The sequence below is a fragment of the Deefgea piscis genome (assembly GCF_013284055.1).
Classification (GTDB): Bacteria; Pseudomonadota; Gammaproteobacteria; order Burkholderiales; family Chitinibacteraceae; genus Deefgea; species Deefgea piscis.
In genome coordinates this window covers 111,844-169,514 of record NZ_CP054143.1, presented here as the reverse complement: position 1 = coordinate 169,514, position 57,671 = coordinate 111,844, and the positions used below count along the sequence as shown (strand labels likewise).

Below are 57,671 nucleotides of genomic sequence, written 5' to 3'. Positions count from 1 at the left end.
CGACGACGGTGAGCTTTTATCGGTAAATCGGACTTTATAGCCGACGATGCTGCCGGTTTCGCTATTGAGCTCTTGTGCGATACGGCTGGCCACCGAGCGTGCCGCCAAGCGACGTGGTTGAGTGTGCCCAATCAGCCCACGGACACCACGGCCCAGCTCAAGGCAGATTTTCGGCAATTGCGTGGTTTTACCCGAGCCGGTTTCGCCGCAAATAATCACGACTTGATGCTTGGCAATCGCCGCTTTAATCTCGTCTCGCCGCTGATTAACGGGCAGGCTGTCGTCGTATTCAGGCTTGGGCAGGCGTTCTCGGCGCAGCTGGGCTTTGGCGAGTGATCTCTCGATTCCGGCTTGCAGCTCTGCAAGTTGCGGCGCGAAATCTTGCTGCTTTTTCTGCCGATCACTGCATTGCTGGAGTTGGCGAGAAAGCGTGGGGTAGTCATTGGATAGACAGTCAGCGATGTGTGCGCGTAGGGCGCGAAAATCCAGATTCATTGCAGCGAGGCTTAAAAGGCACTAAAGCTGCAATTTTAGCATGTTGCTCGCTGATTCTAGGGTCTGTTGACGTTTAGTTTGCCTGCCGCGTTTGCGCGGATTTTGGCCTGAGGCAAGGCACGAAGCGCGCAGCGTAGCCATTCTACGTTAGCGCTTGGTAACGCAGCATCAGGCCAAAAGCCGCCAAACCCTGCGGGCTGGGCGCTTTTCGCGGCGATTCTGTGTTGTAGCAAGCTCACATAGAATGACTATGCATCGCTTACTACGCCTTGATTCGCCGCGAAAAGCACTCCAGCGCGGCGGGAAACCAAACGTCAACAGACCCTAGGTAGAAGGCTTAATGCAGCGTAATTAAGTGGGTATTTTGATTGCCCCGATCCACTTTATACAGCTCGCAATGGATGGCTTCGCCTTGTGGGGTTTTAAGATGCGTGAGATTGGCGTATTTATTTTCACCCATCGCCAGCTGGCTAATGCATTCACCAATGATTTTGTCGGCGCTCAGGCCAAGCCGTGTGCAGGCGGCCACATTGGCAAATTGAATGATTTCGTTTTCAACCAATAAGAAAGGCTGTGGCAACACATCGGCCATGGCACGAACCAGATGGCTGGTGCCGACTTGGGCTTGTTCGGATTCTTTGAGGTGCGTGATGTCGATGGCAATGGTCAAAATATAAATTTGCCCTTCACGCTCTAGCGGGATTTTGGTGAGGTCAAACCAGTGTGTTCGGCCATTGTGCAGTGTGCAATGGTCTTCGAGCCGCACGGTATTGCCATACTGCAATACGTCATCATCGCCAGCGGTTAGGATTGAGGTATCTTCATCTAGGCCCATATGGGATTGGACTAGTAGCTCATGCCCCAGTAATGATTGGGTTGCTTGGTTGACCAATAAAAAGCGGCGGTGTTTGTCTCGAACAAAAATTAGACTCGGGTTGGCATCTAAAATTTGCTGGGTAAAGCGTTGTTGTTGAAACAGCGCTGCTTCAATGGCTTTGGTGCTAGAAATGTCGCGAATAATCACTACGCAGCTGCGCGAAGTGAGCGGAGCTAAGCGCGCTTCAAAAGTGATTTCGGTGTTGTCTAACTGATATTCAAAACGTTGTGCGGTCTGGGTATTTTGAATTTTAATCAGACTTTCTAAAAATTGGCGTGAAACACGCGCAGGAAACAAGATAGCGAGCTTGCTTTGCGCTACGCCGTCAGGATGATTGTCATTGAGAGCTTGGTTTTGCGCGGTGACACGGCGACTGGCATAGTCGATGGTCCAAATTAAATCGGGTAAAGCAGCGAGTGTATCAGTGGCTTGAGCAGGAGGAACTATCGTGCTGTTTTGACTAATGAGTGGGGTTTTTTCTGCTTTAGGCTTGGAAATAATAAGAGCAGTGATGAGTGTTGCCAAAATTAACACTAGGTTAATGCCAATCAACACTTGATTTGAGGTGGTCTGGCTTTGTGCCGCAAAAGTCATGATCAAAATAAACAGACTCATGCTTATGGCGATATAAATGAGCAAACGAACTGGCCCAATTTGACTGCGTGCTTTGAGTTTTGACGTAGACGGATTTGGGGTCATAAGCAATGAGTGCATGCCATTTGAATGGATAGAATGGCTGCAATCTTAACGTGATTGCTATGTCTTGAATATGAAATTTTAAGTAAATACTAGGAGAAACAACAGGATGCTGCGATGGGATTTGGCGGAGTGGACGGGACTCGAACCCGCGACCCCCGGCGTGACAGGCCGGTATTCTAACCAACTGAACTACCACTCCGCAGTGGTAAATATAAACTGCTCTGCATTATCAATAATTCAAATTAATGCAGTAATGCGAATTAAACTGTTTAACAGGAATATGACTCACTGTTGAAAACAACTTAATTGAAATTGGTGGGTCGTGACGGGGTCGAACCGCCGACATCCTGCTTGTAAGGCAGGCGCTCTACCAACTGAGCTAACGACCCATTTTGAAACTAGTGGCGGAGTGGACGGGACTCGAACCCGCGACCCCCGGCGTGACAGGCCGGTATTCTAACCAACTGAACTACCACTCCGCAGTGGTATAACTTTTAATAAAACTGGTGGGTCGTGACGGGGTCGAACCGCCGACATCCTGCTTGTAAGGCAGGCGCTCTACCAACTGAGCTAACGACCCATTTTGAAACTAGTGGCGGAGTGGACGGGACTCGAACCCGCGACCCCCGGCGTGACAGGCCGGTATTCTAACCAACTGAACTACCACTCCGCAGTGGTATAACTTTACTAAAACTGGTGGGTCGTGACGGGGTCGAACCGCCGACATCCTGCTTGTAAGGCAGGCGCTCTACCAACTGAGCTAACGACCCTATGTGCTACTTATTACATTTTTGTTGGCGGAGTGGACGGGACTCGAACCCGCGACCCCCGGCGTGACAGGCCGGTATTCTAACCAACTGAACTACCACTCCAACAAACTTTTGCTACCTGCTTAAAGTGTCAACATTAAGCATTCTTTCCAACGCACTTATTAAAAAGTGGTGGGTCGTGACGGGGTCGAACCGCCGACATCCTGCTTGTAAGGCAGGCGCTCTACCAACTGAGCTAACGACCCCTCGTTCGAGAGAGGCCGAATTAAATCATTTTCAGATTCGGTCGTCAACCACTTTTGTAATTAAAAATCGTTGGCTAAGTGCGATTTTATGCTTGTTTTGTTAGAAAGTGTTTATGAATCAGTTGATTAAATCGGGTTAAAAAAATTTAAAAAAGTATCAAAAAAATGGTTTTAAACCAAAAAAATGATATTGGCATTGATGGCTGTTTGTTTGAATTGTAATGATGCTCGGTGTTTGTCTTGATTTATTGGCGGTTTGCTTGGCTTGGGGGAGGGGTGTCGACTTTTTGTCTTGGTCTGATATTCGGTGCTTTGCATTTAATGGAGTGGGCTTTAAGCTGCAATAGTGACTTTAGTTGCCGTTTGACGATAAGAGCGTAAATATGAAAATTGGCCTGCGTGAACAAGATCAGCGCGTTGCTTTGCGGATGCAAGTGTGCTGCAAAGTTAAAATTCGTCCTTTGGGTTTGGGTTTGCCTTTTTATGGCGACTGTATTGATTTGAGTGTGACTGGAATGACAATACAAACAATGTATGTGCCGCGCCTAGATGAAGAATTTGATATTTTCATTATGCCGGTACAGGCTTTCGATTTACGCAATGAGCCATTTTCTGCTCGAGTTCGCGTTAAACGTAGTCATCGCGTTGCCGCGTTGCAGTTATATGAATTGGGTTTGGAGATTGTTCAGGTATACCAATAAGCTTTATTTTACTTAACCTTACTGCTGCATTTGGCTTGATTGGTGATTCAATTGCAGCAGTTTTACCCCGTCTCGTAGTACACTAGCGGCCTGTCAAGCGTGCTACTTACGCTTTGTTGCCCTTGTTTTTCTCGAATCTCAAATGAAACTGATTGCTTTAAAGATTGATGTCGATAATTTATCGGCCATGGAACGAGGCTTGCCTCGATTGCAGCAAATTTTAACTGAGCATGCGTGTGGTGCGACTTTTTTTTGGTCTTTAGGGATAGAAAAAAACGGTCGTTTTTTACTCCCAGGCAGTCGCTTAAGACGGGTTTCAGGCTCAAGTTTGCTGGCGTTGAAGCACCGCTTTGGTGTTAAGGCGCTATGTCGGGGCGCTTTATGGCCAGCCCCATCACTCATGAAAGCTGCAGCGTTGGCACGGCAAGACTTAGATTCGTTTGAGCATGCTTTACGACCACTACGCAATGATGCTTGGCAAAACGATATTAGATCACTCCCTGCGGTGATGACTGCTGAGCATTTAAAGCAGGCCTATGCACAGTTTACTCAAGGCATGAAGGGAGAGCCTGTCGCTTTTTCGGCGAAGGGCTGGCAGGCAAATAAGGCGGTGTATCGCCTTGAACAGATGATGGGCTGGCGCTTTGCTAGCGATACCCGTGGAAGTCATCCATTTTGGCCGGTTGTAAATGCTGAAACATCGCGCTGCTTACAGCTTCCGGTTACTTTGCCAATGCTCGAAGAGTTACCAAGCCATGAACGGGTTGAGTTGATTTTGGCACAAACGCAAAATGAAAGTCCTTGGGGGCATGTATATAACGCAGCGGCAGATTTTGATGGCATTCAGGCGGCGGATGATTTTATTCGTTTGCTAAAGGGCTGGATTGAGCAAGGTTATCAAGTGGTGGCGCTGGGTGATTTATACCAACAGCTTGATCAAGCATTGATTCCGTATCATGAAGTGGATTACCAGCCCTGTATTGGTCGCTATGGTGTATTGGCGACACAGGGCGCGAGATACCCAAAATAAATAATGCCGCAAGGCGGCATTATTTGGCTTAAAAGTCGGGTTTCGTTTAGCCGTCGGCGGTGATTTTTAATGCTAATTCACGCAATGCTTCATCGACTTTATTGTTTTCAATTTGGCAGGTGCCGGCATTTTCATGGCCGCCGCCACCGTGTTCAAGCATCAGCTCGCCAATATTGGTTTGTGAGGAGCGGTTGATAATGGACTTGCCAGTGGCAAAAACGGTGTTTTGTTTTTGTAGACCCCACATCACATGAATTGAAACATTGCATTGTGGATAAAGCGCATAGATCATAAAACGATTGGTGGCGTAGATGGTTTCTTCGTCACGCAAATCAAGCACGACTAAATTGTCATAAATTCGGCTACAGCGTTGAATTTGCTCTTTGGCGAGCGGGGCGTGCTCCATATACAGCTCAACGCGTTCGACAACATCTGGCAATGTAAGAATGTCTGAAATGCCATGGTGACGGCAGTACTTGATCAAATCCATCATTAATTGGTAATTGGATATCCGAAAGCTTCGAAATCGCCCTAAGCCTGTGCGCGCATCCATCAAATAATTAAGCAGCACCCAATTTTTGGGGTTTAAAATTTCATCACGGCTAAATTCAGCTGAATCGGCTTTATCCACCGCTTGCATCATTTCGTCGCTGATGTCAGCAAATCGAGTTTTACCACCGTAGTAATCAAACACGACTCGCGCAGCTGATGGTGCTTTGGCATCAATAATATGATTGTTAAGCTGGGCATCATTGCGCAGTGTTTCTGAAAAATGATGGTCAAAAGCTAAATGAGCCGCAGCAACATAGGGCAAATTGGTCGTGATGTCCCGATTGGTGATCGGGACTTTGCCATCTTGCATGTCTTTAGGATGAACAAACAAAATATCGTCAATCATCTCAAGTTCATTGAGTAGTACAGCACAAACCAGACCATCAAAGTCACTGCGGGTTACTAAACGAAATTTTTCATCAGCCATGAGTAAGCTCCTGCGTTGGTGCATTTACTTTAGTTTGTTTTTTCTTTGTTTGCAGCTTTCACGACACTCATCGCAGTAGCAACCATACCTGCGACATCAGCAGCGTTGCTAGGCAGAAGCATCGTATTGCTGGTTTTGGCGATATTGCCAAATGCAGATACGTACTGTTCGGCCACTTTTAAGTTAATGGCTTCTAGGCCGCCGGGGGACTCGATGGCTTTGGCTACGACCGAAACGGCTTCTGCTGTTGCATGCGCAACCAAACGTAGCGCTTCTGCTTCACCTGAGGCGCGATTGATTTGTGCTTGGCGCTCGCCTTCTGATTGATTGATATTGGCTTGCATATCACCTTGTGATTTTTGAATTGCAGCTTCTCTTTGCCCTGTTGCTAAGTTAATTTGTTCTTGCTTAACACCTTCTGATTGGGCGATGCGGGCGCGTTTTTCACGCTCTGCAGTAATCTGCTGTTGCATCGAATGCAAAATAGCCTGTGGCGGAGTCAGGTCTTTGATTTCGTAACGTAGTACTTTAACTCCCCAGCTGGTGGCTGCTTCGTCCAAAGCTGCGACAACGGTGCGATTAATATCGTCCCGTTCTTCAAAGGTTTTATCCATTTCAAGCTTGCCGATCACCGAGCGCAGAGTCGTTTGCGCCAGCTGGCTAATTGCCATTACAAAGTCTGACGTGCCGTAGGAGGCCATTTTTGGGTCAACGACTTGAAAGTATAAAATGCCATCTACTTGGAGTTGTGTATTGTCACGAGTAATACAAACTTGGCTGGGAATATCTAGCGGGATTTCTTTGAGGGAATGTTTGTAGGCGACACGATCTACAAACGGGATGACAAAATTTAAACCCGGGGCAAGTACTGCATGAAATCGGCCTAATCGCTCGATGATGAGTGCAGTTTGTTGTGGCACGATTTTGAATGTTTTGGCGATAAAAATAATAACGGCAATGAGCAAAATTAACGTGAATTGAAATGGCATGACGTTTCCCTTGGCTGATTAAAGTGGCTTCTTATTGGATATTTCGAGTGTTGCACCGTGTTGTGCTGTGATGTACCAATGCGCATCATCGCCGCGTTGGCAATCTTGAGCGAGAACGGCATCCCATTGGCTGCCTCGGTAGCGAACACGGGCATGATTTTCATCTTGCCAAGTTTCAATGCTGACGCGTTGGCCAATTTCCTCGTGGATGTCGCTAACTTCATTTTGTAAGTGAGTTAGTTTCCAGTGGCGAATAAAAAAGGCGCTCACCAATGCAAAGAGTGCGCTCATGCCTATTTGCAATGGCAGAGGCAATTGGAAGGCGGCCGCCGCGGCACCAGCAAGAAAACCAATGGCGATGGCGATCATATAAAAGGTACTTGAGAATATTTCTAGAGTACAGAGTACTACAGCTAGTGTAAGCCATATGCTGGTCGAGCTCATGAACAGTGCCAGATAGGTATGGTTGAGCCTACAGAGTAACGGAGCTTGGAGTAAGGTGCAAAAAAAGCGCACGTAAACGTGCGCTTTTGTGTAATACGTGAATAAGCTTAGGCGCTCAGTAGTTCGCGGCCGCCGAGGTAGGGGCGAAGCACCGTAGGTACGGTAATTGATCCATCTGCATTTTGGTAGTTCTCAAGTACGGCGACTAAAGTGCGGCCGACTGCTAGACCAGAACCATTTAAGGTATGGACTAGTTCGTTTTTGCCTTGCTCATTTTTAAAGCGTGTTTGCATCCGGCGCGCTTGAAATGCGCCCATGTTGGAGCAGCTTGAGATTTCTCTAAAGGTGTTTTGTGCGGGTAGCCAAACTTCTAGATCGTATGTTTTCTGGCTGCTAAAGCCCATATCGCCAGTGCAAAGCAATACTTTTCTGTATGGCAGTTCGAGTAGTTGCAGGATTTTTTCTGCATGACCTACGAGTTCTTCAAGGGCGTCATCAGAATGATCCGGGTGAACAATTTGTACCATTTCTACTTTGTCAAATTGGTGCTGGCGAATCAAGCCGCGTACGTCACGACCGTAAGAGCCGGCTTCTGAGCGAAAGCAAGGCGAGTGGGCGGTCAGTTTAATTGGCAGTTGCTCTGATTTGAGCATATCGCCAGCGACCGTATTGGTTAAGGTGATTTCAGAGGTTGAAATGAGGTATTGGTCGACATTGCCATCCTCATCACCACCGCGAGTGACTTTGAACATGTCTTCGGCAAATTTTGGGAGCTGACCAGTGCCAAAAAGCGCTGAATCGTTAACGATGTATGGGGTGTACATCTCTTCATAGCCATGCTCATTGCTGTGGGTATTTAGCATGAATTGCGCGAGCGCGCGATGCAGCTTAGCGACTGAGCCACGTAGTAAACTAAAGCGACTACCAGATAATTTAGCGCCGGTTTCAAAATCGAGGCCCAATGGGGCGCCTAAATCAACATGGTCTTTAATTTCGAAATTAAATGCGCGCGGCGTTCCCCAGCGGCTAACTTCAACGTTATCGGTTTCGTCTTTACCGGCGGGAACTGATTCATCGGGCAAGTTTGGGATCAATTGCAGTAAAGTATTAAGTTGTTCGGCGAGTTGGGCGAATGCTGACTCCGCGGCTTTTAGCTCGTCACCCAGGCTGGCGACTTCTGCCATGATGATACTGACGTCTTCACCTTTGGCTTTGGCTGCACCAATTTGCTTAGATGAGGCATTGCGTTTGGCTTGCAAATCTTGCATTTGAGTTTGCAAGACTTTTCGCTCATCTTCTAGTTTTTGGAATGTGCTCGCATCAAGCACGAACTTTCGTTCAGCTAAACGAGCGGTTACTGCGGCGAGGTCGGTACGTAAAAGTTGGATGTCGAGCATTTTGTTCATCACTGAAATAGGGTTAGCTGATTTTACACCAAGGCATGCTTGGCTCGAAGCCTATTGCGTGATTTTGCTATATTTACAGTGCTTGGCGGTGTGTGCGATGCCGGAATGAATTGTTTGTTATGCAATAAAAAAACGGCATCAGCTTATTGCCGATACCGCTTTTTTTATTGCATGACGATTCAACGAGGAGGGGATTAGCCTCGGCGGCTTGATTCAAATAGAAACCAAGTACGCCGTTCCGCTTGGTCAATCCATTCTTCAAGCATACTCGCGGTTGCAGTGTCGTTGTATTCATCACAAACGCTATGTGCTTCTCGCATGCGAGCGACCAGATTTTTGCTGTCGTCACAGAGTTCGGCCAGCATATCCAGTGGCTGTACATATTCAGCATCGTTATCTAGGACGCGCTGAGTACGTGCAATATGCCCAATCGAGGTGAGTGTGCGTCCACCAACTTTTCGTACGCGCTCAGCAATTGGATCCGTCATTGCATAGAGTTCGTCACCTTGCTCGTCGAGCATCAGATGACAATCACGAAAGTGTGGTCCACTCACATGCCAATGAAAATTTTTAGTTTTTAAATAAAGGGCAAAAACATCGGCCAAGATTAAGTTCATGGCCGCAGTGATGTCGCGTGTGGCATCTGCGCCAAGGTCGGTCGGTGTTGCTAATGGCGCTACTAGTGCGCGTTCACCATTGCGTTCAGCTGTGCTCATAATATTTACCTTTCACTTTCATTTTTAGAAAAGTACTGACGCAAAATTGACTATTGAGCCAGTACAAAGGATATAAAACGGCAAAACAATTAACAGTGCAATACTTACACTTTAGGTAATTTACAGCAGTAAAACAGTAGTTACTAGGCAACAATTAACAAGACCTAGGACTTGATTTTTAAAACTTGCGCTTGTTTTTGTGTTCAAAATTTAATGCGCTACTTTATTGTTTCTTGTCTATTTCTAAAATGTTATGTGCTGAGAAATATAGTCATGAATAGGCATTAAGCAAGTTTGAAAAGAGTGAATGGGTAAGTCTATGTATTGGATGGTTTTTTTACTGCCCCATTTTTTTCTAACCAGATTGCATCAAGCTCAGCAAGGTGTGCCATCTTGGTACTTATTTTTTGTTCTAGGCCCCGCGGGCTAGGCTGATAAAACTGTGTTTTTTCAAGGCCATCAGGTAGATAGGTTTCGCCTGCTGCATAGGCTTCATCCTCGTCATGTGCGTAGCGATATTCGTGGCCATGTCCAAGTTTTGCCATTAATGGGGTCGGTGCGTTTCGTAAATGCAAAGGCACTTCGCGAGACTTATCTTGTTTGACGAGTGATTTTGCTGCTTTGAAGGCGAGATAACCCGCGTTGGATTTTGGCGCAACAGCCAAATAGATGACCGCCTGAGCCAGGGCTAATTCACCCTCAGGCGAGCCTAATCTTTCATATGTTGTGGCAGCATCGTTGGCAATTTGCATCGCACGAGGGTCGGCAAGTCCGATGTCTTCCCAAGCCATGCGAACAATCCGGCGCGCTAAATATCGCGCATCCGCACCGCCATCGAGCATTCGACATAGCCAATAGAGTGCGCCGTCAGGGTTTGAACCCCTTACCGATTTATGTAAGGCTGAAATCTGATCATAAAAATGATCGCCATTTTTGTCGAAACGCCGGCTGCCGATGCTAAGCACGTCACTTAAAAATGCTGCGCTTATATCCGTTCTGTTGCTGGTGTGTGCTGCTTGGCTGGCTTGTTCAAATAAATTAAGTAAGCGTCGTCCATCGCCATCAGCAAGGTCAACTAGAACGGGAAATGCATCTGCGCTGATCGTGAGTGCAGGCGTAACGTGTGATTGGGCTCTTTCTATGAGTTGCGTGAGTTCATGCGTATTGAGCGGATTTAAAACGTAGACTTGGGCGCGAGAAAGTAATGCTGCATTGACTTCAAATGAGGGGTTTTCAGTTGTTGCACCAATAAAAGTAATCAGTCCTGACTCAACAAAGGGCAAGAATGCATCTTGCTGCGATTTATTAAAGCGGTGAACTTCGTCAACAAACAATATAGTTTGACGATTGATTTTCTGGTTTCGTTCTGCTTCGTCCATTGCCAAGCGGATGTCTTTTACACCTGAAAAAACAGCCGATAGTGCAATGAGTTCGCAATCGAAGGCATCAGCCAGTAAACGAGCTAAGGTGGTTTTTCCGACTCCAGGGGGGCCCCAAAAAATCATTGAGTGCGCTTTTCCTCCTGCGAGCGCAAGCGCAAGGGGTTTGCCTGGTGCAAGTAAATGTTGTTGCCCAACAATTGCGTCAATTGACTTGGGTCGCAATACTTCAGCAAGGGGTTGTATCGGTTTGCGGGTAAAAAGATCACTCACGAATGATATCGCTCCCGTTGGGTGGGATGAAATTAAACTGTTTGCTGTCGATGGCTTGGTTTCGAATGATTTGCTTGAGCTGTATTTTAGTCGTTTGACCAAAATGATCATCTAATTCTAAAAGATTGAGATTGCTGTCGCTAAAGCCAATCCGAATTCGAGCAAAACTACTGTCATTTTGCTTCGGGATTAATTCAATCCAATCTAGCCCCGCACGGCTAGGTAAGTTTTTGATATTGAAATTGGTTTCAAGTTTGTTGTCGCCTGCCAAAATTGCTGCAGGGCTTGCCTCAAGGGCTTTACTTACTGGTTTTATGGTGACTTGTGCCAAGTCGGCATCGTAGAGCCAAACTTGTTTACCATCGCTGATGATTTCTTGTGGGTAGGGCTTTTCATAGGTCCAGCGAAACTTACCTGGACGAAGTAAGCTAAGTTGCCCATTTGAAGTTTGGGTTTTATTGTTTTTAGAGATTACTTCTTGAGTAAAGCGAGCGTTTAGTGACATTGTACCGCTGAGGTATTGTTGTATTTTAGATACGTTATCAGCAAAAGCAGGCTTTGATGTAAGAAGTAGAGTGATTGTTCCTACAAAAACGAGCTGAAGTAGTTTGTTCATTATCGAGTCGCTTATCCGTTTGAAAAATAAAAAAGCCCCGCCGAGGCGGGGCTTAGTATTACTGAATGCTAATTACTTAACAACAACTTGAGTGCCGGTAATTTCAACAACTACGCGACGATCTGGTGCCAAGCACTCGATCAATTTAGCGCGATTTTTTTGTTGGCAAGTGTCGCCAGTTACTGGGTCAGCTTTACCTTTACCGATTGCAGTTACTTTGTCTGCAGGAGCGCCTTTGCTCAACAGGTAGTCACGTACAGTGTTGGCACGTTTTTCAGATAGAACCATGTTGTATTTGTCTGAGCCGATGCGGTCAGTGTAACCAACTACAGTCGCAGTGCCATCTTTAGGATCCATTGCTTGAACTTCAGTAAACAGCGCATCCAATGCATCTTTACCAGCTGGTTTCAACGTAGATTTGTTGAAATCAAACAAGTAATCAGCTTTCAATTCGAATGTTTTAGTTGTTTTAACTGGAGCTGGAACAACTGGAGCAACAACAGCTTTAGGTGCAACTGGAGCTACGTAACCTTGGCAACCTTTAACACTCTTAGCTGCTTCAGCAGTCCAAGAGCCAGTTTGTACACAAGTACCATCAGAAATCTTTACGGCGCCTTCTGGATTTGCTTCAGAAACGTTGGTGCTGTTAGTTACGTAGATTTCAGTAGCAGCTTGAGCGCCAGCGGCAGCAAATGCAGCAACGATAGCGAATGATGTCAGAGTTTGCTTGATTGTCAGCATGTGGATTCCCCGTTTATAAAATCAAAAATGAATATAACTTACTATTGGCTATAGTAAACCATAATACTGTACCAGTACCTATTCTACTGTCTTAGGTAATTTTGACGCAAATAAAAAGCTTGCGGCGCCGCAATCTTAAGGATTTTGTAATATTGCACAGTGCAATACTGCATCATTTACGCAAAAATTGGATCACAGGCATCCACGTGGTAAACTTGATCCTAACTATAGAATAGTTAAACGTGACTAGTCAGTGTTTATTTGTAACGAAGTTTCCAAAAGACAGTTAAAATTTCGCCACACTGAATTCAGATTTAGTGTTGGCTTTGATAGTCCCTACGTTTTTCACTAACCGGCCTTATCAATGCACGAACAATTCAGCTTTGCCAAAGAAACGATCCCCGTCAGCCTCGAAGAGGAAATGCGTCATTCCTATCTCGATTACGCCATGAGCGTTATCGTAGGACGAGCGCTGCCTGATGTACGCGATGGTTTAAAACCCGTTCACCGTCGTATTTTATTTGCGATGCACGAAAGCAGTAATGTGTGGAATCGCCCTTACGTTAAATGTGCTCGCGTGATTGGTGATGTGTTGGGTAAATATCACCCACACGGCGATTCTGCTGCCTATGAAGCATTGGTGCGGATGGCGCAAGGCTTCTCCTTGCGATACACCTTGATTGATGGTCAGGGTAACTTCGGTTCGATTGATGGAGACCGCGCGGCGGCCTATCGTTATACCGAGTGTCGTTTGCAAAAAATATCGAGTGAACTTTTGGCCGATATCGATAAAGAAACTGTCGATTTCACGCCAAATTATGATGAAAAAGAACTTGAACCAACGGTTCTTCCTACGCGCATTCCTAATTTATTAGTGAATGGCTCGTCAGGGATTGCGGTGGGGATGGCGACCAATATTCCGCCGCACAATATCAATGAAGTGATCGATGCCAGTCTGGCCTTACTCGACAATAGTGAGCTTACAATTGATGAGTTAATTGATTACATTCCAGCGCCAGACTTCCCAACCGCCGGTATTATTTACGGCATTCATGGCGTTCGTGAAGGCTATCGCACTGGTCGTGGCCGCGTCGTGATGCGCGCTCGGACCCATTTTGAAGAGTGTGGTAAAAATGGTGATCGACAAGCCATTATCGTCGATGAGCTGCCGTACCAAGTGAATAAAGCCCGTTTACTCGAGCGTATCGCCGAATTGGTTCGCGAAAAAACCATCGAAGGGATTTCTGACCTGCGTGACGAGTCAGACAAATCGGGTATGCGAGTCGCGATTGAGCTCAAACGCGGTGAAATGGCCGATGTGGTGCTCAATAACCTCTACAAGCATACTCAACTGCAAGATAGCTTTGGTATCAATATGGTGGCGCTGGTTGATGGTCAACCGCGCTTGTTGAACTTAAAGCAAGTTTTGGAGTGCTTCTTAAAGCATCGCCGAGAAGTAGTGACTCGCCGTACCGTGTTTGAACTGCGTAAAGCGCGTGATCGCGGTCATGTGCTTGAAGGTTTAGCAGTGGCTTTGTCAAATGTTGACGAAATCATCGCGATGATTAAAGCCGCGCCGACGCCAGCGGAAGCCAAAACCGGCTTGATGAGCCGCGTTTGGAAATCGGGCTTAGTCGGTGAAATGCTGGCACGTGCTGATGCCAATGCATCACGCCCAGAAGGCCTACTCGATTGCTTTGGTTTGTCTGATGACGGTTACCGCCTTTCTGATGTGCAAGCGCAAGCGATTTTGGAGCTGCGTTTACAGCGTTTAACTGGGCTTGAGCAAGACAAAATCATTTCTGAATACAAAGAAGTGGTTGAAAAAATCCTTGATTTACTCGACATCTTGGCGCGCTCAGAACGGGTGACTGAAATCATTCGCAATGAAATGCTGGAAGTCAAAACCAATTATGGCGATGCCCGTCGCTCTGAAATTATCGCGCATGGCGAAGATATCTGTCTTGAAGACTTAATTACCCCGCAAGACATGGTGGTGACGTTGACGCATGGCGGCTATATGAAAGCCACTGCGGTCGATGAATATCGCTCACAAAAACGCGGTGGTCGTGGCAAGCAAGCGGCAGCAACGAAAGACGATGATTTTATTGACAGTCTATTTGTTGCCAATACGCATGATTATATCTTGTGCTTTAGCTCACGCGGTCGAGTGTATTGGCTCAAGGTCTATGAATTACCACAAGGCGGTCGTACTAGTCGTGGCAAGCCGATTGTGAACTTGTTGCCGCTGGAAGAAGGCGAAAAAATCAACGCCATCTTGCCGGTAAAAGAATTCGCAGAAGATCAATATATCTTTATGGCAACGGCTGATGGTACGGTGAAGAAAACCTCTTTGGCTGACTTCTCTCGTCCGAAACGTAATGGCATTATTGCCATCAACCTGGATGAAGGTAACTACTTGGTTGGTGTTGCGCTTACGCACGGTGAAGATCAAGTGATGTTGTTCTCTGATGCCGGTAAATCAGTCCGCTTTGCCGAAGGTGATGTTCGTGCCATGGGTCGAACTGCCGCCGGTGTGCGCGGGATGCGATTGGCTGAAGGACAAAAAGTTATTTCACTGTTGGTTGCCAATTCAGACGAGCAAATGGTGTTGACGGCCAGTGATGGTGGTTACGGTAAACGCACTCCGGTGGGCGACTTCCGCCATACCAGCCGAGGTACGCAAGGCGTGATTGCGATGGACTTGACCGACAAAACCGGTTTGAAACTGGTTGCCGCAAGTCTGGTTGAAGAATCTGACGACGTGATGTTGATTACCACCGGTGGCGTGTTGATTCGAACGAAGGTCAATCAAATTCGTGAAACGGGCCGCTCGGCACAAGGCGTTCGTTTGATTAATTTGGATGAAGGTGAGCATTTATCTGGCTTAGAAAAAGTCGCCGAAGTGGATGAGCCAGAAGGTGAAGAATCTGAGTTGATTGAAGAAGGTGCTGACGCAATTGAAGGCATCGCAGCAGATGCCGCAGTGGCACCAACCGATGTAGTCGATATTGATCCAGCAACCCCTAGCGAATAAAGGCCAGCGATGAACGGACTGTGGTTACCTGTTGCAGTACCTGAGTTTTTTGACCAAGTTGCGCCATGGTTTATGGCGTTACCGCATTGCAAAACATTAGGCTTGGAATTGGTTACCGCAGGACGCGGTAAAGTAACGCTGAAATTGCCATTTAAAGACACGCTGATCGGCAACCCCGAAACGCGAGTTTTGCATGGTGGTGTGGTCACTTCTTTGATTGATACCGCCAGTGGCATCTCGCTGTATACCTTGCTCGATCAACCCGAGGCCGCAGCAACGCTCGATTTACGTATCGATTACCTGCGGCCAGCTAAGCCTGATTTACCACTGTATTGCACTGCAGAATGCTATCGCCTGACTGAGTCGATTGCATTCATGCGCGCAACGGCGTATCAGGCCGATCCTGATAAGCCGATTGCGCATTCTGTATCTACTTTTGCGCGTATGGCAATCACCAAGGAGTCTGCATAATGGCTGAGGGTATTGCTTGCTTCGCTAGTCTAAATAAAGCCTTGGACCAAATACCCTATGCCAAATTGCTAGGGATTCAAGCCATTGAAAAAAATGGACAGCCTGAATTTTATCTTCCCTTTGTTGAACACAATATTGGCAATGTGCTATTGCCTGCCATTCATGGTGGTGTCATTGGTGGTTTTTTAGAAAACGCCGCGGTACTCCATTTAATGTGGGCGCAAGAAAGCGATGGCATTCCCCGTGTTATTGACTTTTCGATTGATTATTTGCGCTCGGCCAAAGCGTTGGATTTACACGCGCGTTGCGAGATTGTTCGCCAAGGTAAACGGGTTGCCAATGTATTAATGACGGCATGGCAAGAAGATGAGTCCAAACCCGTCGCTACGGCGCGTGCGCATTTCTTGTTGAGCTAATCGGCTAACACTCACCACGAGTCTTTTCAAAAATCAGCGCAAAATATCTTGGTGTGCTTATTTGGGCTGGCAGCAGAATACAAAACCGCGATGGTACGTAAATGAAGTGACTTGGTTTTGCATCGCTTTGGCTGGCCTTAATCATTTCGTTATTCATGTTTTAAGAGAATGCCCATGACTCAAGTGTTTAATTTTTCCTCAGGTCCTGCGGTTTTACCGCATGAAGTGCTACTGCAAGTCCAAGCCGAAATGCTCGATTGGCATGGCTCGGGCATGAGCGTGATGGAAATGAGCCATCGCGGGCCTGAATTTGGGCAAATTTTGGCCGAAGCTGAGGCTGATTTGCGAACGCTGATGGCGATTCCTGACAACTACAAAGTGTTGTTTTTGCAAGGCGGGGCGCATTTGCAATTTGCCATGTTGCCGCTCAATTTTGCCCCTGTCGGCAGTACGGTCGATTTTGTAAATACTGGGCATTGGTCGAAAGTGGCGATTAAAGAAGTGAGCCGCTACGCCAACGTGAATATTGTCGCCAGCAGTGAAGATAAAAACTTTAGCTATGTGCCAGATGAATCGACTTGGCAACGCACGCCAGACGCCGCATTTTTGCATTACTGCAGCAATGAAACCATCGGTGGCGTGGAGTTCAACCACATTCCGCAAGCCAATGGCGTCCCGCTGATTTGTGATATGTCGAGCAATATTTTGTCGCGGCCGGTGGATGTGAGCCAGTTCGGTATGATTTATGCTGGCGCGCAAAAAAACATGGGTCCATCGGGTGTGGCAGTGAGTATTGTTCGGAGCGACTTACTGGGTAAGGCGCGCAGCGATACACCGACGATGCTTAATTATAAATCGTATGCCGATAACGGCTCGATGTACAACACGCCACCGTCGTTTGGGATTTACGTGGCGGGCTTGGTCTACAAGCACGTGTTGCAGCAGGGTGGTGTGGCGGCGATGGAAGCAAAAAACATCGAAAAAGCCAATGTGATTTACGCTGCGATTGATGCCTCCAATGGCTTCTACCATTGCCCAACGGCATTGGCTGATCGCTCGCGAATGAATATTCCGTTTACTTTGGCCGACCAACAACTTGATCAAGCCTTCCTCGCAGGGGCCGAAGCGCGGCATTTATTGCAGCTGAAAGGGCATCGCTCGGTGGGCGGTATGCGTGCTTCGATTTATAACGCCATGCCATTGGCCGGTTGCCAAGCGTTGGCCGATTATATGAATGAATTTGCAAAGATGAAGGGTTAATTGTGATGGCAGGTCCAGGTTCTGGCGGTAATGTACTTGCCGCACTCGCTAGTTTTTTTATTCCCGGCTTAGGTCAACTTTTACAAGGTCGACTACTAAAAGCCGCGCTGATGTTTGTAGCAGCGGCGATACTTTGGTTTATTTTGCTCGGTTGGATTATTCATTTATGGTCGATTATCGACGCCGCACGCTTTAAACCTGAATAAAACGCCAGCTAAAGCGCGGTGCGCTGAAGGCTTTAAATCACTCTTACTGAGCTTTAGACATGTCAGATCATTTGTTAAAACAACACCGTGATGCAATTGATGCGATTGATCAGCAAATTCTTGCTTTGATTAATCAACGTGCCCAGCACGCCCGCACGATAGGCGAAATTAAAGGCAGCGGCGTGGTGTATCGCCCTGAGCGCGAAGCACAAGTGCTGACGCGCATTAAAGAAACCAATCCGGGGCCGTTGTCGGGTGAAACCTGTGCGCGCTTATTCCGTGAAATTATGTCGGCGTGTTTGGCACTTGAGCGTCCATTGACCATCGCCTTTTTGGGGCCAGAGGGTACATTTACTCAAGCGGCGGCGATTAAGCATTTTGGCCATGCGGCATCCACCTTGGCATGCGCTTCAATTGATGAAGCATTTCGCGTGGTTGAAGCGCGCGGCGCGGATTATGTGGTGGCGCCAGTGGAAAACTCCACCGAAGGTGCCGTCGGCCGTACGCTGGATTTAATGGTGACTACGCCACTGCAAATTTGCGGTGAAGTGGTGCTACGGATTCATCATCATTTCTTGCGGCAAACGCCTGATATGCTGGGGATTAAGCGGGTGTATTCGCACGCACAAAGCTTGGCGCAATGCCATGAGTGGCTTAATAAACATCTGGGCGATGAGGTTGAGCGTATTTCGGTGGCCAGCAATGCCGAAGGTGCCCGTTTAGCCAGTCTTGACCCAAGCAGCGCCGCAATTGCCGGTGATTCAGCGGCAGAGAAATTTTCCCTGAATAAACTCGCGGTCAATATTGAAGACGAGCCAAATAACACCACCCGATTCTTGGTGCTGGGTTATCAGCAAGCCGCGCGCTCGGGTAAAGACAAAACATCGTTGGTGATTTCAGCGCCGAATCGCCCTGGTGCTTTGCATACCTTGGTGGAGCCACTAGCCAGAAATGGTGTATCGATGAGTAAGTTTGAATCACGACCAAGTCGCACTGGGCTGTGGGAATATGTGTTTTTTGCCGATGTGGATGGCTTTATCGATGATGTGCCATTGCAAGCGGCGTTAAAAGATTTGCAAGACGTAGCGGCATTTGTGAAAGTCTTGGGCTCGTATCCTCAAGCTGTCATTTAATAGTGCTAGCGTGATCGCGTCGTTAATTTAAAAAGTACAGGCAAAGCAATGAAATCAGTCGTGGTATTTTGTGGTGCACGCTTTGGCACGAAAGAAGTCTATCGTCACCAAGCGCAACATCTGGGTCGCGGCTTGGCCGAACGTGGCTTAACCTTAGTGTATGGCGGCGGTCATGTTGGCTTAATGGGCGCTGTCGCTGAGGCGTGTTTAGATGCCGGTGGTCAGGTGATTGGCGTGATTCCGCAGTTTATGGTTGAACGAGAACTGGGGTATGGCGCGTGTAGCCAATTAGAAGTTGTCGATTCGATGCATACCCGCAAGGCGCGGATGGCGGAGTTGGCTGATGGCTTTATTGCCATGCCGGGCGGATTTGGTACGTTTGATGAGTTATTTGAGATTTTAACTTGGGGGCAAATCGGTCTGCACGAAAAACCTGTTGGTCTACTCAACACCGCGAATTATTTTGCGCCATTGCAAGCGATGGTGGCGCAGGCGGTGGAAGAGGGCTTTGTGAGCGGCAGCGATGCGGCTCAATTGCTGTGCGCCAATGATCCCATCGAGCTGATCGAGTTATTGCAAAGCAAACCTTCTCGTCGCGCAGGTGAATGGTGGAAAACTTAACTCTTGCTTTACCCAGTGATGCCAAGCGGGCTGCGGCACTGATTTATCAATCAGACGCGCCATTTTATGATTATTGGTTTGCTTTGCCGCCTGAATTGGTGGTGCTTAATTTAGCGCAGCTTTGGCAGGCCGAAACCGGCAGTTACAGCTATCGCAATGCGCAAGTGTTGCGCAATAGCGACGATGAACTGATCGCTTTGGTGTTTCATTATTCCGCCGGCTTTGGCGCGCAATTGCAAGTCAGTGATGCATTTGAAATCGGCGCTTTAGCTCTCGATTTGCAGATTTTGCAGGATCGCCAATCGCAGCTGGATTTTTTATTCCCGCACGTGCCTAAAAATGCTTGGTATTTGCGCACCATCGCAGTTCATCCTGATTATCGTCGCCAGCATTTAGGCGAACGGATGTTGGCGCAGGTTTGTCTCGCTGCGCGCCAAGCCGGTTATTTTAGCCTGCATGTTGATGTTGATAGCGCCAATACGGCGGCGGTGCGTTTTTATCAGCGCTATGGCTTTGAAGTATTGGTTGAATCGACAGTACAGCGCTTGGCGATGTTTAAGCTGCCAGCGAGCTTTCGAATGACAAAAAAATTAAACCTCGGCCATGAACTTGCCACGGCTGATAGCTTGAACGACTAAGGATAACGATGTTGACGCTTGCCCCCGAATATATCCGCGCGATTGCGCCGTATCAACCCGGTAAACCTGTCGCTGAACTAGCGCGTGAAATGGGGCTTGATCCAGCAACAATCGTTAAATTGGCTTCGAACGAAAACCCACTGGGCATGGGCCCCAAAGCCCGTGCGGCAGTTGAAAAAGAAATTGCTGACTTAGCGCGCTATCCCGATGGTAATGGTTTTGAGTTGAAAGCCAAAATTGCCGAGAAATACCAAGTCGCCAGCGAGCAAATTGTATTGGGCAATGGCTCAAACGACGTGCTGGAATTGATTGCACATGCCTTTTTACAAGCGGGCGATACTGCGGTGTATGCCGAATACGCATTTGCCGTTTATCCCTTGGCCACGCAGGCCATGGGGGCAACGGGGATCTGTGTAAAAGCGCTCGATTACGGCCATGATTTAGACGCCATGCGCGCGGCCATTTTGCCCAGCACGAAAATCGTTTGGATTGCCAATCCAAATAATCCGACTGGTACCTTGGCGCGCCCGGGCGATTTGATCGAGTTTTTAGAGTTATGCCCAAGCCATGTGCTGGTGGTGCTCGACGAAGCGTATACCGAATTTTTACCTGCCGCCAAACGCAGCGATTCGATTGCATGGTTAAAAAGATTTCCGAATTTAATCGTCGTCAGAACCTTCTCTAAAGCCTTTGGCTTAGCGGGTTTGCGCGTGGGTTTTGCGCTAGCCAGCCCTGAAATCATCGATATGCTCAATCGCGTTCGCCAAGCGTTTAACGTCAATAGTTTGGCGCAAGCGGCAGCGACTGCGGCGCTGGACGACGAGGAATTTTTGCAAGCGTCAGTGCGCGTGAATAACCAAGGCATGCAGCAAATCACCGATGCATTTCGCCAGCTTGGTATTAGCTTTATTGAGTCGGCGGGTAACTTTGTGACTTTCCACTGTGGCGACGCGCGTATGCTGAATCAATTTATGCTCGAGCGTGGGGTGATTGTGCGGCCATTGGCGGGTTACGGTATGCCCAATAGTTTGCGAGTGTCGATTGGTTTGCCGGCGGAAAATGCACGCTTTATTGAGGTATTGCAGCAAGCAATGAATGATTGATGGGGTATTTCTAGCTAGCGCATAATTTATATTTCCTAGCTGGCAATACCTATGATTCGTATATAAAACACAGTCAGTCCATGAACTGGCGCGGCGCTGCTGCAACGGGTTTGACGATCTGCAATCAAACTGCCGACCGAACATCGCCTCGGTTATAATGGCGGCAAAATAAATTACCTCGGGAGAGCACCATGTTCGGCAAAGATAATTGCTACGTTTCTGAATACACCCATTTTATTGAAGATGTTTTGGCAAAAAACCCAGAACTCAAACAAGGCCAAATCGACGGCCGCGCTTTATTGTGGGATAAAGAGCCCATCAATTTGGATGAACGCAGCCGAATTGATGCATCGACAGTGAATAAATAAATCGTTCGATCGCAATAACAAAACCGCCTAATTTAGGCGGTTTTTTGTTGGGTAATACAGGCTTAGCAGCTTGGTCATAGCCTATTTTCGACCCGAAGCAGATGCTCAATGATATAGGTAGGTACGATTAGCGTAGCGTAATCGTACGCATGCCATTCCTCCGATTACGCTGCGCTAATCGGAGCTACGGTGCTGCAGGCACTCCTAGACTTTAATTAATCGATAGTAGCTTGGTCAAATTCTGAAAATGAGGCTAAGGATTTGAGTATATCCATGCAAATAAGTGGGGTGCGGAGAATTGCTTCAGTCGTTTTTATTTCACCAATCACAGGAACAGTAATCGACGCCTCATAAAGCAGATTAGCGGACATCATAGTTAAAACTTCTTTGAGTGAGTCAAAGGCATGATGAGCGCGGGGTGCTGCATTTAAAATTGCTACGGGTTTATTCACAAACGCTGGCGTATTGACCATCCAATCAAGTAAATTTTTCATTACACCACTAATTCCGTGGGCATACTCAGGACTTGCAATCAATACACCATCCGCTGCAATAATTTGATCGCGTAATTGCGCCAGTAATGGAAATTCATCGATATTGATATCGGGGTTAAATGGCGGAATGAAAGCCATTTGCTCAAAAAGCGATACTTGAATATGTATAGGTGCCATCGCTTTGACTGCTCGTAGCAATGCTGAATTACAGGAAGCAGCACGAAGACTGCCAGAAATGGCGACGAGTTTAATGTTTTTATTCATAAAATAGCCTCATTAGAAACATCGTTAGGAATTATGTAGAAGATATTCACAGTGGGGGCTTCCGCTTCTGGCCGATTACAGGCTATCCCTTGTTCAGTAATGAATGTCATCAAGCAACGCTAAATAAGAAATAGCCACAGGCTTTATTTTTTAAACGCGCCCAATGTTTTTCCAATGATGGTCACGACCAGTAATGTCACTGCCCCAGCGATGACGCCGGCAATGGCGTTTAAAAATGATGGTGCTAATGCAGCCAGTACGCCGCCAATGGCGGGGAGGGTGCTGGTGCTGTGGGCTGCGGCTTCGATGAGGTGGTGAATGACGGGAATGCCATGAGTGATGATGCCACCGCCGACCATAAACATCGCCAAGGTGCCGACCACGGCTAATACGCGCATTAAAACTGGTGCGCCAGCGAGTAATACGCGGCCGACGCTGCGGCTAATGGCGTTGGCGTTGGGTTTTTGGCTCAGATAAAGCCCAGCGTCGTCCATTTTCACAATGGCGGCGACCAAACCATACACGCCGACGGTCATGATAATGGCGATGCCGGTGAGTACCGCGACTTTGCTGCTAAAGCTAACGGCGGCCACGGTACCAAGGGTGATGACGATGATTTCTGCTGAAAGCACAAAGTCAGTGCGAATTGCACCTTGGATTTTTTCTTGTTCATACGCCACCAGATCAATTGCTGGGTTATTCACTGCGTCGCTCAATGCTTGGTGATCGGCAACGTCTTCAGCGTGTGAGTGCAAAAAAGGATGGGCGATTTTTTCAAAGCCTTCAAAGCACAAATACAATCCACCCAACATTAATAGCGGCATAATCAAGGGGATATTCAGGCCATTGGCGCGCAATTGGTCTTCGACAAAGCTAATTAACAGCGCGGCTGGCACCAAAATCAGTTTGTTTTTAAATGAGCCTTTGGCCACCGCCCAAACAACGGGCAGTTCGCGCTCGGCGCGCACACCAGAGACTTGCTCGGCATTCAGCGCCAGATCGTCGCCCAATACGCCGGCGGTTTTTTTTGCGGCCACTTTGGTCATCAGTGCCACATCATCGAGCACTGCGGCGATATCATCGAGTAATACTAAAAGGCTAGTTCCGGCCATGGTTTAATCCTGCTGTAATTTGAGCGTTAATATACCCGAAGTTGGCGTAATTCTCGATTGACTGATTTGGTTTGAAGCAAAAAAAAGCCAGCGCGAACGCTGGCGATGGAATGCGCGGCTTGCTTAACAGCAGAATAGGCCTTTGGCGCTAAATTGAGCGCGGACGCGCTCGACCATTTCTTGGCTTGGTGGGCGAGTGTCGGTCAGTTCGTATTTCATTCCCAGATCAAGCCATTTGTTTTCGCCCATTTTATGAAAGGGCAAAATTTCCACACGTTCGATCAAACCAGGGGCTTGGCGTTCGAGTTCGCTGAGGTAATTGGCTAGCCCTGCGACATCTTGCTCGTCGTCGCTAATGCCAGGTACCAAGACGTAGCGAATCCACATTTTCTTTTTAAGACGAATCATGCGTTCGGCAAATTCAAGCGTTGGCTGCAGCGGCTTGCCAGTGAGCGCTTCGTATTTGATCGGATCAAATTGTTTAATGTCGAGCAGCACTAAGTCGATATTGTCGAAGTATTCATCCGGTAAGTGCGCTGCCAAAAAGCCTTGGGTATCGAGTGCGGTGTGCACTTTAAGCTCGTGTTTGACTCGGCGGAAAATCTCGCCGACAAAATGGGCTTGCATTAAAGGCTCGCCGCCAGAAATAGTCAGGCCGCCGGCAATGCGTAAAAAGCTGGCGTATTTGCCGATTTCGGCAACGATGGCGTCCACAGTGTATTGCTTACCGTTGTGCAATTTCCACGTGTCGGGATTGTGGCAGTACAAGCAGCGAAATTGGCAGCCGCTAACAAACAGTGCAAAGCGCATGCCAGGGCCATCAACGGCCGCGCCGGTTTCAATAGAGTGGATGTAGCCAAATTGATTGCCATCGGCATCAAAGGCGGCAGGAACGATTTCGCCTGCAGGTTTATCGAGTGCCATGATGATTTCCAGTGATTTTTTTTAGTTTTAAGGTTTTATCGATTACATGTAAAAACGGACCGCAGGCGATGCCTTGCGATCCGTGTTTGCGCTAGATTTCAATCAGCATTTATCGTGGAAAGTGCGATTGATTACGTCTAGCTGTTGTTCGCGAGTCAGTTTAACAAAGTTCACCGCATAACCCGATACGCGCACGGTCAATTGTGGGTATTTGTCGGGGTTGGCCATTGCATCTTCAAGTGTTTCTTTGTTTAAAACATTCATGTTCAAATGAAATAATTGAGCCATTGTTGCCGTCCTCTTAGGTATGTGCTTGTAGTCATGATTTGCTGCAGCTTGTATGGCAATACCCCAGTAGGATATTGCCATCATTCATCACTACAAGAATGTGAATTAAAAGTAGCGTGCCTTGTGAATTTGATCCTAAGTTTTACTAAAATCAGCATCACGAGGCGGCGCTACGCATTCTTAGCACTTCGCATGGAAAGTCCGGTTGATCACGTCCATTTGCTGTTCGCGAGTCAATTTAACAAAGTTCACCGCATAGCCTGAAACACGAATCGTCAATTGCGGGTAGTTTTCTGGATGTTCAACCGCATCAAGCAAGGTATCTTTATCCAAAACATTCATGTTCAAGTGGAACAATTGGTCCATTTTTTCATCAATCGCATCGGTCGTCATGCAAGTTGAGCATTCTTCGCCGTGTGGGCCAAACAAGCCGTCAATCGATGCTGCCAAGGTTTTAACGCGGTCTGCTGCGTTGTGGCCTAAAGCGTCTGGTGTCATTGATGCAGTCCAAGACACACCGTCCAGTGCTGATTCGTATGGAATTTTCGATACAGAGAAACCTGCAGCGATAAAGCCATTGGTATCACGACCATTCATCGGGTTTGCACCTGGTGAGAATGGCGCACCTGAACGACGACCGTCAGGGGTATTACCGGTTTTTTTGCCGTAAACCACGTTCGAAGTGATGGTCAATACCGATTGAGTTGGCATTGAGTCACGGTAGAACACAGGTTGCGCTTTGATTTTTTCCATAAACGCAGTCGACAACCAAACCGCGATATCATCAGCGCGATCATCGTTGTTACCGTAGGCTGGGTATTCGCCTTCGATTACATAATCCACAGCTAAACCCGCTTCGTTACGTTTGATATGCACTTTAGCGTGTTTTACTGCTGACAATGAGTCTGCTGCCACGGATAGACCGGCGATACCGCAAGCCATAGTGCGCAAGATGTCACGATCGTGCAGTGCCATTTCAATACGCTCGTAAGCATATTTATCGTGCATGTAATGGATTGAGTTGAGCGCAGTCACATAAGTTTTTGCCAACCAGTCGAGCATGATGTCGTACTTGCTCATCAACTCGTCGTATTCAAGTACGTCGCCAGTGATTGGCGTGAAGCCTTTGGCAACCACTTTACCGGTTTTTTCGTCCACGCCACCGTTGATCGCGTAGAGCATTGCTTTAGCCAAGTTCACACGAGCGCCAAAGAATTGCATTTGCTTACCAACGCGCATCGCTGAAACGCAGCAGGCAATCGCGTAATCGTCGCCCCATTTTGGTTTCATCAAATCGTCGTTTTCGTATTGGATCGCCGAGGTGTCGATCGATACTTTGGCGCAGAATTCTTTAAAGCCTTGTGGGAAAGCCGTTGACCACAATACAGTCAAGTTAGGCTCTGGCGCTGGGCCAAGGTTGTACAGTGTGTTCAATACACGGAAGCTGGTTTTGCTGACCAAAGTACGGCCATCTTCACCAGTACCACCGATCGATTCAGTCACCCAAGTTGGGTCGCCTGAGAATAGATCATCGTATTCTGGGGTGCGCAAGAAACGCACGATACGCAATTTCATCACCAGATGGTCGATCAATTCTTGCGCTTGCGCTTCAGTCAATGTGCCTTCAGCAAGATCGCGCTCGAAGTAAACGTCAAGGAAGGTCGAGATACGACCAATCGACATTGCTGCGCCATTTTGCTCTTTTACTGCAGCCAAGTAGCCGAAGTACAACCATTGCACGGCTTCTTGAGCGGTGTTGGCTGGCTGAGCGATATCAAAGCCGTATTTTTTGGCCATGATTTTGAGTTCGTTCAGTGCTTTGATTTGTTCGGATAATTCTTCACGCAAGCGAACAACGCTTTCAGTGAATGGTACGTTGTCGAGTTCGGTTTTTTCGCGTTTTTTGTCAGCGATCAAGAAATCAACACCGTATAAAGCCACACGGCGATAGTCACCAATAATACGACCACGGCCATAGGCATCTGGCAAACCAGTAATCACGCCCGAGCTACGGCAAGCCATGATTTCTGGCGTGTAAACGTCAAATACCGCGTTGTTGTGGTCTTTACGGTATTTGGTAAAGATCTCTTTGATTTCAGGGTTCATTTCAAAATGGTAAGCCTTGAGGCCGTTTTCAACCATTTTCAAGCCACCATTTGGCATGATGGCGCGGCGTAGCGGCGCATCAGTTTGCAAACCAACGATGGTTTCCAAATCTTTATTGATGTAGCCAGCGCCGTGGGCGGTGATGGTTGAACCAAATTGTGCAGAAACTTCGAGCACACCGCGTTTGCGCTCTTCTTTGAGCAAGACTGACAGTTCAGTCCACAATTGAGTCGTGCGTTCAGTCGGGCCGGCTAGGAAAGAATCATCACCCACATATGGTGTGTAGTTCGCTTGGATAAATTCACGAACCAATACTTTATTCTGCCATTCGCCAGCGCTAAAACCGCGCCAAGCTGTCAATTGCAAGTTGTCTTGAGGTGCATTCATTTGGGTGAGACTCCTTAGTGGCGATGTCTGTTGGACCATCTTTAAGCCGAATTTTCAGTTGCTAACTGAAAAGAATGTCGCTGTTGCCAGATAGGGCAAACAGCAGCAAGTTTTTATTAAGGCATCGTAACAATAATGCAATTTCAAAAATTGATTTAGATCAGTTTTGAAAATATGTTATTGAATATTTTCAACTACATAAGACAATGGCTTTATTGTTGCGACGCAGTAAAGTTTGCATTGCAAACCTCACTTTCATGACAATATCTTATGCCTTTGAGACGCCGAATGGAATGTAAAAATTGGCAAAATGGACTGATGGAGGATGTAAAAATTTGACATAGGTCAAATCTCAAAGATAAACAATGCGCGGAAATTTTTGGAAAAAATGCTCAGAAATTTTATGGGTGGTATGTCTCGCTAGCGCATTATTGATATGTGCTAGCGAGGTATACCTAGAAGCGTGGTTCAGCCGATTGTGGACCAAGCCAGTTACGCAAATCGCTCAGCAATTCATCACGTAAAATCACTCGCCACGCATGGCCTAGTAGCATCTGGCATTGCGCGTCGTTATTTTGGTAATCAATTTCAACCGCGCAGCCGTGATCGGCCGCGTGGGGTTGCAAAATTTGCTTGAGCCTGTCGGCGTCGCCTTGCTGCCCCAAGTTAATTTTGAGTGCCCGCGCAAAGTGGCTGCGCGCTTCGGCTAAGTCAAATACCCGATCGGCGATAATGCGTTGCCCACCGGAAAAGCGATCTTCCGAGACCTTTGCTTCGATGACTAATAAAGTGTCTTCTTTGAGCTTGGTGCGATTGGCTTCAAACGATTCGGAATACAGCGTGAGTTCAACTTTGGCATGACCATCATCGAGCTGTAAAAAACACATCCGGCCACGATCACCATTTTTAATTCGCATGCCCGCCACAATCCCGGCAATAAATTGCGGCTCGCGCTGGTTATTGAGTCGATCAAGTCGGGTGCGAATCAAGCCTTTAATCGGTCTGGCATGGGCATCAAACGGGTGGCCAGAAAGATAAAATCCGAGTGCGGATTTTTCTTCGGCCAGTTTGATTTTGTCATCCCATAGCGGCGCATCTAGGTGTTCGATTTGCGGTGCGGCAGCGGGCTCTAGCATGTCGAACAAGCTAATTTGATTGGCATTGGCGATTTCAGCTTCGGCCACGGCCATGGCTTGCTCGACATTGGCCATAATGCGCGCGCGATTAGGCTCAAGCGCATCAAAAGCGCCACCACGAATTAAGGCTTCGAGCACGCGTTTATTGACTTCTTTTTTGTCGGTTCGGCTACATAAATCGTAAATGTCTTTAAACGGTCCGTTGGCCGTGCGCTCGGCGACAATCATATTCACTGCGCTTTCGCCAACGCCTTTAATCGCCCCTAAGGCATAACGAATTTGTTTTTTACCCACCGGAACAAAGCGATAAAAACTTTCGTTAATATCGGGCGGTAAGATTTCGAGTTTGTTTTTTTTGTTTAAACAATCATCGTAAAACACTTTGAGCTGGTCAGTATTGTCCAACTCGGACGACATCGTTGCCGCCATAAAGGCCGCAGTATGGTGCGCTTTGAGCCAGGCGGTGTGGTACGACACCACCGCGTACGCTGCGGTATGCGATTTATTAAAGCCGTACTCGGCAAACTTGGTCATCAAGTCAAACAAGGTTTCGGCGAGTTTGGGATCGTACCCTTGCTTGGCGGCACCTTCGGCAATGGTTTCCCGGTGTTTGGCCATTTCTTCAGGCTTTTTCTTACCCATCGCCCGGCGCAGCATATCGGCGCCACCGAGCGTGTAGCCACCGATAATCTGCGAAATCTGCATCACCTGCTCTTGATACACGATAACGCCGTAAGTCGGCTCCAAACATTTTTCGAGGTCGGGATGGAAGTAATCGGGCGCTTCAAGACCTTTTTTACGATTAATAAAGGTGTCGACCATCCCTGAGCCGAGTGGCCCCGGACGATATAGCGCCAATACCGCAATAATGTCCTCAAAACGATCGGGCGCGAGCTTTTCGAGCAAGCGCTTCATACCGTCCGATTCGACCTGAAACACGCCGGTGGTATTGGCATCGCGGAACACCTGATACGCGGCTTGATCGTTAAAGCCCAGACTCATTAAGTCCAGATATTCGCCAGTTTGGTTTTTGATGTATTGCAGCGCGAGTTCGATAATCGTTAGATTTCGCAAACCCAAAAAGTCAAACTTCACCAAGCCAACGGCTTCAACGTCGTCTTTATCCAGCATCGACACCGGCGAGGCATCATCGCCTGATGCTTGGTACACCGGGCAGAAATCAGTGATTTTATTTGGTGCAATCAATACCCCACCGGCATGCATACCGATATTGCGCGTGAGGCCTTCGAGTTTTTTGGCCAGCTCCCATAGCTCTTTGAGTTCTTCTTCGCGCTCAACGCGCTCGGCCAGCTCAGGCACCATTTCTAGCGCATCGTCCAGACTATATTGTTTACCGGGCGCAGCAGGGATGAGTTTGGATACGCCATCACAAAACATATACGGCAAATCGAGCACGCGGCCGACGTCGCGCACCACCGCTTTGGCGGCCATGGTACCAAAAGTCGCAATCTGGCTCACGGCATCCGCGCCGTATTTTTCACGCACGTATTCAATCACGCGCCAGCGGTTTTCTTGGCAGAAGTCGATATCAAAGTCGGGCATTGAAACGCGTTCTGGATTCAAAAAGCGCTCAAACAGCAGTGCATACGCAGTGGGATCAATGTCGGTAATACCCAGGCTGTACGCCACCAACGAGCCGGCACCCGAACCACGACCCGGCCCCACTGGGCAGCCGTTGACTTTGCCCCAGGCGATAAAGTCGGCAACGATCAAAAAGTAACCGGGAAAGCCCATATTAATAATGGTGTCGGTTTCGATTTTGAGTCGTTCGTAATAGCGAGGACGTTCCGCTTCGCGCAGTGCCTCATCGGGGTATAGCTGTGCAAGGCGCATTTCTAAGCCGCGCTTAGCCTCATACACCAAGAAATCATCCAGCGTCATGCCTTCGGGCGTAGGGAAGGGCGGTAAGACGTTTTTACCCAGCACAATCTCAATATTGCAGCGCTGTGCAATTGTCACGGTATTGGCGAGCGCTTCGGGCACATCGGCAAACAATTCTTGCATTTGCGCCGTGGTTTTGAAATATTGCTCTTCGGTGAAATCCTTCGGGCGACGTTTGTCATTCATGACAAAGCCTGCCGAAATACAGGTGCGCGCTTCGTGCGCTTTAAAGTCGTCCGGATCCATAAATTGGATTGGGTGCGTTGCGACTACCGGCAGATTGAGCTCACCCGCCAAATCGAGCTGGCGCTGCAAGCTGGTTTCGCATGCTGCGGTGCCGGTGCGTTGAATCTCGAGGTAAAAACTATCGGGAAATTGCGCCGCCCACCACTGGGCTGCCGCGCTGGCAAGCTCTGGATTATTCGCCAAAAACTGCTGACCAACTTCGCCGAGCTCAGCGCCCGACAGCGCAATCAAACCGCTATTATCACCGGCGGTAAACCATTCTTTTTTCAGTTCGCCCCGGCCGCGATATTGATTGTCGCGAAACGCCATCGTGATCAGCTCGCACAGACGGCCATAACCGGCGCGATTTTTACAAATCAGCAGCGTGCGAAATGGTTTGTCGCGGTTATCTGGATTTTCGATCCATGCATCCAAGCCGATAATCGGTTTAATCCCGGCATTGCGGCAAGCTTTGTAATGCTTAACCAGACCAAACAGATTCATTAAATCCGACATGCCAAGCGCCGGCATTTTGTCGGCTTTGGCGCGTTTAACGGCGTCATCCAGACGGACGATGCCGTCAGAAACTGAAAACTCGGAATGGAGGCGAAGATGGATATAGGCAGGTGCGTTCATTGGCGCATTTTATCATTTCTTGCGCTGATTCAGGCTGCTACCCTTCATTAAGCGTGAATAAGGCCGATAAAATAACCGTTATGGCAAAAAAGGGGTGTTGTAATGAGTGACAGTATGGTGAATGCGGCCAGTAGTGCCAGCGCCAACAATCCTGTTCCATTGGTGATGCTGCGTAAAAGTTTGGATCTACAGGCGCAAAGTACACTCAGCTTGCTGCAAGCCATTCCGCAGCCGGCCAGCGTAAATCCGGCGCATTTAGGGCAAAATGTAGACGTAAAGGCTTAACGATTGCTTGGGGTATGTCTGCCTAAGTGAATTAAATAATAGGCTCTGTGTCTATACATAAAAAAAGCCATTCCGAGATTCGGAATGGCTTTTTGTTTGCCGGGGAAGGCGCTGTGCGACTTAACTAAAGTGCATCATGCCGTCTTTGGCGTCGACATGTATGGTGTCTTTGGCGGCAAAGTCACCATTGAGTAGTCGTTTGGCCAACACGTTTTCCAGCTCACTTTGGATGGCGCGTTTTAATGGCCTTGCGCCATACACCGGATCAAAGCCCGCTTCGGCGATCAAATCAAGCGCAGCATCTGAAACCGACAAGCTGATTTCCATTTGTGCCAAACGCTGGCGCAACTTATCGAGCTGAATGCGCGCGATGTGGCGAATTTGTGTTTGGGCCAAGCCATGGAACACCACCACTTCGTCGATTCGGTTAATAAACTCAGGGCGGAAATGCGTTTTAACTTCCGCCATCACCGCCAATTTAATCACCTGATAATCAGAATCGGCCAAACGCTGGATATGCTCGCTACCGAGGTTGGACGTCATAATCACCACGGTATTTCTAAAGTCCACTGTGCGACCTTGGCCATCGGTTAAGCGGCCATCATCCAATACTTGCAGCAAAATATTAAATACGTCTGGATGCGCTTTTTCGACCTCATCAAGCAAAATCACACTATACGGTTTACGCCGTACCAGCTCGGTGAGGTAGCCGCCTTCCTCGTAGCCGACATAGCCCGGTGGCGCCCCAATTAAGCGCGCTACCGAATGTTTTTCCATAAATTCGCTCATATCGATGCGAATCATATGGTCTTCGGAATCAAATAAATAGTTCGCCAGCGTTTTGCACAGCTCGGTTTTACCCACGCCAGTCGGCCCCAAAAATAGGAATGAGCCATAAGGGCGATTTGGGTCGCCAAGACCGGCGCGTGAACGACGGATCGCGTCAGAAACTAAGCGCACCGCTTCGTCTTGACCGACCACGCGTTGGTGCAAAACTTCTTCCATATGCAGTAGTTTTTCGCGTTCGCCTTGTAGCATTTTGCTCACCGGAATACCCGTGGCGCGGCTCACCACTTCGGCGATCTCTTCGGCGCCAACTTGCGTGCGTAATAGCCGAGTTTTATTTGGCGTTTCGCTAGCATTTTCGCTGGTTTCGGCCGCTTTGAGCTTGGCTTCGAGCTGCGGTAATTCGCCGTATTGCAATTCTGAAGCTTTGTCCCATTCACCGGCACGGCGAGCGGTTTCCATTGCCGTTTTAACGTGCTCGATTTCTTCGCGAATCGCTTGAGTGCCCAGCACGCTGGCTTTTTCGGCTTTCCAGATTTCATCTAGATCCGAGTAGTCTTTGCCCAATTGAGCAATTTCTTCCTCGATTAAGGCCAAGCGTTTTTTACTGGCTTCGTCTTTTTCGCGTTTCACTGCTTCACGCTCGATTTTGAGCTGAATAATCCGCCGATCGAGTTTGTCCATCACTTCGGGCTTAGAGTCGATCTCCATCTTGATTTTGGCCGCCGCTTCGTCGATCAAGTCGATGGCTTTATCTGGCAAGAAGCGATCGGTGATGTAGCGGTGCGATAATTCAGCCGCCGCCACAATCGCCGGATCGGTGATTTCAACGCCATGATGGATTTCGTACTTTTCTTGCAAGCCGCGCAAAATCGCAATGGTGGCTTCAACACTCGGCTCACCCACCAGTACTTTTTGGAAACGCCGCTCCAGTGCTGCGTCTTTTTCGATGTATTTGCGGTATTCATCGAGCGTAGTCGCGCCAAGGCAATGCAATTCGCCACGCGCGAGGGCAGGCTTGAGCATATTGCCAGCATCCATTGCGCCTTCGGCTTTACCGGCGCCAACCAGTGTATGCAATTCATCAATAAAGACGATGACTTGACCGGCTTCTTTTTCCAGTTCGCCAAGGACTGCTTTGAGGCGTTCTTCAAATTCACCGCGGTATTTAGCGCCAGCCAAGAGCGATGCTAGATCTAAGGCCAATACCCGCTTACCTTTGAGCGACTCGGGTACTTCGCCATTGATAATGCGCTGCGCCAAGCCTTCAACAATCGCGGTTTTACCCACGCCCGGTTCACCAATCAGGACTGGATTGTTTTTGGTGCGGCGTTGCAATACTTGGATGGCGCGGCGGATTTCATCGTCGCGGCCAATCACAGGATCAAGCTTGCCTTGCCGAGCGCGTTCAGTTAAATCAAGGCAGTATTTATTCAATGCTTCACGTTGTTGATCGGCTTCTGGATTATCCACGCCGTTGCCGCCGCGCACGGCATCCACCGCCGCTTGAATCGCAGCTTTATTGCCGCCATGGTCTTTGAGTAGGCGCGCGGCTTCGCCTTTGTCGTCGCACAGCGCGAGCAAAAATAAATCGCTAGAAATAAATTGATCACCGCGTTGCATCGCCGCTTTATCGGTTTGATTTAATAAGCGAGTCAGGTCTTTGCCAACGGTGAGATCGCTATCTCCGCCGGAAATTTTGGCGATGCGCGCGAGTGAGCCATCGAGCGCGCTGTGGAGTGGTTGCACATTGACACCCGCGCGCGCTAGCAATGCGGCGGTACCTGAATCACTGTCATTCAGGAGTGCCAGTAGTAAATGTTGCGGTTCGATATAAGCATTGTCGTTCAGGTTGGCGATGCTTTGTGCATCAGCCAATGCCTGTTGGAATTTGGTGGTGAGTTTGTCAAAACGCATCTTTCAATCTCCAAAAAAGTGAAACGGTATACGAGTTAAATTGCAGCGCTTGTAATTTAATCAATAGGAAGTGCTGCGGAAATATTGACAAATTAGCGATGTGCTTACCTTAAGTGCGCTGTTGTGCGGGTCTGTGCGAAACAGTACTGAAGAATTTATTGAGATCGATTGTTTTTCTGGCTTTGTTATAGCCCGAGTGGGCCGTTTGCAAAGCAAGAGGCTGATATTGCATGGCGTAGTCGGCGGCGGGCATAAAAAAACCGCCAGCAAGCTGGCGGTTGTTGAGCACAAACCCAAATTAAGTTCGTACACAATCCATATAGTAGCGCGTGACGCCAGCAGTGGTTTCGGCGACTAGACCGTGGATATAGGTCTCAAAGCCGGGGAATTTCTGATTGAAATCACGGGCAAATTTTAAGTAATCCACGATGGTTTTGTTGAAGACTTCACCCGGAATCAACAGCGGAATGCCTGGTGGATACGGCGTGAGCATCACCGCAGTAATGCGGCCTTCTAAATCATCAATCGCGACGCGATCAAGTTCACGATGCGCCATTTTGGCAAAGGCTTTAGCCGGTTTCATCGCCGGCACCATATCGGACAAATACATCTCGGTGGTTAAGCGGGCAACACCGTGCTCTTTATAAATGCCGTGGATTTGCTGGCAAAGATCACGCAGGCCAATGCGCTCGTATTGCGGATATTTAGCAATGAACTCGGGCAAGATGCGCCACAGCGGGGCGTTTTTATCAAAGTCGTCTTTAAACTGCTGCAAGGCCGCGAGTAGCGTATTCCAGCGGCCTTTGGTAATGCCGATGGTAAACATAATAAAGAAGGAGTATAGCCCGCACTTCTCAACGACTACGCCGTGTTCAGCCAGATACTTGGTCACAATACTCGCAGGAATCCCTTGCGCGTCAAAGTCACCATTTAAATCCAAGCCCGGTGTCAAGATAGTGGCTTTGATGGGGTCGAGCATATTAAAGCCGTCGGCAATCTCGCCAAAGCCGTGCCAATTGTCGCCGGCTTTTAGCATCCAAGCGTCACGATGGTCTAGACCTTCGTCGGTCAAATCGTCTGGGCCCCATACCGAGAACCACCAGTCTTCACCGTATTCTTCATCCACTTTGCGCATCGCACGGCGGAAATCGAGTGCTTCCATCAAGGATTCTTCGACCAGCGCGGTGCCGCCCGGCGCCTCCATCATCGCAGCCGCTACGTCGCACGATGCAATAATTGAATATTGCGGGCTGGTCGACGTGTGCATCAAATACGCTTCGTTAAATAAATCGCGATCGAGCTGACGGTTTTCTGGGTCTTGCACCAAGATTTGTGATGCTTGGCTTAGGCCAGCGAGTAATTTATGCGTAGATTGTGTTGAAAACACCATCGATTCTTTACAGCGCGGACGGTCTTCGCCAATCGCGTGATAATCGCCATAAAACTCGTGAAAAGCCGCGTGTGGCAGCCACGCCTCATCAAAATGCAGCGTATCGATTTCACCGTCGAGCATGCCTTTGATGTCTTCGACGTTATACATAATGCCGTCGTAAGTCGATTGCGTGATCGTCAAAATACGCGGTTTAAAGTTTGGATCTTCCAGTAGTTTTTCCCGCGCAAAAGGGTTATCCATCATTTTTTTGCGGATATTTTCTGGCGTGAATTCAGATTTTGGAATCGGACCAATAATGCCGTAATGATTGCGCGTTGGCATCAAAAACACCGGCACTGCGCCCATCATCATGATCGAATGCAAAATTGATTTGTGGCAGTTGCGATCCACGACCACCACGTCACCCGGCGCAACGGTAGAGTGCCAAACGATTTTGTTCGACGTTGACGTGCCGTTGGTGACAAAGAACAAATGGTCGGCATTAAAAATGCGCGCGGCATTGCGTTCAGACGCGGCAATCGGCCCAGTATGATCGAGCAATTGACCGAGCTCTTCCACCGCATTGCAAACGTCGGCGCGCAACATGTTTTCACCAAAAAACTGGTGGAACATTTGCCCAACGGGAGATTTTAAAAACGCCACGCCACCCGAGTGCCCCGGGCAGTGCCAAGAGTAAGAACCGTCTTGGGCGTAATGCGTTAGTGCGCGGAAAAAAGGCGGCGCGAGGGTATCGAGATAGGATTTCGCTTCGCGAATAATATGCCGCGCCACGAATTCGGGCGTGTCTTCGTGCATGTGAATAAAACCATGCAATTCACGCAAGACATCATTCGGAATGTGCCGCGCAGTGCGCGTTTCACCGTAAATATAAATTGGAATATCTGGATTGCGGCGGCGAATCTCGGCGACAAAGCTGCGCAAGCTAGTTAAAGCTTCATGCGTTTCTTCAATAGAGCCCGAGCCAAATTCTTCGTCGTCAATCGACAAAATAAAGCCAGCGGCACGGCTTTGCTGTTGCGCAAAAGAGGTGAGGTCGCCATAACTGGTATAGCCCACCACATCCACACCCTCGGCCTCAATCGCCGCAGCCAGTTCACGAATACCGGAACCACTGGTGTTCTCGGTGCGAAAATCTTCGTCGATAATGACGAGAGGGAAGTAAAAGCGCATGTCAGTCCTTCGCTAAAAGTAAAAACGCCCCTGTCTGGGGGCAGGGGCGTAGTTTATATGATTTTTTGTGAATTTTATTAATATTCAGCGCTATAAAACCTGCCAATCTGTTGAAATACCATCTGTTGTTGGGGGGGCTACTTTTTCGGGTTGATTTCCTGTGGTCGCGGAGTGAATCGTTTTGCTTTTATAAATACGGCCAGAAAAGCTAACTAAATCATTAATTACATAAGGCGTTGCAACTAACCAAGGAGGCGCTGGTTCAGGACGAATTGAAGTCATTGTGACAATGTTTTGCATTTGTCCATTGCTGCCTTGCCAACTGACATCAATTTGAGCATCAAAAGGGGTGCTACTTGAGTGTAAGTTGGGAGCTGCGGGTAAAAGACTACGCCGAATGGTGAAAGTTGTGGTCTTGTTTGTAAAGATTGCACATTTTGTTGCTGGTGTGTTTGGGTCGCAATTGCCGAAGCTAATTGGAGTGCCGCCAGGCACTCCAGCGTAACTAGTAGGAAGACTGCGTAACTGAGGGTTGCGGACGATTTGCCGTAAATTATCTGCGACACCCTCAGCAAGTCGAATGGCTACTTGTCGATCAGCTGCACCGCTTGTTCCTTGTAATAAAACTGCATTTAATTTGGCAAGAAATAAAGCGGATAAGCCTAAAATAATGACTGCAATCATCACTTCAATTAAGCTGAAGCCATGTTGATTTGTTTTCATCGTCTTCATTTGCCTTAAAAATCGATCCAAGAGTTTGAGCTGATTGTTGTGCCCAGAGGGTCGACTGGAATTAGTACTAGAGGTTTGTAGAAAACGTGAATTGCACCTTTTGCATCATGAGTGCCTGTCAAAGGCCGTGCAGATGCCGGTCCGTATACTGAATCGGTAATTCCGTCATTAAATAGTTGAGTAATATCAGAGTCGTTTTTGTGGTTTGGGAACTGGTGGAATCCATTCAAGTAAGTGGCTGAATTTCCAATGTCCCATTTTGATTCAATCGCAAGCGATCCTGTTATTGTCATGGCACCATTTTGAAAAACGTTTGTAGCATAAACGAAACCACTAGCAACTAATGAACCTGTTACATTTCCTTCTACAATAATGATTGCTTTGTTTGATCCGCTAATAGTGCAATTGTTGGCGTCGCCAGAAATCCAAACGACTTCGTTGTCTGTCACGGTTATTGGTCCAGTGCAATTTGGTAGAACTCTATTTGCTTTGCTATTTTTATAATCTGATTTGCTTGAATTAAAAATTTTTTCAAAGAGGTTGGTTTGCAAGCTAGCGTCTTGCAATGGAGAGCATGCTCCGCCAGCAGAGCAGGTATAACTAGGTGATCCTCGATAATTATATTCATCTCCAAATGCTACTGCACAAAGAGGTTTGGGGTCACTTAAGTACGTAGTACCAATATTAATAGAGCCACTTGAATCTGCGTAACCACCAATAGTTACTGCTGTATTGGGTAAATTCAAACCACCAGCAATTGGGATTGTTCTTCGAATTTTGGCGTAGCTATCACTGCTATTGCCATTGTTTATTAATCCAGACTCTGAACCAGTCAATCCTTCGCTTGTAATGTAAAGTTTATTATTACTTAATTTTGCTTGCACGCGGTAAGCTAATTGGGGATTTACATTCGACAATGCTCCCAATAGTGGTAGCTCAGCCTTAAAATATTTGTCTGGAGCAAATTGTTGTTTGCTGCTATCAGAATAGGTACTTGTAATTTCATAGGGCATATTTGAAGTTGCGGGAGCGCAACTAGCTGCTGAAGTCACAGAGTTTGTTCTTAAAATTACACCATCGCTTCCTGTCGAGTTAATTAAATCGATATCGGATTTAATTTGAGCATAGAAAGCATTAATCCCCGCTTCAGCGGCTTGAGTGGCCATAACACTTTGCGAGTTGTTTGTAACAGAACGTTGTAGTAACAGTCCGCTGCGATTGACATAAATTGTTGCAACGCCTGCAATTAAGGCCAACATAACTGTAACTAGTAATGCCGCAATTCCAATTTGTTTTGATTGGTTGTTGTAGTTAATTTTATTCATTTTATTTTTAGCCTAATTGAATTTGAATGGTCGATTGCGTAACTGCACCATTTCACTTGATTCAATAATTTTTGGATTCGCTGTGGTACTTGTCGGAAGGGTTCCTGAAATGCTTATTTTTACTTGATCGATTACTTCTGCTGCTGAATTAGCTACTGCAGCATTCGCTGCAAGGGCTTGGGCTGATGTAATACTTGCACCGTCGGCAATGCGAATCCAGCCGGAGCTGTATTCAAATTTAAGGGCGTCTGTGCCTAGTTGAATGCTTTTTCCTGAAACTAATGGTGTCCAAGTCCCATTTGCCGAATCGCAACTTGTTGGCGCTGTTGTGCTTGTGGCTGAAGTAAGGAAGTCGATGCGGTTATTGGTGCTATCTAAGCGAATTCCCCTGACTTCATCGTTACTAATGAGTCCATTTCCAGGTGGCAATAGAGGATCTGCATTGGTGTCGCTGTCATAGCGATAAACGATGCATGTTGTGCCACCGAAGGTCCATATTTTACGAAATGTTGTTGTAGATTTTGCGTTTTCGGCAATTTCCTCTACTGGCGTCATTGCTGGGGAGCGATATCCAGAACGTCGAATTTCACGTGTTACTGTCGTTAAAATAGTTTGGAGTTCTTGCTGTGCTGCAGTGTTTTGTAATGTGTCTTTGCTACTACTTAAGCTTGCCAAAGCCATGGTCGCAGCTGCAGTGAGTAACGCTAAGCTAATTGCCATTGCGATTAAAATTTCAATGAGTGAAATACCACTTTGATTTAATAGTGATTTTTTTAGCATGGAAGGTAGCCGCCGATAGCTGGTTTTCCTGTTGGTATGCATATGGTGGTTAATCCAGTAACGCTAACTTGAGTATTTAGTTGATAATTGCCAGATTCAAAGGTGACATATTGAACGGATGTATCTGTTGTAGCATTTGAAAAATTGAAAATTGGGTTTGCTGGATTGATTCGTGTGTTATTTAAATTATTGTCGGTTCCCGCTGCATTTGTAATTGCTTTTACTTTAATTTCTTTGTAATTGCTAGGGAGCATATTTCTTAAATCACAAGGGTTTAATGCGGTGCAGCTCGCTTGTTGATCGCTACTCATAAGAGACCAATTGGTGTCGCTAATACGTGTTGTTTGCAGAAAAATATTGGCATTACGTTTAATGGCTTCGCTGCGTGAGAATTGTATCAATGCTGCAAATTCATTGGCTACACCAATTACACGTTTTCTTTGCATCCATTCCGTAAAGCTGGGAACGGAAATTGCAAGTAATATGCCTAGTATAGAAAGTGTGATCATCAATTCTATTAAAGTAAAGCCACGATTTTTAAAGTACTTCATTTATTTACTCCAGCAGCTGGTTGGAGTGGCAGTTGTATTGCCATTGCTTATTGTCATCGTGAGTGTTTTGCAGTTTGTATCTGAATTTTGTTGTTTTGTGCTGTCGGCAACGGCGTTAATGCAATAGTTTGTACCGGTTGGTGTGCCTGTAGCATCTGTATTTGCCGCACAAGTTGTGCCTATTGTTAGTTTGTAATAAGCATTTTCACTCGTCATGTTTAGACTGGTTGCGTCGCTTACTAAGGCTAAGCCGTTAGTGCTGCCAAAATTGTTGGTGTAAAGCGAGTTATTTGCCCGCCATTTTTCTTGTGCTTGCTGGATTTTACTAATGGTCACTGTCGCATCAGTTCTGCGGCTTTTTTTGATGTATTCGCTGTAGCTGGGTATAGCGATGGCGGCCAGAATGCCGATGATGGCAATGACGATGAGCAGTTCAATCAAGGTAAAACCGCGGCTGCGATAAGAGAGCATGGTGTCCGATCAGATTGGATTTGTTATTGTGGTTTGATGGTACGGGGTTTTGCTTACGGGGGACAAGACCACTTTTCTCGTGTGGGAAGAGCGGTCTTATCTTGGTGACGAACGGTAGTTTTTGTTGCGTACGGTTAACAACTCAACTATGCGTTGATTTTTTTATGCGCTGCGCGGTTCAGTCGGTCGTGAATAGCCAGCCATTCTGCGCCTTCTGGCGGGGTTACCAGCAAAAGTTGATCATAGCCTTGGCGGTCCAACTGGCGGAGTGTGGCGTAGATTTGCTGGGCGTAGTCCGCTGGATTATTCGGCATGGCCTGTTCGGTATATGGCGCATGGTCTTGAATATGCGAGGTGAGTAATACCACTTTCTTACCATTGGCACTTTCTGTTGCTGCCAATTGTTGCATGCTGGCTAAGGGGCCGGTGATGAGCGGCGTGCGTGGCGCGTAGTGTGAATCGAGTAAACCCGATGCCCGTTGTTTGGCGGTGCTGCTGGTGCTGTGGTGCTCAATCGCGTGACCCAATACGGCTTCGATCGCAGCGCGGGAAATGCCACCCGGGCGCAGTAGTTTGGCTTGATTCCCCACTAGGCTGACGATGGTGGATTCAACGCCAACGTCACAGGCGCCGCCGTCCAAAATTAATCGCACTTGCTCAGTGCTAAATTCATGGCGGACATGCTCGGCTGTGGTGGGGCTAACGTGGCCAAATTGATTGGCACTGGGCGCAGCGAGGCCGCCGCCAAATTGCAGCAGTAATTCATGGGTAATCGGGTGCGCTGGCGCGCGTAGGCCGACGGTGTCTTGCCCGCCGGTGACGGCATCACTGACATGCGCCTGGCGCTCTAAAATTAGCGTTAACGGGCCGGGCCAAAATGCTTCGGCCAGTTGATACGCGCTATCGGGAATGTTTTGCGCCCAGTCTGCCAGTTGCGCTACGCCGGCAATATGCACAATGACTGGATGGTCATTGGGGCGGCCTTTGGCGGCAAAAATTTTGGCCACTGCGGCATCTTGACTGGCATCGGCCGCCAAACCGTAGACGGTTTCCGTTGGGATGCCAACGAGTTCACCAGCACGGAGTAAGGCCAGGGCGGCGGAAAGATCGGCAGGAGAGGGCGCTAAGGTCATTTTGGTCTGGCTACACACTTTGGAATGCGCTGATTATATCATCGCACTCCATTCACGGTTTGCTTAGCTGGTACTCGGTGAGATGGCATTAATCGCCTGTGGCGCAAAGTGTTCGTGTGCCGTGCTGTTAGCCGGTTCGCTAACAAAGGCAGATTGCTGACGCAAAAGCACGATAAGCCGCTGCTGCTCGATCAAGTGTGGGATGTCACTGACTAGATTAATTGGTCGCTCTTCAGGTTTAAAGTCACTGGCTGGGCAGATGCCTGCCCAAGTATTACGGCCATTATTTTTTGCTAAATAAAGGCAGTAATCAGCCAAGCTGGCGGCGTATTCCCAACTACAAACTTCGGGGTGCTGATCGATAAAGGGGAAAAAAGCAAAGCCAACTGAGCAGGTGAGGCGAATGGGTTGGTGGGTATCAATATTAAAATGGTGATTTTCGACATCCGCTCGAATTCGCTCGACCAAAATCGGAAATTTGTGGCGATTAACGTTGCTGGCCACAATTAAAAATTCCTCACCACCCCAGCGCACCACGGTATCGCTATCGCGAGCGGCTTTTTGTAAAATTTTGGCAATTTGTTGCAATACCAGATCGCCCGCATGGTGACCAAATTGGTCGTTCACGTGTTTAAAATGATCAACATCAATCATGATTAAGGCCAAATCGTGGTTGGTTTGATGGTCGGGATTATTTTTATGTTGATTGGCGCGATGCGCCTTCAAGGTGCTGGTGGTCATGCCCTGCATGGTGGTTTCGAGAAAACGGCGGTTTTTGAGTTGGGTGAGTGAATCCGTATTACTTTGATCAAACAGCAAAGCATTGGCGTTATTGAGCTCTTGGGTACGGGCGGCCACCATAATTTGGCGTAGTGGGCCACCCACCCAGCGCGCTAGCCAGATGGCGAGGCCACCGGCAAGTCCAAATGTGCCAACGACAAAAATAAAGATCATTTTTTCCATTTGATCGGCCATCTGGTGCTCTTGTTTTACGCGCTCGCTGAGCGACAGCACTTGCTGCTGGGTCATTTGTCTAAGGGCGTTGAGTACTTGATTGTATTTTTCTGCCGCATCACTGAGCGACAGATCCACTGCATCGCGCCGAGCTGCGGGGGTGTCTTCTGACAAAATCTTGATCACATCGCGTGAGGCATTGGCCCATGCGGTTAATGCTTTTTCAAACGTGGGCGGTGGGGCGATTTTGGTTTTATTTAAGACCATGTATTGCTGCCAGAGTACATCCAGTTGGGCAAGGTGTTCGGCGTGTTTTTGTAGTGTTTCTTGCGCGGTGGGGGTCGCGGTTTGCATAAATAGCAGGCTGCGTTCGGCCAAAATGACTTGATGCATTTCGCTTTGCGCTTGTTCTAGTTTAAGTAGCGCCGGTACGTCTTGGGTGGCAACGGTCTGAAAGGTGGTGGTCATTCTCGCGAATGCCCAAATGCCAACGCCACCGATAAGGCCCGTTAGCATGGCCAATGCGCCAAAACTAATCATCAGTCTGGCCAATACCGAAAATCGATCTGTGCTGGTACTCATCATCGTCCCTTAATTGGCGAGCTTTTCGAGCTGTGACAAATTGATGCCGACCACTAAAACGCCGATTGGTTTGCCTGCACTGAGTACCGGCACCGCGATTTGGAGCGCATAGGTTTGGGTGGATTCATCAAACTCTGGTTTGCCTTGCCATGCTTTTCCGGTGGTAAAAGGCACGTCAAATTTGGCTTGTCCTTGATGGATATAGCTCGAGGTTTTTTCGATAAAGGCGACTTTTTCGCCTTTATCGGCAGATAAAAAAGCTTCACTGATGGCGAGTTTACTTTTTGCTTGCATCGATTTGAGGTATTGCCCTGCGGCATTAGTTTGAAATTCAGTAATCAGTGGATCGCTGCGCCGAATGAGTTTCCATTTGGCCTTATCCATGCCGGGTATTGGGCCGATTTGGTTTTGTTTTTCTACCGCATGCTCAATGATTGGATTGGCTGCCCATGTGGCAATCAGAGCTTTTTGTTTATCTAGCTGACTTTGAATTGCCGGCGTCATCACGAATTCATTGGCGTAGAGGCTGGCAGTGAAGAATAGAAAAACTATGCCGAGCATCGATGCTGCTAAAAATCTTACGTTTTTCATAACACCACCTTTCCGTTGGCTTGTTTTTGCCGCTTGATTCAAGGTTAGTGTATGTCTATCGATTTTGCTCGAAGGCTTGTTGCAGAGTGGATTGCTGAGGTTGAAATGAGGACGAATGAAAGGCGGGGTGAATGATTTATTTGTCGTGGTTTTGGTGGGTATATGTAGCTAAATGAATATCTATAAAGTGTTCAAATAGATACCTTTGCAACAATACCTTGGCTTAGATATGAATCAGGGCTGGTGCTGTAGCACTAGCCCTGATGATTGTGTGGTTTAAGTCTCGCAGCGCGGCTTAGTAAATCGGTAATGCCATAAAGATTTTAATAATGATGGCATTCAGAATATCGATAAAGAAAGCGCCGACCATGGGCACGACAATAAACGCTAAGTGAGATGGGCCAAAGCGATGCGTTACCGCTTGCATATTGGCAATCGCCGTTGGGGTTGCACCCAAGCCAAAGCCGCAATGACCTGCTGCCAACACCACGGCATCATAGTTCGAACCCATTACCCGGAAAGTCACAAAGATGGCGTAAGCGGCCATGGCCATCGCTTGTACTGCGAGCAAAATCACCATCGGTAGCGCTAAATTCGCCAATTCCCACAGGCGCAAACTCATCAAGGCCATCGCTAAAAACAGCGCCAAGCTAACGTTACCCAACACGGAAACTTCACGTTCAAAAACTTGGTACCAGCCTAGGCCAGACAAGACATTACGCAGCATGACACCGGTAAATAAAACGCAAACAAAGGTCGGTAATTCAAACGCCGTGCCTGATAAAAGCTCGGCCAAAAACTGCCCGCCCGCCAAGCTCAGCGCAATCAAGGCCAGTGATTCAATAAATGAATTCACCGTGATCAGGCGCGTCGCTTGTGGCTCTTCAAAGCCGGTTGGTGCTTGATCTTGATTGTGCTCGGCACCGGGTACTTTAACTTTACGCAGCAAAAACTTGGCTACTGGGCCGCCAATTAAACCGCCTAACACCAAACCAAACGTGGCACACGCCATCGCCAATTCGGTGGCACCTTGAATGCCAAACTGCTCGCTAAACACCGAGCTCCATGCGGCGCCTGTACCGTGGCCACCTGACAGCGTGACCGAGCCAGCCAGTAGTCCTAAATGACCATCCAGCCCCAATAGATTGGCCAAGCTAATGCCAATTATGTTTTGCATTAATAACAAGCCAGCAACGACGCATAAAAACTTAATCATCACGCCGCCGCCCGCTTTTAGGCTGGCTAAATTGGCCGACAGACCAATGGTGGCAAAAAAGGCCAGCATTAAGGGCGTTTGCAATGAGGTATCAAATTTAACGGTCACGCCAGCGACTTGCTGCGCAAATAGCATCAATAACGCCACCACCAAACCACCGGCAACAGGCTCGGGGATAGTGAATGCTTTTAGCGGCGCTGTTTTTTCGACCAGAATTCGACCAAATAGCAAAACAAGTGAGGCAGCAACTAAAGTGCCGTAGCCACTAATTGTAATCATAAGGTTTTCCTAAGTAATGCCCATATGGAATGTGGCGCTGTAAGAATAAGGGCGGCACAATTGTGTCGCCTATTGCCGGTAATTACAATGTGGCACGGTGTTAACTATTTCGCTTTACAATTCAAGCGCTAACAGTTCGGCGACGGTTTGCCGGCGGCGAATTTGCCGGATCGCATCGCCATCGATCAGCACTTCGGCGATTAGTGGTCGGGTATTGTAATTGGATGACATGCTGGCACCATAAGCGCCGGTGTCGTGAAAAACCACCCAATCGCCAATTTGAGCGCTAGGCAGTAAACGCGGCTCAACCACGCCACCTTCAGCTTGGGTAAATACGTCGCCTGATTCACACAAGGGTCCGGCCAAGACTGTGGGGCGTAGCGCGCCATCCGCTGGCGTGCCATCAGCGCGCAAAATGCTGATTTCATGATAACTGCCATACATCGCGGGGCGCATCAGATCAGAAAAACCGGCGTCAACTAAGACAAAATGGTTGTTGCCCACGTCTTTTTTGGCGCGCACTTCGGCAATTAATTGGCCACTTTCCGCGACTAAAAAACGACCCGGTTCGATTTCTAAATGCACTGGATGCCCTAAAAAGGCCGCAATCTCTTGGCGCGCAGCATCCCATAAATGAAAGTAATGCGCGGTATCAATCGGCTCGCCGCCGACTTTGTAAGGAATCGATAAGCCGCCGCCGGCTGAAATCGCTCGAATATCACGGCCCGATTGTTTCACTTGCGCCACCATTGCGGCGCAAACGTCTTGCAAATGACTGTAATCCACGCCCGAGCCAATATGCATATGCAGGCCGACTAAATCGAGCTGATATTTTTCGATCAAGGCCAAAGCTTCGGGTAGTTGCTCATGCCAAATCCCGTGCTTGCTTTGCTCGCCACCGGTATTGGTTTTTTGGCTATGGCCGTGACCAAAACCGGGGTTGATCCGTAGCCAAACGCGGTGTCCTGGATGCGCTGCGCCCAGTTGCTCTAGCATTTGCGGGCTGCCGCAATTGACTTGAATATCCAGCTCAACCACGCGCGCCAAGGTGGCGCGATCGAGTAAATCGGCGGTGAATACAATGTCGTCGGCATCAGCACCGGTGGCAAAGCCCGCCGCAATCGCGCGCTCGATTTCACCGAGCGACACCGAATCGACTTTTACGCCTTGCTCACGCATTAACCGCAAAATATGAATATTTGAATTGGCTTTTTGCGCAAAACGAATGGTGTCAAATGCTTTAAGTTGGCCAATGCGCTGGCGAATGGTCGCGGCATTGTAAGTCCATGTTGGGGTAGAAAACTCGGCGGCAATGCTGCAAATCTGTTCGGCGTTCAGCGCTTTCATTGGTTTTTCCAGTGGGTTGGGTTTGGCAAGACATAAGCAGCGACAGTGCCGCGCCAATAGGCGGCAATTCAGCGCTTTGGTTTGCATTTTTATGGCTGCTATTCAATCAGATTGCGAAATCGTGGTAAAACGATTAATTCTATGCCCCCACCATTTTTGCTTATGTTTGATTACAAATTACTCGAAGCACTGGATATGGTTTTGCGTTGTGGTAGTTTTGATGCGGCGGCTAAACGTTTGCATTTAACGCCATCGGCGATTTCGCAGCGCATTCGCCAGCTCGAAGAGCGCCATGGCGAAGTGTTGCTGCGGCGTGAAACGCCACTTAGCGCCACGGCCAGCGGCGAAAAACTACTGGCGCATGTGCGGCAAGTGCGCTTGCTGGAGGCCGATTTGGCGACGCAATTTAACGCGAATAATGACGACGTCGCATGGAGCAATTTACGCGTTGGCATTACCGCCGACAGTTTGGCCATTGGCCTGATTGCGGCGATCGCGCCCAATTTAATACCGGCAAAATTATTACTCGATTGTGTGGTCGATGATGAAGCTTATACGCTTGATTTACTGCGCTCTGGCGATGTAATTGGATGTATTAGCACGCAGCCATTGCCTGTAGCTGGCTGTGTAGCAATACCCTTAGGTGAATTACCCTATATTGGCGTAGCCAATGCTCAATTTGTTACCCAATATTTTGCCAATGGTGTGCATGCGCAGAGTTTGGCTGGCGCACCGGCTGCGGTGTTTGGGCAAAAAGAAAGCTTGCATCGGCGCTTGCTGCGCGAGCGTTTTGCTTTGCTCGACGAGCAATTTCCTTGTTATGTGATCCCTGAAAGCCATGCATTGTATGCCGCGGCCAAGTCGGGGTTGGCGTATGCGATTGTGCCGCGAGCGCAAGCTGCCACGGAGCTAACAGCTGGAACGATGTTGGCGCTCGCCGAATTTGCGACTACGGTGCCACTATATTGGCATCATTGGGCGCGGCAAACTCGGCCCGCTTTGGCTTTGACGCAAGCGATTGAGCAATTTGCCGCAAGCCATTTTGCTCGCTAATGGGGCGAGTTCCACTTTGCGCTAATGATTTAGGTGGGGGCGGTGTTTTTTTGATGTTGATCGTTGGCGTTGATTTTATTTTTACGGAGTGAATGTGATGCATGAACCTTTAATCGTTTTTTTGGATCGAGCCAGTTTGCCCGTGCGTTTAAAACCGCTGGCGATGCCGCATCATTGGCAAGAATATCCGCAAACGCAGGCCCATGAGGTGGTGGATAGACTGGCAGGGGCCCGTGTGGCGATTAGTAATAAAGTACCAATTCACCGCGAAATGATGGCGGCTTTACCCGATTTAAAACTCATCGCGGTAGCGGCAACGGGCTACAACCAGATTGACGTGTTGGCGGCAAAAGAATTGAATATCGCGGTGTGCAATATTCGTGATTATGCCATTCATGGTGTGGCCGAGCATACGCTGATGCTGATGTTGGCTTTGCGGCGACAATTGCTGTCGTATCGGCAGCAAGTGTTGGCCGGAGCATGGCAGGCGGCCAGTGGTTTTTGTGTTTTTGGTGCGCCACTGCATGATTTGGCCGGTAGTCGTTTGTGTTTGATCGGCTCGGGCGCACTAGGACAAGCGACTGCAGCATTGGCACGCGCTTTTGGTATGCAGGTGTTTTTTGTTGAGCATCGTGGTGCGGCCGTGGTTCGGCCAGGATTTTTGCCGTGGGACGAGGCGTTGGCCACGGCGGATATTTTAAGTTTGCATTGCCCACTCAATGACGCAACGCGTGGCATGATTGCGGCGCCAGAATTGACGGCGATGAAAACTTCGAGCTTACTGATTAATACTGCGCGCGGTGGTTTAGTGGATGAAGCTGATTTGCTAACGGCACTGCAAACTGGGCAGATTGCTGGGGCGGGCTTGGATGTTTTAGTGACTGAGCCACCGACTGCGGGCAATGCGCTGCTGGATGTCGCGCTGCCCAATTTGTTGATTACACCGCATGTGGCGTGGGCCAGCGTGGAAACCATGCAAACTTTGGCCGATCAATTAATTGATAATATCGGCGGATTTTTGCAAGGCCAACCACGTAATTTGCTGTAAACGCCGTGCCGTATAGGCTTTCTGTGCCACCGCGCGGGTGGCACAGAGTGTTAGATGCGTTCTTGCCACGCGGCGATTTTGCGAAATATCCAACTTTGCGGTTGCTCAGCCCCAGTGCGAGCGTATTCCATTAAGCTGACTTCACTACACATGGCTTGGTGAGATTGCTGGGCGTGATGGTCGCCAATAAATAGCAATTCATCGCCAAAGCGCAGTGTGTCTTCAGCTTTGGGTAATAAAATATCTTTTTCACCATGGCGACGCAGTAGCGCAATACATTGCAATGGCCGGCCGTGATCAATCACGCTGTGATAAAAATGTTTGATCTGTAATGCAGGCAGCGGGCGGGCTAGAAAAGCTTGCACTGCCGCTGGATTTTTAGCGTTTAAACGCACCGTCCAGTGTTCCGGCACAATGCCTTGGCAAAGATTTTCGATGTCGCTGGTTAATTGCCTTGCCCATTCGTCCTCTTTGGTCACTAAAGTCAAAACAAACTGGGCCAACAGTGGATTGGCCATGGCGCGCAATGCTTCATGCGCAACGACTTCACTTCGAATTGAAATAAAACTTGGCGCAAAGGCTTTGAATAATAAATGATTGGTAGCTAAATTTTGCCGCGCAACAATAAATAGTGCTGGGTTAATCGCTCGTGCGGTGGCCAGCGACGAGAGATTATTGGCGTCGTCATCGTGGCAGACAAATAAGCCCACAGCGTGCTCAATGCCCGCTGTTTTGAGTGAGGCGGCGTCAACCCCTAAAGCTTTGTGGTAAATCTGCGGATCAAGCTCGGGCTGTGGATCGGGGTCGATAATATGAACGCTAATGCCTTCTTGCGATAAGGCTTTGTGGATTGAGCGCCCAAAGCGCCCATAACCGACAATCACCCAATGCCCCTTGGGCGGTTTAATGCTCGGCGGGAAAGGGTTGCCAGGAAAATCCGATAAAATCTTACGTAAATGCGAAACGGCCGGGGCATGCATCGCCAGTTGAAACTGCTGGCCCACCGCTTCAAACATATTAATGACTTTATTGGTGCCAAATGACGCCATATTGTCGCTAATTTCTTGGTTTTTGCTGCGGCAAATCGATAGCAACTTAGGCCGTAACACATAGGCGGTGATGGCAATCGATAGATTGGTGTTTTCATTGCCAGTAATGCCCAGCACCCCAATGCAGCGCGGGTGCGATAAGCCGGCGACTTTGAGTAATTCAGGGTTGGCGGCGTCGCCGGCGTGAAATGGGGCGTCAAAATGGTAGTCAGCCAAGGCCACTTCATTAATTCGTTCTTCACGTTGATCAATAACCACAAAGCGAATGTCTTGTGTGTCGAGCACTTCGCAAAGGATGCGCCCGGTTTGCCCGTAGCCACAAATGAGATAAAACGGTTCATTCATCCGCTTTACTTTGCTGCTAAAGCGGGTGTATTGCAGCGCTTTAGCCAGCGCTTGATCGCGAGATAAGGCGAAAATCGAGCTTAAGGCGTAAGTCCAGCCAATGACCGCCAGATAAATACACACTAAAACCCACATCCTTTGCGCGCTGGTAAAGGCATAGGGAATCTCACCAAAACCAATGGTGGTGGCGGTGTAGCTGATAAAGTAAATCGCGTGGAAAAAATCCATCCGATACGGCTGGCCGGCATTATCGACACCGGGAATCAATACCAGACCAAATACCGAAATGGCGTAGATCAAAATCAGCGTGATAATCGGCGTGCGTAAACGCCGCAGCATTAAAAAGAAAATATTTGGCATAACAGGCTTAACGGCGATGTTGCAAGGTTTCGCCAATTAATAAAATGACCGAGACCAAGTTGGCCGCCAAAGCGCCGGCAGAGAGCGACACAATGGTGGTGGTAATCGCTGGCGTCATTCCGACTTGGGTAATATACAGCGCTTTCCACCAGACGAAACTAGCGGCAATTAACTGTAAATCTGCCACCAAGCTGGTCGCTAAATGCAGCGCACCGACTTGAGTTCGATCGCCAAATTTAATTACCGTGGCGATTAAATTCACGATGATGGCCGCAAACAGCTCATTCACATCGTGCTGGTGGGCGATGTCAATTTGGCCGATGACAAAACCAAAATTGAGCGTAAACGCCAGTAAGATAAAGAAGCCAAAGATGACTTTTTCTAAATTCATGGTGAAATTCCAATCATAGTAAATCGTGAACCGATTATCGGCTGGGTGCGTGATGCAGATTTAATCAGGGCCTTATGCCCACCAATTAAGCGCCAACGCGCCGCCTTTATACGGTGCGCGCATCATGCTTTGCTTCCCCTATTGGGTCAAATCATTCGCCGTAAAAGCGCGATGTAATTATTACAGTTGCTTGGCGCTGGTGCTGGCTATTTGGTGATGCACCATCAATTTGAATTTTATCCCCAGAAGTCGTGGATAAAATTCAGCTACAGCTGTGGGTAAGTCACTTAAGTCATTGAAATTAAGTGTCTCTTGTAAAGTGGCTAAGCCTATGTGAAAAAATAGGCCATTTCATGGCTTTATGCTCAAGTGGCGTGAGTTTTTGCGTGCATAAGCTGTGGATAAACGGCTTATCTTAATGATTTGTTTGGATAAATAAGTGCTGACTTTTTTTTAAGCAGGTTTTTGCGGGGTGGCTGGTCTGCCATGGCCGATTCGGCGCGGATGAAACACTCGCAAAGTGTTACCAGTGTGAACAAGTTGGCGGCAGAGGCAGAAAAAGAAGTGGCGGATCAATATGGCGTATTGCATGGCCTAGGATCGCGTAGGGGCGGGTAGAAAAAATGAACGGCTTAGTTTCAAGCCGATCGTTAAGCCATAAGGGGCTTATTATTTTTTATCGCTGGATTTTGCTGCAGGCATAAAGCCCGCTACCGGCACTGTTGCTGATTTTTCTTTTTTCGGTTTTTTAGTTTCTTTATTGCTGCGTGCTTGACCCTTGGCCATGATGTTGCTCCGATTTGATGATTAAGTAGTAATGATAAATGGCAACCTGCACGGTGCATCGCGCACGAGGTTAGATTCATCATAGGCGCATCAAGCATGGCTTAGGGATTTAATTACGCGATTAGCCGCAATTATCAGTCTGGGTATATTGCTGAAACTTAAATTTAATAAAAGTAAGCGGCATATACCCCAGCGCTGAGTTATTTGGCACCACCGAGTAATTGAGTCAGTTGGCGGTAGCGTTTGTAATAGTTTTCTTCCTGCTGCGTTTTTTCGGTATGAGCGAGTTTTTTATTTAAGGTGAGTTTGAATAAATCATGAAACAGCTGTAAATCAGTGACTTGGCGTAAGCTGCGATTGTCCGCGGGTATAAACCCCGCCAATTGGTCGGCATAATATAAGCGCTGTTTGGCTTGCGCGGTGTTGTTACCCGTTTTGCCGTACTGAGTAAAAAACTGTTTGATTTTGTTTTTGAGCGGGGCAGGTAGATCTTGTCGTTGAATTAAGGGGTCAAAGGCAAATTCTGGCGACTGCCAAATCAGGCGCATTTTGGCGTGATCACGCGGGTATTTTTCTTTGAGCTGCTCTAAGTCAAATGAATTACTGACGGCGACATCGACTTGCTGGGTTGCCAGCGCAATAAAGGATTGTTCGGCATTGCCATACACAATGTGTTTGAAATAATTTTCTGGGATGATGTTTTTTTGTAAAAACAAATGGTAGTGCGGAATGTAATATTCAGCGGTGCTGCCATGGATGCCTGAGGCGTAGTTCAGTTGCTGAGGATGTTGGAGTAATTGCTCGGCATTTTTGATCGGGCTGTTGGCGCGAACTAACATCACGCTGCGATACGTTGCCTGATTGCCACTTTGCACTAAGGATGCAAAAACTTCGGCCTTGGCATTTTCTACCGCATCGAGCGCCAATTTGTTATCAACGCGGGCCACTTGGATTTCATTGTTTTTAATTTTATTCAATAACACCGCTCTATCATTGCCCACCCAAGCTTTTACCGGTTGACCGACTACGGCGGCCAGATCATTCAGAATCGGTTGCCAATCTTCTAGTGTTTGCTCGTCATTGCGCGAGGTCAGTAAGCCGACGGTGATATCGGCGTGCGCGGGGAGCGCCAAACAGCAAAGTAGCAAGCAAAGAGGGCGAAATGACATAGCAAATAATCCCAGGCAACGAAGGGACTACATCATAGGGATTGAGTGTGACGGTAATATGAAATGTTTGTAAGTAATCACGCATCAGTCATTAAGAGGCACGACTTGAGCGTTGATGAGCGGCAAATTCGGTGAACCTAAAGCAAAAAAAGCCCAGCAGTGCGAGATTGCTGCAGTGTAAAGCGGCGTTGATTTGCTTTGAATGAGTTGTGGTTTCGACCTTGGCGTGCGAACAAGGTATAATCAGCGCCTTCTGGTTGGTCGCGTATGAATATTTTATGCCTATTTATGCTTATCGCTGTACTGAGTGTGGTCATCAAGACGAGCACTTACAAAAAATGTCCGCTGATGCATTAACGCAATGCCCAGCTTGCCAAGCCGAAAAATACACTCGGTGCGTGACTGCGGCGGGTTTTCAACTCAAAGGGTCTGGCTGGTATCAAACTGATTTTAAAGGTGGTTCTGGCACAACCGGTTCGAGCTCTTAATCGATTTTTACTTGAGTAAAATTGTGACCTCATTATTTAAGCGCTACTTTTTTACTGGTTTATTGATTTGGATTCCTTTAGTGATCACATTGTGGGTGCTCAATCTATTGATTAGCACCATGGATCAGCTAGGGGCATTTGTACCAAATCAAGTTCGTCCTGATTATTGGATTTTGCAAGCGATGGCGCAGTTATTTCCCCACTTAAGAGGGGAAGAAAACATTCCTGGCTTTGGAGTGATTTTAACGGTGCTGGTGCTGTTGTTAACTGGGATTTTTGCTGCCAATATTTTGGGCCGTCGTTTGTTGGAAGTCGGCGAATCGATTTTGAAGCGCATTCCCATTGTTCGCTCGATTTATATGAGCGTGAAGCAAGTTTCAGATACCTTATTTTCTGATTCAGGCAATGCGTTTCGCAAAGCCGTGTTGGTGCAGTTTCCCCATCAAGGGACTTGGTCAGTCGGTTTTGTGACCGGTATTCCCAGTGGCGAAATTAGCGACAAACTCGGTGGCGAATTGATTTCGGTGTTTGTGCCCACCACGCCAAATCCGACATCGGGCTTTTTGTTTATGGCTAAAGCCGATGACGTTAAAGAGCTGGATATGAGTGTGGATGAGGCATTGAAATACGTGATTTCGCTGGGCGTAGTGATGCCCAGTGCTAAGCCCTTGATTTATCCGCAGGCGCAGGCTTTATCGAGTGAGCCCGCCGTTGCGGTAAAAGGCTAATTAAAAATAATGTGGCTGTGCCACAAGCGGGCTTGTCCGTTTTATTGATTGTTTGTGTTATTTATTTTGAGGAAGTTCTTTGATGCGTACCGATTATTGCGGTTTGATTGATGGTCGTTATCTGGGCCAAACTGTCACGATTAAGGGCTGGGCCCATCGTCGTCGTGACCATGGTGGTGTGATTTTTATCGATTTGCGCGACCGTGAAGGTTTGGTGCAAGTGGTATTTGATCCAGATATCCCAGAAGCTTTTGCGATTGCCGATGCAACACGCAATGAATACGTATTGGAAATCACCGGTGAAGTGCGGGCGCGTCCTGAAGGCACGACCAACGCTAAAATGATCACCGGCCAAATCGAAATTTTGGCCAAAAGCATTACCGTTCTTAATCAAGCGGCAACGCCACCGTTCCAGATCGACGATGAAAATCTCTCTGAAAACGTGCGTTTAACCAACCGCGTGATCGATTTGCGTCGCCCAGTAATGCAAAAAAACATGCGTTTGCGTTACCGCGTAGCGATGTTAATCCGTAACTACCTTGATGGTTTGGGCTTTATCGATATCGAAACGCCGATGTTGACACGCTCAACCCCAGAAGGCGCGCGCGATTACTTGGTACCAAGCCGCGTGCACGATGGTCAATTCTTTGCCTTGCCGCAATCGCCACAATTGTTCAAACAATTGTTGATGGTGGCCGGTTTCGATCGCTACTACCAAATCGTTAAATGCTTCCGCGATGAAGATTTGCGCGCTGATCGTCAGCCTGAATTCACCCAGATTGATATCGAAACTTCGTTCTTGAACGAAGACGAAATCATGGACATCACCGAATCAATGGCCAAACACGTATTTAAAGAAGCCATCGGCGTTGAATTGGGCGACTTCCCACGTATGGCGTATGACGACGCAATGCGTTTGTACGGCTCAGACAAGCCTGATTTGCGCGTGTCGTTGCAGTTCACTGAACTGACTGACTTGATGAAAACCGAAGAATTCAAAGTCTTCCGTGGCGCTGCTGACATGGAAAACGGCCGCGTAGTCGGCTTGCGGATTCCAGGTGGCGCGAGCATCAGCCGTAAAGAAATCGACGATTACACCAAGTTTGTAGCGATCTACGGTGCGAAAGGCTTGGCATACATCAAAGTCAACGACGTTACCAATCTGAGCAACGGCGAAGGCTCTGGCTTGCAATCGCCAATCGTTAAAAACTTGAGCGAAGCTTGCTTGCAAGAAATCATCACCCGCACTGGTGCAACCACCGGCGATTTGATTTTCTTTGGCGCAGACAAAGAAAAAGTAGTGAACGAAGCCATCGGCGCATTGCGCTTGAAAGTCGGCCACGAAAAAGGCGAAGCAGCGGGTTACTTCACTCGCGGCTGGAAACCATTGTGGGTGGTTGACTTCCCAATGTTCGAACGTGACGACGACGCAGGCCGCTGGAATGCTTGCCACCATCCGTTCACTAGCCCGAAAGTTGAGCACATCGAGTTCCTTAAATCTGATCCGGGCAAATGCAAAGCCCGCGCTTACGATATGGTCCTCAACGGTTGGGAAATGGGCGGCGGTTCAGTGCGTATCCACCGCGCTGATATGCAATCAACTGTATTTGAAGCACTCGGTATTGGCGAAGAAGAAGCGCAAAACAAATTCGGCTTCTTGCTCGACAATCTACAATTCGGTGCCCCTCCGCACGGCGGCTTAGCCTTTGGTTTGGATCGTTTGGTAACATTGATGACCGGCGCCGAATCCATCCGTGACGTGATTGCCTTCCCGAAAACGCAACGTGCGCAGTGCTTGTTAACCAATGCACCGAACGAAGTGGACGAGAAACAACTCCGCGAATTGCACATTCGTTTGCGTAACACTCAGCAAGCCAATTTAGCGTAATCGCTGATTAGCTTGGATTAAAAAAAGGCGACTTCGGTCGCCTTTTTTGTTGGGTATTGGTTGGTAGGCTTTGATGGATATTGGCTGTATTGATATACCCATTATTTTGGTCGGTCGGATTGGTGCGTAGGGCGGGTTAGTATAGGTAGGGCGGGTTAGCCTTTAGGCGTAACCCGCCGATCCAGTTCCGGCAGCGCAATTGCGATCAGCGATGCTTAGATTGAGTAAGTTGGGCTAAGCCTGCGCAGCCCAACAATCGCGCGGTCAACGTTGGGCTTTCTAGTTCAATTGACAGTGTAACTTTTGTAGGGCGTATTCGACGCGCAGCGGCAATACGCCGATGGGGTGATGTTGGCTTGAATTCGCGCTCTTTCAATCAAAGTCGCGCTAATGCCGCGCGGCACCCACCTTTCTTTGCTTCGCCAAAGAAAGTGTGGGCCAAAGAAAACAAGCCGAAGGCGCAGTTTCTGCGAAGCTAAAGGCGACCCGAGTATCTGCGCGGGCTACGCCCGTACCTTCGCTGCGGACAATCGAGGCGGTTGCGATCAAAACTCGGCCTGCGGCCTCAAACAATGATCGCAAAAACCCCGCCCCGCTTGTTCCTCGCTCAGCTTGCTACACGGGATCTCGCGCAGCTCAACGAGGCTTGTTTTTAAATCGATGTATTGATCTCTACGCCTTGTAGATAAAGCTTTGCAAGCAAATACATCGGTGCAGGTGCGTAGGGCGGGTTAGCCTTTAGGCGTAACCCGCCAGTATGATTCTGACATCACAACTTTGCTCAGGGTGGGTTGATAAAACTAACCCGCCCTACAAGGCTACATAGTTGTAGAACGAATTCGACGTATGGCGGCAATATGCCGCATGATGATGGGGAGTTGTGTGGTATGCCGCGGTACAATCTTAGAAAAAATGGAATGATGGTTGGCTGTTGAACGTAGCCAAGTATATGAGATACAGGTATTTGAATGAAAAGAAGGGGGCGCATTTGAAGAAAAGTTTTTATCAGCGACGAATAGAATATTCAAGACAGGACTTTAGGCAGCTCTCTCAGCGCGAAATTGATATTCAACTACTCTCTTTGATCAAAAATGAACGGAGTGAATTAAGATTCGGTGAAGTGCAGTTAACACAAGATGTTTATTTTGTTCGCGCAAGACTGGAAGAAGACGGAGTTCCATATAATCATTGCGATGACTTTTGGGCTCCGCCAGTTTCGGTTGCAAAACTTGGTCGTTGTAATAAAGCGGGGAGTTCAAAGTTATATACAGTTTGGGGTGTAAATATTGAGCGCGATCTATTATCGATTATTGAGGAGCTTAATATAAAACCAGGTAATCGGTTTGTCGTAATAGTTTATAAGCTCAAGAATAGAGATTCACTTAATGTACCTGTATGCCATGATTTAAATCCTGAGTTATTCGGTTCTATTCCTGTTAATAGTAAAGTGTCGAAATTTTTAATCTCAGAATTTAAGATAAATCCTGAGATTGGATTAAGAGATCGTTACAAATCAACGGCTGCAATTGTCGAATTACTAATGGACCTAAGAGGACATAGATGTAAAACGCCAGTTTTTATTTATCCATCATGTGCTATGAATCGAGCACTGCAATTATGCGGAAATGGTGTAATTAATATCGCTTGGGATTCAGAATTTGCAAAAGAAAATTTGAAAATTGAATCCTTAAGAAGAGTTACATTGAATCTTGATTCTGGCTGGGCGCATGATAATAGCCTCGATGATAAGAAAAAATCGATTAAATT

Annotated in this window: 49 protein-coding genes, 8 tRNA genes and 1 pseudogene (2 of these 58 only partly in view); 19 read left to right on the top strand and 39 right to left on the bottom strand. The window is 47.9% G+C overall.

Annotation, left to right across the window (positions count from 1 at the left end):
* The 10 genes from hrpA to HQN60_RS00850 all read right to left on the bottom strand — a co-directional run.
* Window positions 1–495: the start of an ATP-dependent RNA helicase HrpA gene (gene hrpA, locus HQN60_RS00895; protein WP_173531917.1), read on the bottom strand. Its footprint begins 3,453 nt before the window's first position; 495 of the gene's 3,948 nt are visible here — the first part of the coding sequence; it begins with the start codon at window positions 493–495; its stop codon lies off the left edge, out of view.
* Between the two features lie 337 nt (window positions 496–832).
* Window positions 833–2,071 (bottom strand): PAS domain-containing protein, encoded by a 1,239-nt coding sequence (locus HQN60_RS00890; protein ID WP_173531916.1) that lies wholly within the window; start codon window positions 2,069–2,071, stop codon window positions 833–835.
* 122 nt (window positions 2,072–2,193) lie between these two features.
* Window positions 2,194–2,270, bottom strand: a tRNA-Asp gene (locus HQN60_RS00885).
* 114 nt (window positions 2,271–2,384) lie between these two features.
* Window positions 2,385–2,460 (bottom strand) — tRNA-Val (locus HQN60_RS00880).
* Between the two features lie 13 nt (window positions 2,461–2,473).
* A tRNA-Asp gene (locus HQN60_RS00875) sits at window positions 2,474–2,550 on the bottom strand.
* Window positions 2,551–2,575: 25 nt separating this feature from the next.
* Window positions 2,576–2,651 (bottom strand) — tRNA-Val (locus tag HQN60_RS00870).
* Window positions 2,652–2,664: 13 nt separating this feature from the next.
* A tRNA-Asp gene (locus tag HQN60_RS00865) sits at window positions 2,665–2,741 on the bottom strand.
* Window positions 2,742–2,765: 24 nt separating this feature from the next.
* Window positions 2,766–2,841 (bottom strand) — tRNA-Val (locus HQN60_RS00860).
* Between the two features lie 25 nt (window positions 2,842–2,866).
* Window positions 2,867–2,943, bottom strand: a tRNA-Asp gene (locus tag HQN60_RS00855).
* A 67-nt stretch (window positions 2,944–3,010) separates the two neighbouring features.
* A tRNA-Val gene (locus HQN60_RS00850) sits at window positions 3,011–3,086 on the bottom strand.
* Window positions 3,087–3,469: 383 nt separating this feature from the next.
* Here HQN60_RS00850 and HQN60_RS00845 point away from each other — a divergent pair.
* Together HQN60_RS00845 and HQN60_RS00840 are read left to right on the top strand one after the other, a co-directional pair.
* Window positions 3,470–3,787: a PilZ domain-containing protein gene (locus HQN60_RS00845; RefSeq protein WP_173531915.1), complete on the top strand. Its 318-nt coding sequence runs from the start codon at window positions 3,470–3,472 to the stop codon at window positions 3,785–3,787.
* Between the two features lie 142 nt (window positions 3,788–3,929).
* Window positions 3,930–4,817: a polysaccharide deacetylase family protein gene (locus HQN60_RS00840; RefSeq protein ID WP_173531914.1), complete on the top strand. Its 888-nt coding sequence runs from the start codon at window positions 3,930–3,932 to the stop codon at window positions 4,815–4,817.
* A 46-nt stretch (window positions 4,818–4,863) separates the two neighbouring features.
* On the opposite strand, the gene HQN60_RS00835 is transcribed toward HQN60_RS00840, so the two are convergent.
* From HQN60_RS00835 to HQN60_RS16330, 8 genes are all read right to left on the bottom strand, one after another.
* Window positions 4,864–5,796: an exopolyphosphatase gene (locus HQN60_RS00835; RefSeq protein WP_173531913.1), complete on the bottom strand. Its 933-nt coding sequence runs from the start codon at window positions 5,794–5,796 to the stop codon at window positions 4,864–4,866.
* A gap of 29 nt (window positions 5,797–5,825) precedes the next feature.
* Window positions 5,826–6,785, bottom strand: a complete 960-nt coding sequence (locus tag HQN60_RS00830; protein ID WP_173531912.1) for an SPFH domain-containing protein — start codon at window positions 6,783–6,785, stop codon at window positions 5,826–5,828.
* A gap of 18 nt (window positions 6,786–6,803) precedes the next feature.
* Window positions 6,804–7,229: an NfeD family protein gene (locus tag HQN60_RS00825; protein WP_173531911.1), complete on the bottom strand. Its 426-nt coding sequence runs from the start codon at window positions 7,227–7,229 to the stop codon at window positions 6,804–6,806.
* A 107-nt stretch (window positions 7,230–7,336) separates the two neighbouring features.
* On the bottom strand, window positions 7,337–8,626 hold the full coding sequence (gene serS / locus HQN60_RS00820) for a serine--tRNA ligase (protein WP_173531910.1): 1,290 nt from the start codon (window positions 8,624–8,626) through the stop codon (window positions 7,337–7,339).
* Between the two features lie 203 nt (window positions 8,627–8,829).
* A complete protein-coding gene (locus HQN60_RS00815; RefSeq protein WP_173531909.1) occupies window positions 8,830–9,351 on the bottom strand; it encodes a Dps family protein in 522 nt (173 codons plus the stop codon).
* Window positions 9,352–9,668: 317 nt separating this feature from the next.
* Complete coding sequence (locus tag HQN60_RS00810) at window positions 9,669–11,003, bottom strand: replication-associated recombination protein A (RefSeq protein WP_254456697.1); 1,335 nt, start codon at window positions 11,001–11,003, stop codon at window positions 9,669–9,671.
* The gene (gene lolA, locus HQN60_RS00805) at window positions 10,996–11,619 is read right to left on the bottom strand and encodes an outer membrane lipoprotein periplasmic chaperone LolA (RefSeq protein ID WP_173531907.1); all 624 of its coding nucleotides are present in this window, start codon (window positions 11,617–11,619) and stop codon (window positions 10,996–10,998) included. The genes HQN60_RS00810 and lolA overlap by 8 nt, the downstream gene beginning before the upstream one ends.
* A 72-nt stretch (window positions 11,620–11,691) precedes the next feature.
* Window positions 11,692–12,360 carry an OmpA family protein gene (locus HQN60_RS16330; RefSeq protein WP_173531906.1) on the bottom strand — a complete coding sequence of 223 codons (669 nt, stop codon included), beginning with the start codon at window positions 12,358–12,360 and terminating at the stop codon, window positions 11,692–11,694.
* 364 nt (window positions 12,361–12,724) lie between these two features.
* Here HQN60_RS16330 and gyrA point away from each other — a divergent pair, with 364 nt between their 5' ends.
* The 10 genes from gyrA (at window position 12,725) to HQN60_RS00750 (ending at window position 21,613) form a co-directional block, all read left to right on the top strand.
* The gene (gene gyrA / locus HQN60_RS00795) at window positions 12,725–15,397 is read left to right on the top strand and encodes a DNA gyrase subunit A (protein WP_173531905.1); all 2,673 of its coding nucleotides are present in this window, start codon (window positions 12,725–12,727) and stop codon (window positions 15,395–15,397) included.
* A 9-nt stretch (window positions 15,398–15,406) separates the two neighbouring features.
* Window positions 15,407–15,868, top strand: coding sequence for a PaaI family thioesterase (locus HQN60_RS00790; RefSeq protein ID WP_173531904.1), 462 nt, complete (start codon window positions 15,407–15,409; stop codon window positions 15,866–15,868).
* Window positions 15,868–16,284, top strand: coding sequence for a PaaI family thioesterase (locus HQN60_RS00785; protein WP_173531903.1), 417 nt, complete (start codon window positions 15,868–15,870; stop codon window positions 16,282–16,284). Before HQN60_RS00790 ends, HQN60_RS00785 begins: the two co-directional genes overlap by 1 nt.
* Before the next feature lie 174 nt (window positions 16,285–16,458).
* On the top strand, window positions 16,459–17,544 hold the full coding sequence (gene serC / locus HQN60_RS00780; protein ID WP_173531902.1) for a 3-phosphoserine/phosphohydroxythreonine transaminase: 1,086 nt from the start codon (window positions 16,459–16,461) through the stop codon (window positions 17,542–17,544).
* Window positions 17,545–17,549: 5 nt separating this feature from the next.
* Complete coding sequence (locus HQN60_RS00775; protein WP_173534544.1) at window positions 17,550–17,750, top strand: DUF6677 family protein; 201 nt, start codon at window positions 17,550–17,552, stop codon at window positions 17,748–17,750.
* A 59-nt stretch (window positions 17,751–17,809) separates the two neighbouring features.
* On the top strand, window positions 17,810–18,883 hold the full coding sequence (gene pheA / locus HQN60_RS00770) for a prephenate dehydratase (protein ID WP_173531901.1): 1,074 nt from the start codon (window positions 17,810–17,812) through the stop codon (window positions 18,881–18,883).
* Window positions 18,884–18,931: 48 nt separating this feature from the next.
* Complete coding sequence (locus tag HQN60_RS00765) at window positions 18,932–19,504, top strand: LOG family protein (RefSeq protein WP_173531900.1); 573 nt, start codon at window positions 18,932–18,934, stop codon at window positions 19,502–19,504.
* Complete coding sequence (locus HQN60_RS00760; protein WP_173531899.1) at window positions 19,489–20,142, top strand: GNAT family N-acetyltransferase; 654 nt, start codon at window positions 19,489–19,491, stop codon at window positions 20,140–20,142. The genes HQN60_RS00765 and HQN60_RS00760 overlap by 16 nt, the downstream gene beginning before the upstream one ends.
* An 8-nt stretch (window positions 20,143–20,150) precedes the next feature.
* Entirely contained in the window at window positions 20,151–21,245 is a 1,095-nt protein-coding gene (hisC, locus tag HQN60_RS00755) for a histidinol-phosphate transaminase (RefSeq protein WP_254456650.1), read from the top strand.
* A 191-nt stretch (window positions 21,246–21,436) separates the two neighbouring features.
* Complete coding sequence (locus tag HQN60_RS00750; protein WP_173531898.1) at window positions 21,437–21,613, top strand: DUF3460 family protein; 177 nt, start codon at window positions 21,437–21,439, stop codon at window positions 21,611–21,613.
* Between the two features lie 215 nt (window positions 21,614–21,828).
* Here the strand turns inward: HQN60_RS00750 and HQN60_RS00745 are convergent, their stop codons facing one another.
* The 6 genes and pseudogenes from HQN60_RS00745 to dnaE all read right to left on the bottom strand — a co-directional run bounded on the left by HQN60_RS00745 (window position 21,829) and on the right by dnaE (window position 31,087).
* On the bottom strand, window positions 21,829–22,371 hold the full coding sequence (locus HQN60_RS00745; protein ID WP_173531897.1) for an NADPH-dependent FMN reductase: 543 nt from the start codon (window positions 22,369–22,371) through the stop codon (window positions 21,829–21,831).
* Between the two features lie 143 nt (window positions 22,372–22,514).
* Window positions 22,515–23,483 carry a DUF808 domain-containing protein gene (locus HQN60_RS00740; RefSeq protein WP_173531896.1) on the bottom strand — a complete coding sequence of 323 codons (969 nt, stop codon included), beginning with the start codon at window positions 23,481–23,483 and terminating at the stop codon, window positions 22,515–22,517.
* A gap of 123 nt (window positions 23,484–23,606) precedes the next feature.
* Window positions 23,607–24,407: a pyruvate formate-lyase-activating protein gene (pflA, locus tag HQN60_RS00735; protein WP_173531895.1), complete on the bottom strand. Its 801-nt coding sequence runs from the start codon at window positions 24,405–24,407 to the stop codon at window positions 23,607–23,609.
* A 102-nt stretch (window positions 24,408–24,509) separates the two neighbouring features.
* A pseudogene (locus HQN60_RS16060) lies at window positions 24,510–24,680 on the bottom strand (glycine radical domain-containing protein); the annotation flags it as partial.
* Window positions 24,681–24,875: 195 nt separating this feature from the next.
* The gene (gene pflB, locus HQN60_RS00725) at window positions 24,876–27,188 is read right to left on the bottom strand and encodes a formate C-acetyltransferase (protein ID WP_173531893.1); all 2,313 of its coding nucleotides are present in this window, start codon (window positions 27,186–27,188) and stop codon (window positions 24,876–24,878) included.
* A gap of 455 nt (window positions 27,189–27,643) precedes the next feature.
* Window positions 27,644–31,087 carry a DNA polymerase III subunit alpha gene (dnaE, locus tag HQN60_RS00720; RefSeq protein ID WP_173531892.1) on the bottom strand — a complete coding sequence of 1,148 codons (3,444 nt, stop codon included), beginning with the start codon at window positions 31,085–31,087 and terminating at the stop codon, window positions 27,644–27,646.
* Window positions 31,088–31,189: 102 nt separating this feature from the next.
* Between dnaE and HQN60_RS00715 the strand changes: the two genes are divergently transcribed.
* Window positions 31,190–31,372 carry a YjfB family protein gene (locus HQN60_RS00715; protein WP_173531891.1) on the top strand — a complete coding sequence of 61 codons (183 nt, stop codon included), beginning with the start codon at window positions 31,190–31,192 and terminating at the stop codon, window positions 31,370–31,372.
* 120 nt (window positions 31,373–31,492) lie between these two features.
* Here the strand turns inward: HQN60_RS00715 and clpB are convergent, their stop codons facing one another.
* The 12 genes from clpB to lysA all read right to left on the bottom strand — a co-directional run bounded on the left by clpB (window position 31,493) and on the right by lysA (window position 46,599).
* Complete coding sequence (clpB, locus tag HQN60_RS00710; protein WP_173531890.1) at window positions 31,493–34,075, bottom strand: ATP-dependent chaperone ClpB; 2,583 nt, start codon at window positions 34,073–34,075, stop codon at window positions 31,493–31,495.
* Between the two features lie 298 nt (window positions 34,076–34,373).
* A complete protein-coding gene (locus HQN60_RS00705; protein WP_173531889.1) occupies window positions 34,374–36,638 on the bottom strand; it encodes an arginine/lysine/ornithine decarboxylase in 2,265 nt (754 codons plus the stop codon).
* Between the two features lie 90 nt (window positions 36,639–36,728).
* On the bottom strand, window positions 36,729–37,361 hold the full coding sequence (locus HQN60_RS00700) for a type IV pilus modification PilV family protein (protein ID WP_173531888.1): 633 nt from the start codon (window positions 37,359–37,361) through the stop codon (window positions 36,729–36,731).
* A 14-nt stretch (window positions 37,362–37,375) separates the two neighbouring features.
* Window positions 37,376–38,695 carry a hypothetical protein gene (locus HQN60_RS00695; RefSeq protein ID WP_173531887.1) on the bottom strand — a complete coding sequence of 440 codons (1,320 nt, stop codon included), beginning with the start codon at window positions 38,693–38,695 and terminating at the stop codon, window positions 37,376–37,378.
* 12 nt (window positions 38,696–38,707) lie between these two features.
* Entirely contained in the window at window positions 38,708–39,475 is a 768-nt protein-coding gene (locus tag HQN60_RS00690; RefSeq protein ID WP_173531886.1) for a PilW family protein, read from the bottom strand.
* Window positions 39,469–40,026: a GspH/FimT family pseudopilin gene (locus tag HQN60_RS00685; RefSeq protein ID WP_173531885.1), complete on the bottom strand. Its 558-nt coding sequence runs from the start codon at window positions 40,024–40,026 to the stop codon at window positions 39,469–39,471. Before HQN60_RS00685 ends, HQN60_RS00690 begins: the two co-directional genes overlap by 7 nt.
* On the bottom strand, window positions 40,027–40,497 hold the full coding sequence (locus HQN60_RS00680) for a type IV pilin protein (protein ID WP_173531884.1): 471 nt from the start codon (window positions 40,495–40,497) through the stop codon (window positions 40,027–40,029).
* Between the two features lie 146 nt (window positions 40,498–40,643).
* Window positions 40,644–41,630, bottom strand: a complete 987-nt coding sequence (locus HQN60_RS00675) for an L-threonylcarbamoyladenylate synthase (RefSeq protein WP_173531883.1) — start codon at window positions 41,628–41,630, stop codon at window positions 40,644–40,646.
* Between the two features lie 63 nt (window positions 41,631–41,693).
* The gene (locus HQN60_RS00670; RefSeq protein ID WP_173531882.1) at window positions 41,694–43,169 is read right to left on the bottom strand and encodes a GGDEF domain-containing protein; all 1,476 of its coding nucleotides are present in this window, start codon (window positions 43,167–43,169) and stop codon (window positions 41,694–41,696) included.
* A gap of 6 nt (window positions 43,170–43,175) precedes the next feature.
* Window positions 43,176–43,757: a cache domain-containing protein gene (locus HQN60_RS00665; RefSeq protein WP_173531881.1), complete on the bottom strand. Its 582-nt coding sequence runs from the start codon at window positions 43,755–43,757 to the stop codon at window positions 43,176–43,178.
* Window positions 43,758–44,052: 295 nt separating this feature from the next.
* The gene (gltS, locus tag HQN60_RS00660; RefSeq protein ID WP_173531880.1) at window positions 44,053–45,252 is read right to left on the bottom strand and encodes a sodium/glutamate symporter; all 1,200 of its coding nucleotides are present in this window, start codon (window positions 45,250–45,252) and stop codon (window positions 44,053–44,055) included.
* A 114-nt stretch (window positions 45,253–45,366) separates the two neighbouring features.
* Window positions 45,367–46,599 (bottom strand): diaminopimelate decarboxylase, encoded by a 1,233-nt coding sequence (lysA, locus tag HQN60_RS00655; RefSeq protein ID WP_173531879.1) that lies wholly within the window; start codon window positions 46,597–46,599, stop codon window positions 45,367–45,369.
* Between the two features lie 141 nt (window positions 46,600–46,740).
* On the opposite strand from lysA, the gene HQN60_RS00650 reads away from it, so the two are divergent.
* Together HQN60_RS00650 and HQN60_RS00645 are read left to right on the top strand one after the other, a co-directional pair.
* A complete protein-coding gene (locus HQN60_RS00650) occupies window positions 46,741–47,652 on the top strand; it encodes an ArgP/LysG family DNA-binding transcriptional regulator (RefSeq protein ID WP_173531878.1) in 912 nt (303 codons plus the stop codon).
* A 97-nt stretch (window positions 47,653–47,749) separates the two neighbouring features.
* Window positions 47,750–48,700 (top strand): D-2-hydroxyacid dehydrogenase, encoded by a 951-nt coding sequence (locus HQN60_RS00645; protein ID WP_173531877.1) that lies wholly within the window; start codon window positions 47,750–47,752, stop codon window positions 48,698–48,700.
* Window positions 48,701–48,750: 50 nt separating this feature from the next.
* On the opposite strand, the gene HQN60_RS00640 is transcribed toward HQN60_RS00645, so the two are convergent.
* The 3 genes from HQN60_RS00640 to phnD form a co-directional block, all read right to left on the bottom strand.
* On the bottom strand, window positions 48,751–50,454 hold the full coding sequence (locus HQN60_RS00640) for a potassium channel family protein (RefSeq protein ID WP_173531876.1): 1,704 nt from the start codon (window positions 50,452–50,454) through the stop codon (window positions 48,751–48,753).
* A gap of 7 nt (window positions 50,455–50,461) precedes the next feature.
* A complete protein-coding gene (locus HQN60_RS00635; RefSeq protein ID WP_173531875.1) occupies window positions 50,462–50,845 on the bottom strand; it encodes a DUF6394 family protein in 384 nt (127 codons plus the stop codon).
* Window positions 50,846–51,831: 986 nt separating this feature from the next.
* Window positions 51,832–52,800, bottom strand: coding sequence for a phosphate/phosphite/phosphonate ABC transporter substrate-binding protein (phnD, locus tag HQN60_RS00630; protein WP_173531874.1), 969 nt, complete (start codon window positions 52,798–52,800; stop codon window positions 51,832–51,834).
* A gap of 278 nt (window positions 52,801–53,078) precedes the next feature.
* Here phnD and HQN60_RS00625 point away from each other — a divergent pair, with 278 nt between their 5' ends.
* From HQN60_RS00625 to HQN60_RS00610, 4 genes are all read left to right on the top strand, one after another.
* Window positions 53,079–53,288 carry an FmdB family zinc ribbon protein gene (locus HQN60_RS00625; RefSeq protein ID WP_173531873.1) on the top strand — a complete coding sequence of 70 codons (210 nt, stop codon included), beginning with the start codon at window positions 53,079–53,081 and terminating at the stop codon, window positions 53,286–53,288.
* 20 nt (window positions 53,289–53,308) lie between these two features.
* Window positions 53,309–54,016, top strand: a complete 708-nt coding sequence (locus tag HQN60_RS00620; protein ID WP_373281553.1) for a DUF502 domain-containing protein — start codon at window positions 53,309–53,311, stop codon at window positions 54,014–54,016.
* An 82-nt stretch (window positions 54,017–54,098) separates the two neighbouring features.
* Window positions 54,099–55,904 (top strand): aspartate--tRNA ligase, encoded by a 1,806-nt coding sequence (gene aspS, locus HQN60_RS00615; protein WP_173531872.1) that lies wholly within the window; start codon window positions 54,099–54,101, stop codon window positions 55,902–55,904.
* Window positions 55,905–56,868: 964 nt separating this feature from the next.
* Window positions 56,869–57,671 carry the 5' portion of a hypothetical protein gene (locus HQN60_RS00610; protein WP_173531871.1) on the top strand. 76 nt of this gene lie beyond the right edge of the window, so only the first 803 of its 879 coding nucleotides appear in the window; the start codon lies at window positions 56,869–56,871; its stop codon lies beyond the right edge, outside the window.

Coding starts and splice junctions, on each gene's coding strand:
- HQN60_RS00840 (WP_173531914.1), top strand. CDS start 3,930: ATGAAACTGATTGCTTTAAAGATTGATGTCGATAATTTATCGGCCATG.
- HQN60_RS00760 (WP_173531899.1), top strand. CDS start 19,489: ATGGTGGAAAACTTAACTCTTGCTTTACCCAGTGATGCCAAGCGGGCT.
- HQN60_RS00625 (WP_173531873.1), top strand. CDS start 53,079: ATGCCTATTTATGCTTATCGCTGTACTGAGTGTGGTCATCAAGACGAG.
- HQN60_RS00685 (WP_173531885.1), bottom strand. CDS start 40,026: ATGAAGTACTTTAAAAATCGTGGCTTTACTTTAATAGAATTGATGATC.
- HQN60_RS00765 (WP_173531900.1), top strand. CDS start 18,932: ATGAAATCAGTCGTGGTATTTTGTGGTGCACGCTTTGGCACGAAAGAA.
- HQN60_RS00695 (WP_173531887.1), bottom strand. CDS start 38,695: ATGAATAAAATTAACTACAACAACCAATCAAAACAAATTGGAATTGCG.
- aspS (WP_173531872.1), top strand. CDS start 54,099: ATGCGTACCGATTATTGCGGTTTGATTGATGGTCGTTATCTGGGCCAA.
- pheA (WP_173531901.1), top strand. CDS start 17,810: ATGTCAGATCATTTGTTAAAACAACACCGTGATGCAATTGATGCGATT.
- gltS (WP_173531880.1), bottom strand. CDS start 45,252: ATGATTACAATTAGTGGCTACGGCACTTTAGTTGCTGCCTCACTTGTT.
- HQN60_RS00825 (WP_173531911.1), bottom strand. CDS start 7,229: ATGAGCTCGACCAGCATATGGCTTACACTAGCTGTAGTACTCTGTACT.
- lolA (WP_173531907.1), bottom strand. CDS start 11,619: ATGAACAAACTACTTCAGCTCGTTTTTGTAGGAACAATCACTCTACTT.
- HQN60_RS00700 (WP_173531888.1), bottom strand. CDS start 37,361: ATGAAAACAAATCAACATGGCTTCAGCTTAATTGAAGTGATGATTGCA.
- gyrA (WP_173531905.1), top strand. CDS start 12,725: ATGCACGAACAATTCAGCTTTGCCAAAGAAACGATCCCCGTCAGCCTC.
- HQN60_RS00645 (WP_173531877.1), top strand. CDS start 47,750: ATGCATGAACCTTTAATCGTTTTTTTGGATCGAGCCAGTTTGCCCGTG.
- HQN60_RS00815 (WP_173531909.1), bottom strand. CDS start 9,351: ATGAGCACAGCTGAACGCAATGGTGAACGCGCACTAGTAGCGCCATTA.
- HQN60_RS00890 (WP_173531916.1), bottom strand. CDS start 2,071: ATGACCCCAAATCCGTCTACGTCAAAACTCAAAGCACGCAGTCAAATT.
- serC (WP_173531902.1), top strand. CDS start 16,459: ATGACTCAAGTGTTTAATTTTTCCTCAGGTCCTGCGGTTTTACCGCAT.
- lysA (WP_173531879.1), bottom strand. CDS start 46,599: ATGAAAGCGCTGAACGCCGAACAGATTTGCAGCATTGCCGCCGAGTTT.
- HQN60_RS00640 (WP_173531876.1), bottom strand. CDS start 50,454: ATGCCAAATATTTTCTTTTTAATGCTGCGGCGTTTACGCACGCCGATT.
- pflB (WP_173531893.1), bottom strand. CDS start 27,188: ATGAATGCACCTCAAGACAACTTGCAATTGACAGCTTGGCGCGGTTTT.
- phnD (WP_173531874.1), bottom strand. CDS start 52,800: ATGTCATTTCGCCCTCTTTGCTTGCTACTTTGCTGTTTGGCGCTCCCC.
- HQN60_RS00635 (WP_173531875.1), bottom strand. CDS start 50,845: ATGAATTTAGAAAAAGTCATCTTTGGCTTCTTTATCTTACTGGCGTTT.
- HQN60_RS00665 (WP_173531881.1), bottom strand. CDS start 43,757: ATGAAAAACGTAAGATTTTTAGCAGCATCGATGCTCGGCATAGTTTTT.
- HQN60_RS00650 (WP_173531878.1), top strand. CDS start 46,741: ATGCCCCCACCATTTTTGCTTATGTTTGATTACAAATTACTCGAAGCA.
- serS (WP_173531910.1), bottom strand. CDS start 8,626: ATGCTCGACATCCAACTTTTACGTACCGACCTCGCCGCAGTAACCGCT.
- HQN60_RS00715 (WP_173531891.1), top strand. CDS start 31,190: ATGAGTGACAGTATGGTGAATGCGGCCAGTAGTGCCAGCGCCAACAAT.
- clpB (WP_173531890.1), bottom strand. CDS start 34,075: ATGCGTTTTGACAAACTCACCACCAAATTCCAACAGGCATTGGCTGAT.
- HQN60_RS00675 (WP_173531883.1), bottom strand. CDS start 41,630: ATGACCTTAGCGCCCTCTCCTGCCGATCTTTCCGCCGCCCTGGCCTTA.
- HQN60_RS00705 (WP_173531889.1), bottom strand. CDS start 36,638: ATGCGCTTTTACTTCCCTCTCGTCATTATCGACGAAGATTTTCGCACC.
- hisC (WP_254456650.1), top strand. CDS start 20,151: ATGTTGACGCTTGCCCCCGAATATATCCGCGCGATTGCGCCGTATCAA.
- HQN60_RS00745 (WP_173531897.1), bottom strand. CDS start 22,371: ATGAATAAAAACATTAAACTCGTCGCCATTTCTGGCAGTCTTCGTGCT.
- HQN60_RS16330 (WP_173531906.1), bottom strand. CDS start 12,360: ATGCTGACAATCAAGCAAACTCTGACATCATTCGCTATCGTTGCTGCA.
- HQN60_RS00740 (WP_173531896.1), bottom strand. CDS start 23,483: ATGGCCGGAACTAGCCTTTTAGTATTACTCGATGATATCGCCGCAGTG.
- HQN60_RS00670 (WP_173531882.1), bottom strand. CDS start 43,169: ATGATGAGTACCAGCACAGATCGATTTTCGGTATTGGCCAGACTGATG.
- HQN60_RS00680 (WP_173531884.1), bottom strand. CDS start 40,497: ATGCTCTCTTATCGCAGCCGCGGTTTTACCTTGATTGAACTGCTCATC.
- HQN60_RS00845 (WP_173531915.1), top strand. CDS start 3,470: ATGAAAATTGGCCTGCGTGAACAAGATCAGCGCGTTGCTTTGCGGATG.
- HQN60_RS00790 (WP_173531904.1), top strand. CDS start 15,407: ATGAACGGACTGTGGTTACCTGTTGCAGTACCTGAGTTTTTTGACCAA.
- HQN60_RS00830 (WP_173531912.1), bottom strand. CDS start 6,785: ATGCCATTTCAATTCACGTTAATTTTGCTCATTGCCGTTATTATTTTT.
- dnaE (WP_173531892.1), bottom strand. CDS start 31,087: ATGAACGCACCTGCCTATATCCATCTTCGCCTCCATTCCGAGTTTTCA.
- pflA (WP_173531895.1), bottom strand. CDS start 24,407: ATGGCACTCGATAAACCTGCAGGCGAAATCGTTCCTGCCGCCTTTGAT.
- HQN60_RS00785 (WP_173531903.1), top strand. CDS start 15,868: ATGGCTGAGGGTATTGCTTGCTTCGCTAGTCTAAATAAAGCCTTGGAC.
- HQN60_RS00835 (WP_173531913.1), bottom strand. CDS start 5,796: ATGGCTGATGAAAAATTTCGTTTAGTAACCCGCAGTGACTTTGATGGT.
- HQN60_RS00690 (WP_173531886.1), bottom strand. CDS start 39,475: ATGCTAAAAAAATCACTATTAAATCAAAGTGGTATTTCACTCATTGAA.
- HQN60_RS00775 (WP_173534544.1), top strand. CDS start 17,550: ATGGCAGGTCCAGGTTCTGGCGGTAATGTACTTGCCGCACTCGCTAGT.
- HQN60_RS00750 (WP_173531898.1), top strand. CDS start 21,437: ATGTTCGGCAAAGATAATTGCTACGTTTCTGAATACACCCATTTTATT.